General features: G+C 71.9%; 43 protein-coding genes and 1 pseudogene (1 of these 44 running past the window's edge). 21 read left to right on the top strand and 23 right to left on the bottom strand.

What is annotated here, in order from left to right; genetic code table 11:
• The 6 genes from ACFWPT_RS27885 to cas3 all read right to left on the bottom strand — a co-directional run.
• A protein-coding gene (locus ACFWPT_RS27885; RefSeq protein WP_380485091.1) for a hypothetical protein crosses the window boundary here: on the bottom strand, positions 1-551 show its 5' portion. It extends 1966 nt beyond the left edge of the window; the window shows 551 of its 2517 coding nt (coding positions 1-551); the start codon lies at positions 549-551; the stop codon falls past the left edge of the window.
• 4 nt (positions 552-555) lie between these two features.
• Positions 556-2343 (bottom strand): hypothetical protein, encoded by a 1788-nt coding sequence (locus tag ACFWPT_RS27880; protein WP_380485089.1) that lies wholly within the window; start codon positions 2341-2343, stop codon positions 556-558.
• Between the two features lie 14 nt (positions 2344-2357).
• Positions 2358-2576 carry an ammosamide/lymphostin RiPP family protein gene (locus ACFWPT_RS27875; protein WP_380374252.1) on the bottom strand — a complete coding sequence of 73 codons (219 nt, stop codon included), beginning with the start codon at positions 2574-2576 and terminating at the stop codon, positions 2358-2360.
• Positions 2577-2734: 158 nt separating this feature from the next.
• Positions 2735-3376 carry an NADPH-dependent FMN reductase gene (locus ACFWPT_RS27870; protein WP_380374249.1) on the bottom strand — a complete coding sequence of 214 codons (642 nt, stop codon included), beginning with the start codon at positions 3374-3376 and terminating at the stop codon, positions 2735-2737.
• A gap of 86 nt (positions 3377-3462) precedes the next feature.
• Positions 3463-4293, bottom strand: a complete 831-nt coding sequence (locus ACFWPT_RS27865; protein ID WP_380374246.1) for a BTAD domain-containing putative transcriptional regulator — start codon at positions 4291-4293, stop codon at positions 3463-3465.
• 1222 nt (positions 4294-5515) lie between these two features.
• Positions 5516-8632, bottom strand: a complete 3117-nt coding sequence (gene cas3, locus ACFWPT_RS27860) for a CRISPR-associated helicase Cas3' (RefSeq protein WP_380485087.1) — start codon at positions 8630-8632, stop codon at positions 5516-5518.
• Here cas3 and ACFWPT_RS27855 point away from each other — a divergent pair.
• Genes ACFWPT_RS27855 through ACFWPT_RS27835 form a run of 5 tightly spaced genes read left to right on the top strand, consistent with a single transcriptional unit; the run spans position 8612 to position 13833 of the window.
• The gene (locus tag ACFWPT_RS27855; protein ID WP_380485085.1) at positions 8612-10216 is read left to right on the top strand and encodes a type I-E CRISPR-associated protein Cse1/CasA; all 1605 of its coding nucleotides are present in this window, start codon (positions 8612-8614) and stop codon (positions 10214-10216) included. The two genes, cas3 and ACFWPT_RS27855, sit on opposite strands and share 21 nt — an antisense overlap.
• A complete protein-coding gene (gene casB, locus ACFWPT_RS27850; RefSeq protein WP_380485083.1) occupies positions 10213-10830 on the top strand; it encodes a type I-E CRISPR-associated protein Cse2/CasB in 618 nt (205 codons plus the stop codon). Before ACFWPT_RS27855 ends, casB begins: the two co-directional genes overlap by 4 nt.
• On the top strand, positions 10827-12272 hold the full coding sequence (locus ACFWPT_RS27845) for a type I-E CRISPR-associated protein Cas7/Cse4/CasC (protein WP_380485081.1): 1446 nt from the start codon (positions 10827-10829) through the stop codon (positions 12270-12272). Before casB ends, ACFWPT_RS27845 begins: the two co-directional genes overlap by 4 nt.
• A complete protein-coding gene (gene cas5e / locus ACFWPT_RS27840; protein WP_380485079.1) occupies positions 12269-13117 on the top strand; it encodes a type I-E CRISPR-associated protein Cas5/CasD in 849 nt (282 codons plus the stop codon). The genes ACFWPT_RS27845 and cas5e overlap by 4 nt, the downstream gene beginning before the upstream one ends.
• On the top strand, positions 13114-13833 hold the full coding sequence (locus ACFWPT_RS27835) for a type I-E CRISPR-associated protein Cas6/Cse3/CasE (protein WP_380485077.1): 720 nt from the start codon (positions 13114-13116) through the stop codon (positions 13831-13833). Before cas5e ends, ACFWPT_RS27835 begins: the two co-directional genes overlap by 4 nt.
• 585 nt (positions 13834-14418) lie before the next feature.
• On the opposite strand, the gene ACFWPT_RS27830 is transcribed toward ACFWPT_RS27835, so the two are convergent.
• Positions 14419-14859, bottom strand: coding sequence for a hypothetical protein (locus ACFWPT_RS27830; protein WP_380485075.1), 441 nt, complete (start codon positions 14857-14859; stop codon positions 14419-14421).
• Positions 14860-15526: 667 nt separating this feature from the next.
• Positions 15527-18721: a tetratricopeptide repeat protein gene (locus ACFWPT_RS27825; RefSeq protein ID WP_380485073.1), complete on the bottom strand. Its 3195-nt coding sequence runs from the start codon at positions 18719-18721 to the stop codon at positions 15527-15529.
• A gap of 215 nt (positions 18722-18936) precedes the next feature.
• Here ACFWPT_RS27825 and ACFWPT_RS27820 point away from each other — a divergent pair, with 215 nt between their 5' ends.
• Complete coding sequence (locus ACFWPT_RS27820; RefSeq protein ID WP_380485071.1) at positions 18937-21258, top strand: tetratricopeptide repeat protein; 2322 nt, start codon at positions 18937-18939, stop codon at positions 21256-21258.
• A 478-nt stretch (positions 21259-21736) separates the two neighbouring features.
• Here ACFWPT_RS27820 and ACFWPT_RS27815 read toward each other — a convergent pair whose 3' ends face one another.
• Positions 21737-22957 (bottom strand): hypothetical protein, encoded by a 1221-nt coding sequence (locus ACFWPT_RS27815; RefSeq protein ID WP_380485069.1) that lies wholly within the window; start codon positions 22955-22957, stop codon positions 21737-21739.
• 257 nt (positions 22958-23214) lie between these two features.
• Positions 23215-24012, bottom strand: coding sequence for an exodeoxyribonuclease III (locus tag ACFWPT_RS27810; RefSeq protein WP_380485104.1), 798 nt, complete (start codon positions 24010-24012; stop codon positions 23215-23217).
• Between the two features lie 285 nt (positions 24013-24297).
• On the opposite strand from ACFWPT_RS27810, the gene ACFWPT_RS27805 reads away from it, so the two are divergent.
• Positions 24298-25071, top strand: coding sequence for a GntR family transcriptional regulator (locus tag ACFWPT_RS27805; protein WP_363376523.1), 774 nt, complete (start codon positions 24298-24300; stop codon positions 25069-25071).
• Between the two features lie 130 nt (positions 25072-25201).
• Here the strand turns inward: ACFWPT_RS27805 and ACFWPT_RS27800 are convergent, their stop codons facing one another.
• Together ACFWPT_RS27800 and ACFWPT_RS27795 are read right to left on the bottom strand one after the other, a co-directional pair.
• Positions 25202-26380 carry an ROK family protein gene (locus ACFWPT_RS27800; protein WP_063346257.1) on the bottom strand — a complete coding sequence of 393 codons (1179 nt, stop codon included), beginning with the start codon at positions 26378-26380 and terminating at the stop codon, positions 25202-25204.
• Between the two features lie 431 nt (positions 26381-26811).
• The gene (locus tag ACFWPT_RS27795; RefSeq protein WP_380485067.1) at positions 26812-28392 is read right to left on the bottom strand and encodes a hypothetical protein; all 1581 of its coding nucleotides are present in this window, start codon (positions 28390-28392) and stop codon (positions 26812-26814) included.
• Between the two features lie 278 nt (positions 28393-28670).
• Between ACFWPT_RS27795 and paaK the strand changes: the two genes are divergently transcribed.
• Positions 28671-30047 (top strand): phenylacetate--CoA ligase PaaK, encoded by a 1377-nt coding sequence (gene paaK / locus ACFWPT_RS27790; RefSeq protein ID WP_380485065.1) that lies wholly within the window; start codon positions 28671-28673, stop codon positions 30045-30047.
• A gap of 126 nt (positions 30048-30173) precedes the next feature.
• Here the strand turns inward: paaK and ACFWPT_RS27785 are convergent, their stop codons facing one another.
• On the bottom strand, positions 30174-30989 hold the full coding sequence (locus ACFWPT_RS27785) for a hypothetical protein (protein ID WP_380485063.1): 816 nt from the start codon (positions 30987-30989) through the stop codon (positions 30174-30176).
• A 55-nt stretch (positions 30990-31044) separates the two neighbouring features.
• Complete coding sequence (locus tag ACFWPT_RS27780) at positions 31045-31647, bottom strand: hypothetical protein (RefSeq protein ID WP_380485061.1); 603 nt, start codon at positions 31645-31647, stop codon at positions 31045-31047.
• 135 nt (positions 31648-31782) lie between these two features.
• On the opposite strand from ACFWPT_RS27780, the gene ACFWPT_RS27775 reads away from it, so the two are divergent.
• The 6 genes and pseudogenes from ACFWPT_RS27775 to ACFWPT_RS27750 all read left to right on the top strand — a co-directional run bounded on the left by ACFWPT_RS27775 (position 31783) and on the right by ACFWPT_RS27750 (position 37965).
• A complete protein-coding gene (locus tag ACFWPT_RS27775; protein ID WP_063346253.1) occupies positions 31783-32460 on the top strand; it encodes a response regulator transcription factor in 678 nt (225 codons plus the stop codon).
• Between the two features lies 1 nt (position 32461).
• Entirely contained in the window at positions 32462-33982 is a 1521-nt protein-coding gene (locus ACFWPT_RS27770) for an ATP-binding protein (RefSeq protein WP_380485058.1), read from the top strand.
• Positions 33983-34076: 94 nt separating this feature from the next.
• A complete protein-coding gene (locus tag ACFWPT_RS27765; protein ID WP_380485056.1) occupies positions 34077-35075 on the top strand; it encodes a substrate-binding domain-containing protein in 999 nt (332 codons plus the stop codon).
• An 89-nt stretch (positions 35076-35164) separates the two neighbouring features.
• Complete coding sequence (locus tag ACFWPT_RS27760; protein ID WP_380485054.1) at positions 35165-35941, top strand: class I SAM-dependent methyltransferase; 777 nt, start codon at positions 35165-35167, stop codon at positions 35939-35941.
• Between the two features lie 67 nt (positions 35942-36008).
• A pseudogene (locus tag ACFWPT_RS27755) lies at positions 36009-36415 on the top strand (GNAT family N-acetyltransferase).
• Positions 36416-36552: 137 nt separating this feature from the next.
• Complete coding sequence (locus tag ACFWPT_RS27750) at positions 36553-37965, top strand: pyridoxal phosphate-dependent aminotransferase (protein WP_380485052.1); 1413 nt, start codon at positions 36553-36555, stop codon at positions 37963-37965.
• A gap of 68 nt (positions 37966-38033) precedes the next feature.
• On the opposite strand, the gene ACFWPT_RS27745 is transcribed toward ACFWPT_RS27750, so the two are convergent.
• Positions 38034-39470, bottom strand: coding sequence for an aminopeptidase P family protein (locus ACFWPT_RS27745; RefSeq protein WP_380485050.1), 1437 nt, complete (start codon positions 39468-39470; stop codon positions 38034-38036).
• Between the two features lie 220 nt (positions 39471-39690).
• Entirely contained in the window at positions 39691-40731 is a 1041-nt protein-coding gene (locus tag ACFWPT_RS27740; RefSeq protein ID WP_380345191.1) for a Scr1 family TA system antitoxin-like transcriptional regulator, read from the bottom strand.
• 376 nt (positions 40732-41107) lie between these two features.
• Here ACFWPT_RS27740 and ACFWPT_RS27735 point away from each other — a divergent pair, with 376 nt between their 5' ends.
• A complete protein-coding gene (locus ACFWPT_RS27735) occupies positions 41108-41335 on the top strand; it encodes a hypothetical protein (RefSeq protein WP_380485048.1) in 228 nt (75 codons plus the stop codon).
• Between the two features lie 220 nt (positions 41336-41555).
• On the opposite strand, the gene ACFWPT_RS27730 is transcribed toward ACFWPT_RS27735, so the two are convergent.
• The 4 genes from ACFWPT_RS27730 to bioB form a co-directional block, all read right to left on the bottom strand.
• Positions 41556-41990, bottom strand: coding sequence for a hypothetical protein (locus tag ACFWPT_RS27730; RefSeq protein WP_380345197.1), 435 nt, complete (start codon positions 41988-41990; stop codon positions 41556-41558).
• Positions 41991-42080: 90 nt separating this feature from the next.
• Positions 42081-42815, bottom strand: a complete 735-nt coding sequence (gene bioD / locus ACFWPT_RS27725; protein WP_380485045.1) for a dethiobiotin synthase — start codon at positions 42813-42815, stop codon at positions 42081-42083.
• On the bottom strand, positions 42812-44116 hold the full coding sequence (locus ACFWPT_RS27720) for an adenosylmethionine--8-amino-7-oxononanoate transaminase (RefSeq protein ID WP_380485043.1): 1305 nt from the start codon (positions 44114-44116) through the stop codon (positions 42812-42814). Before ACFWPT_RS27720 ends, bioD begins: the two co-directional genes overlap by 4 nt.
• A gap of 22 nt (positions 44117-44138) precedes the next feature.
• Positions 44139-45374 carry a biotin synthase BioB gene (gene bioB / locus ACFWPT_RS27715; RefSeq protein ID WP_380485041.1) on the bottom strand — a complete coding sequence of 412 codons (1236 nt, stop codon included), beginning with the start codon at positions 45372-45374 and terminating at the stop codon, positions 44139-44141.
• 306 nt (positions 45375-45680) lie between these two features.
• On the opposite strand from bioB, the gene ACFWPT_RS27710 reads away from it, so the two are divergent.
• Complete coding sequence (locus tag ACFWPT_RS27710; protein ID WP_380485039.1) at positions 45681-46532, top strand: hypothetical protein; 852 nt, start codon at positions 45681-45683, stop codon at positions 46530-46532.
• A gap of 61 nt (positions 46533-46593) precedes the next feature.
• On the opposite strand, the gene ACFWPT_RS27705 is transcribed toward ACFWPT_RS27710, so the two are convergent.
• Positions 46594-49086: a DEAD/DEAH box helicase gene (locus tag ACFWPT_RS27705; RefSeq protein WP_380345222.1), complete on the bottom strand. Its 2493-nt coding sequence runs from the start codon at positions 49084-49086 to the stop codon at positions 46594-46596.
• A 171-nt stretch (positions 49087-49257) separates the two neighbouring features.
• On the opposite strand from ACFWPT_RS27705, the gene ACFWPT_RS27700 reads away from it, so the two are divergent.
• Positions 49258-50457, top strand: a complete 1200-nt coding sequence (locus ACFWPT_RS27700) for an 8-amino-7-oxononanoate synthase (protein WP_380485037.1) — start codon at positions 49258-49260, stop codon at positions 50455-50457.
• A 124-nt stretch (positions 50458-50581) separates the two neighbouring features.
• Positions 50582-51103: a hypothetical protein gene (locus ACFWPT_RS27695; RefSeq protein WP_380485035.1), complete on the top strand. Its 522-nt coding sequence runs from the start codon at positions 50582-50584 to the stop codon at positions 51101-51103.
• A gap of 9 nt (positions 51104-51112) precedes the next feature.
• On the opposite strand, the gene ligD is transcribed toward ACFWPT_RS27695, so the two are convergent.
• Positions 51113-52120: a non-homologous end-joining DNA ligase gene (gene ligD, locus ACFWPT_RS27690; protein ID WP_380485033.1), complete on the bottom strand. Its 1008-nt coding sequence runs from the start codon at positions 52118-52120 to the stop codon at positions 51113-51115.
• Between the two features lie 111 nt (positions 52121-52231).
• On the opposite strand from ligD, the gene ACFWPT_RS27685 reads away from it, so the two are divergent.
• Positions 52232-53293, top strand: coding sequence for an ATP-dependent DNA ligase (locus ACFWPT_RS27685; RefSeq protein ID WP_063346239.1), 1062 nt, complete (start codon positions 52232-52234; stop codon positions 53291-53293).
• Between the two features lie 104 nt (positions 53294-53397).
• On the opposite strand, the gene ACFWPT_RS27680 is transcribed toward ACFWPT_RS27685, so the two are convergent.
• A complete protein-coding gene (locus tag ACFWPT_RS27680) occupies positions 53398-54834 on the bottom strand; it encodes a serine hydrolase domain-containing protein (RefSeq protein ID WP_380485030.1) in 1437 nt (478 codons plus the stop codon).
• 468 nt (positions 54835-55302) lie between these two features.
• Here ACFWPT_RS27680 and tdh point away from each other — a divergent pair, with 468 nt between their 5' ends.
• Positions 55303-56331 carry an L-threonine 3-dehydrogenase gene (gene tdh / locus ACFWPT_RS27675; RefSeq protein ID WP_380345217.1) on the top strand — a complete coding sequence of 343 codons (1029 nt, stop codon included), beginning with the start codon at positions 55303-55305 and terminating at the stop codon, positions 56329-56331.
• 31 nt (positions 56332-56362) lie between these two features.
• On the top strand, positions 56363-57556 hold the full coding sequence (locus ACFWPT_RS27670; protein WP_063346236.1) for a glycine C-acetyltransferase: 1194 nt from the start codon (positions 56363-56365) through the stop codon (positions 57554-57556).
• Positions 57557-57671: the final 115 nt, after the last annotated feature.

Here is a 57671-nt window from a genome sequence, read left to right as displayed (position 1 = left end):
CCGTCGACCCAGCGCACCGCCTCGGTGTGGAAGGACGGCGACAGCTGGAGCAGGGCGTCGCACACCCGCTCGTCGCGGAGCACGTCGCGGACCCGCTCCGGCCGCCGCAGCACCTCCTCACCCAGGGCGGCGGTCAGCCGCTCGCCCGCCTGCTGCTGAGCGGAGTGCGCCGCGCGGTAGCCGTCGACCGCCGATGCCACCGCCAACGCCGATGCCAACGCCGATGCCACGTCGCCGCCGCGCGGGTCGTGCTCCACCGGCAGCCGGCGGCCCACCCGGCCGCGCAGCTTCGACAGTTCGCGCAGTCCGGCCCGGTCCCGCTCGCGGTCGGCGCCGGTGACGACCTTGGCGATCGCCTCCTGGAGCCGGGCGCGGCTCTGCTCGAACCGCGCCACCGCCTCCCGGTACTCCGCGGCCGCGGCACCCGCCGGCCCGTCACCGAGAGCGGTCAGCAGGCCGATGCCGAAGCCCGCCCTGCGCAGCAGCAGCCGATCGTAGAGCTGCCACCTGGCCCGCTGTCCCGTCTCCCCTTGGGTCGCATGGTCCGTCATGGCCTCAGTCCTGAAAGTTGATCAGGTCGAACGGGCGGTTGAGCTTGGTCCGCGGCTTGGGCAGCAGCCCTTGCAGGTCACCGCCGTCGGCGACGGCCTTGGCGAGGGCGTCCGCCGCACCGGGACGGGTGAGGCTCAGCGGCGCCATGGCCGCCACCGACCCGGCCGCGGTCACGGAGCCGGTTGTCATCACCCGACCCGCCTGGGCCAGCGCGATGCGGTACGGGTCGCCCAGCAGCCGCGCCGCGGCCTCGGCGCGCTCGTACTGCTCGGCGCCCGTCCTCGCGTCACCGCCGGAGGCGTGCAGCATGCCCAGTTCGAGGCGCACCTCGGTCTCGTGGAAGCGGTCACCCAGCTCGGCCGCGTTCACCAGCGTGGTGTCCAGGTCCGCCAGGGCGGCGTCCCGCTCGCCGACGAGCAGCCGCAGCCCGGCGCTGCGGTACGCGTGGTGCTTGCGGAAGCCCGCGTTCGACGAGCCGGCGGCCTGCTTGAACTTCTCCCAGGTCGCCAGGGCCGAGGCGTGCTTGCCCGCCTTCTCCTGGAGCACGCTGATGTTCGAGTACAGGTTGATGCGCAGATGCGCGGCACTGGCGTCGGTCAGACCCGCCATGCAGGCCAGCGCCTGCTTCTCGTGCTCGAAGGCCGCCCCCAGACGCCGCTCCGCGAACAGGGTCAGCCCGCGCAGGTTGTGCAGCCAGCCGCGCTCGCGGCGTACGCTCTCGGGCTCGCCCGGACGTTCCCCGACGACCTCGAAGCCCTGCTCCACCTCGGCGACCGCCTCCGCCAGCCGGTTCTTGCGCTTGGACAGGGTGAGCGCGGAGTACAGGTGCGACTGGGCACGCAGCTCCGGGGACAGGCCGGCGGCGTCCTCCCGGATGGCCCGGAAGCAGGCGAGGGCCGTGTCCTGGTCCCCGCGGAAGCCCGCCTGGATGCCGAGCACCTTGAGCAGGAAACCGCGTACGTCGGCGGTGCCGCGCAGGATCGCCGTCTCGAACTCGATGGCGTGGACGAGCTCCTCCTCGCGCTCCGCCTCGGCGAGCAGCCCGGGTACGCCCGACTCGGGGATGCCGGCGAGCAGCCCGATCGCCTCCTCGGCGACGACCGCCATGCCCTCCCAGTTCGTGGAGAAGAACGCCCGGCGGCAGTAGGCCAGTGCGGCGGCCACCCGGTCCACGGCGGAGCCCTCGGAGTCCCTCGCCCGCAGGAACAGTTCGCCCTCCTCGGACACCGGCTCGAATCCGGCGTCGGGAGCCGTACCCAGGTCCACGGCCAGGTCGCCCTCGGTGACCGGCAGCCCCATGCGGCGCAGACAGCGCACCCGCTCCCCGCGGTAGTCGGCGTACCGGCCGACCGGCTCGCGCACGGACGTCGGCGCGTCCAGCAGCAGTGCGGCGCCCTCGACGAGCTGCGCGTGCTCGAAGGCCCGCATGAAGCCGCGCAGCGAGGACAGGTCGGTGCCGCCCATCCCACTGAGCAGCAGGGGCCTGCCCAACTGCGCGGTGCCCGTGCACAGGGCGGTCGCGGCCACCGTCAGCACGCGGTAGACCTGCTCGCTCTCCCGGTGCAGCCGCCGCTCGGACGGCGCGAGCGCGATCTCCTCCAGCGGCGCGGTGCCGGGCGCGGTCTCGGCGGGGAAGAGCTCCGCCCACTCGGACGGGTGCCCGGCCGCGAGCCCGGTGAAGTCGGCGCCCTCGGCGCGCAGGGCGTCGATGCCCGCCCGCAGCCCGCTGTACGAGGCGGCCGGGCCGGTGTTCACGTCGACCAGGACGGAGGCGGTGGATGCGCGGCTCACCTCGGCCGCCCGCGTCACCATCGCGAGGGCTCGGTGGTGGCGAGGGCGAGCGGCGCGATCTTGTTCTCGACCTCGTCGAGGTCGAAGTCGACGTCGTCCAGCTCGTCCAGCGCGTCCAGTTCGGTGTCCTCGGCGGTTTCGGCCCCGGCGGTTTCCGCTTGGGGGGCTTCCGTCCCCTCGGCGGTCTGCTCGGGCTCTGCGGACTTCGCGGTGGACTTCGCGGTGTCTTCCATGGCGCGCTCCATTCGGAATCACGGTCGGACGTGGGAATGCGGATGCGAAGGATCCGGCGTCAGGGCAGCCGGAACCAAAGGGGTGGGCGGGAATCGTGACGGCGGACGTACGGGGGACGTACGGTGGGCGGCCGCGGTCGGCGGCAGGCCCCGGGCGCTCAGCCGACCGGCGTGCGCATCCGGGCGAACTCGACCACTTGCCGTCCGACGGTGGCCAGTTGCGCGGTGAGATGCGGGTCGCCGGTGCTGTCGCCGGCGCTGTCGTCGGACGCCAGGGTGACGCTCTCCGTGTTGATGGCCACTCCCAGGGGAGTGGGCCAGCCCCTCAGGGCGTGCACGACGGAGCGCAGCCCCGCCAGCGTCGAAGCGGCCTGCGTCCCGCGTGCGGTGACGACACAGCCGACGGCGCGGCCGTGCAGATAGGGACGCGCGTCCTCGCGCAGGTCCTCCAGGTAGTCGAGGGCGTTCTTCACCAGACCGGAGACGCCCCCGTGGTACGCGGGCGTGCCGATCACCAGGCCGTCGGCGAGGGCGACGGCCTCGACCAGCCGCCGGGCCGCCGGGGTGCGCAGTGACTCCCCCGGTGCGTAGAGCGGCAGTTGGAGTTCCTCGGCACCCAGCAGCAGGGTCCGGGCCCCCGCCGAAGCGGAGGCCGCGAGTACCGCCCGGACCGCCCGTTCCGTCGAGGAACCGGAGCGGACGGTGCCCCCGATGCCGACGATCAGGGGCCCGGCATCGGCTGGGGCACCAACACCGGGATTCTCCACCGAAAGAACGGAACCCTGGTTCGTCTCCAGCACGGTTACCCCAATCTCCTTGACCGGTCGCGGTTTTCGGAGTCTAGACAGGGTGGTTATGCGCTGGTTATGAGCTGGTTATGCGTGGGTTATGCATTGGTTACGCGTGGGCCGGGGGCCTGGTCCACAGTCCGGGCGGACGCGTCCTGGGTGCGCAGAACCCGATCCAGAAGCCGCTGGGTGTCAGGGCTGACATCGATGTCCAGACCATCCGACATCCGGGCCCGGCACAGCTTGTACCAGGACCTCGCCTGCCCTAACTGGCCCAGGTCGCCGTGAACTTGGATCAGAGTCCGGTAGACGTCCTCCTGGTACGGGTCGATGTCCAGCGTGCGGCGGCACATGTCGATGACCTTCGGCAACTCGCCCCGGTCCAGTGCCTCCTGGAGGAGGAAGTCCGCCGCTCCCAGCGCGAGGGACCGTACCCAGTCCCGCTGCTCCCTGGCCCAGTCGGCGGTCTCACCGGGCAGGAAGTCCCCGGTGTGAAGATCCAGCGCCCTGCGGTAGTGCTCCGCGGCCGCGCGCGGATCACTTCGGGCCGCCGCCCGGTGCCCTTCGTTGCACAGCCGCTCCAGCTCCTCGAAGTCCAGCCAGGCGTCATGGAGTTTGAGGGAGTACCCGTACTCGCTGCAGACGATCTCCGCGGCCGGCTGCTCCTCCGCGGCCTGCTGCCCGCTGAGTATCTGGTGCACCGCGTGCTTGGCGACCTTGAGCGAGCTGGAGCCCGCCGCCCGGGTGCGGTCGGGCCACAGCGCGGCGTGCAGTTCGTCGCGGTCGACCGTGCGGCCCCGGTTGATGAGGAGGTAAAGGAACAGTGTGCGCGCCTTGCCGGCCCGCCAGCGTCTGACCGGGAGTCCCCTCAAGTCCAGTGAAAAGCCGCCGAGGCAGCGTACGACGGCAAGCGTGGAAATCTCGGTCATGTGGAAACCCTCCTTCTTCGTGGGGGTAACAGGATGCGAACGCGCTGGCACGGTCGGTCGGTTCAGGCCTGTGGGGGAGGCAACCCGGTCGACCGGTGGTACGACCGGGGTGAGGGCCGGTCGCCTTATCTGTGTTGACGTACGGGAACGGCGTGGCCGTTCGGAGAATGCCGGTCAGACGGACGGCGGGAAGCGGAGTCTCCGGTTCTGCCCGGCTCGCGTCCGTGTCCCGGCCTCGGCTGTGACGCGACGGCTCGGCGATCGCCTCCGCCCGGGTCGGTGGTCGACCCCGGAAGCCCTCGTCTCACCAGAAGATGCTGATGGTGCACTCGCTCATGGCGAGCCGTCGCGGCATCCTGGAGGGGCCCTCATGCAACTCGGCCTGTTTTCCCCGAACTTCGGCGCACTTTCCGGCCTCGTCGATCGGCGACTTCACGAAGTCGATTCCGAGAAGGCGCCGCCCATCACCACACCCGGGTCGGTGTACGCACGATCGGTGTGCTGATTCCGCTGACACGTCCCACCCCATGACGGCGGCGGCGGAGGCCCGGGCCGGCGTGACGAGTGTGAGCCCGACGGTCACCCCAGCGGCGGCGACCAGGGTCCCAAGTGGCTTGCGCGGCATGATGTACGTTCTCCAGAGTTGCCTGCCAGGCACCGTCCGGCCGCCCGAGTCAGGAAGATCAGTAATGACTCTGGCTTCTCCGAATAAACAAGCAATGAACAGCAGATACGGCCCCGGCACCCGCCCGTTTCGGCTCTCCGGGTGAACGAACTACGCCGCCCCGAACCCCGAATCAAACCCGCCCGCCGTTCGCCCCCACACGATCACGCGCCCGTTCTCACGCCTCCGCGCACCACCCGAAGGATGAACCCCCGCCGCCCCGCCCCGACACCCACACACCGAAGAACAGCCGCATGCCTCGCCCCCCGTCACACCGGTCGGGCCATCCCCGCGTATGCGGGGCCTACGAGCGCGGATACCGCGACCACAAGGGCTCGCAGGAGCAACCCCCGCGTGTTGCGGGGCTGACCCCTCCTCGGTCTCCACGTCCAGCCACAGCCGGGAACCATCCCCGGGGGCGCGGGGCTGATGCTTCCTGACCTGGGGCGCTTCGTCTCAGCGTAGACCAATCACGTCAGTTCCGATCGGCAGCTCCATGTGCGCAGGTCCGACGCCGCCTCGCCGTGCGTGGCGGCGTCCCTACCCGAGCGTCCGGGACTATCGGCTGAGGCCTTCCTCCGGGGTGTAGGTGATGCCGAGGGGCCCGCTGATGCACCTGCCGGTCGTGGGGTCGAGGAGGGCCGTACGGCGGTAGCGCAGGGCGGGGCGGTGGAGTGTGGGCCAGGTGCTGGGGCGCGGGATCCCGTTGCGGTCCGACACCCAGGTCACCGGGATGGAGAGGGTGTTGAGGAGGTAGTCCTTCTGCTGCCTGCGGCGATCGCGGCTGTCCGCCGGGTGGTAGCGGGTGTCCGCGAACAGCAGGCCGGCGCGGTCGTAGGTGAGCGCCCCGTTGGACTGCTGGTAGAGGGCGAGGCATTCGATCGAGGGTGTGCCGAGGCGGGAGAGCGCGGCGATGCCCGGGGCGCCGATGTCCCGGCCGCCGCCGTGTGCTTTGCCCGACGCGAGGTCGTAGGCGGTGGTCGGGGTCCGGCCCCGCCGGCCGTAGGGGCGGACTGAGCGGGCGGTCACCTCGCCGTTCTCGTTGGTGATCGCGGCATGCCAGTCCTGCCCGGTCCGGTCGAGGAGTTGACCGAGCGCGCCGGGTTGTGGGGAAGGGGGGCCGTAGACCTCCCGGATGAGGGCGCCGTGCTCGCGGGCGTCCAGGGCGAACCGGCCGGCCTCTCCCGCCCGTCGGTCGAGGGCGTGCCAGGTGGCGGCGAGCGTGTACGGCGCGTAGACACCCCCGTCGGGGTTTCCGTACGGCCTCCCGTTGTTCCGGTCCGGGGGCTCGACGACGGGCAGTTCGGCGCCGTCGGGCTGCCACAGCACGGTGAGCGTGGGCTCGCGGAACCACGGGGGCCGGGCGTTGTGGTGGTGCCGGTGGAGGCGCCCGTAGCGCTGGATGAGCAGGTCGATCGGGGCGAGGTCGGTGTAGAGCCGGTCGAAGTCGACGTCGAGGGACTGTTCGATGACCTGGGTGGCGATGACGAGGAGTCGGCGGGGGCGCCCGGGGTCGGGCCCGCCGGTGTCCGGGCCGGGGCCGAGGGCGTCGACCACCCGGGTTTCGAGCGGGAGGCGGTCGCGGCCCATCAGTCGACCGTGCAGCAGGATGATCTCGTCCTTCCGCCACCCGTTCCGCAGCCCCAGATCCCGCGCGGTGCGGTGCAGTTCGACCGCGGACGCGACCCGGTTGCGGACCACCGCGGTGATGCCTCCGTCCGCAGTCTCGCGCAGCAGCTGGGTGGCGAGGCCCGTCGGCCCGGGCAGTGGCTGGAGGCGCACCTCGGTGCCGACCCGACGGGGCCGGACAGGTACCACACCGTCTTCGTCCTCCCCGGCACGGCGGACGGTGCCGCTCTGGTCGACGACGGTGACGGGACCGGTCCCCCCGGTGTCCCGGGCGACGGCTCGGTGCCCCGTGCACCAGGCTCGGACGAGCGCCTCACGCACCGGCGCGGGGAGCGTCGCGGAGAGGACGACCACGGACGCCCCGGCGTCCGCGAGCCACTCGACTGCCGCGCCGAGCATTCCCTGTTGGAAGAGCTGGTAGACGTGGGCCTCGTCGATGACGACCGTCTTCCCCGCGAGTCCGAGGAAGCGCAGCATCCAGTGGCGGTTCCGCTGCGGGATCAGGACGACCTGGTCCACGGTGCCGATCCCGAACGTCGAGACCAGGCCGAGGCAGTTTCGCAGGTACCAGGGGTTGAGGACGACTTCGTCGGGCTTGCCGTCGCCGGCCTCGCCGCTGTCGTGCGAGGCCACGGCCACGGAGTCGGGCAGGGAGCGCAGGGCGTTCTGCTGCCGGGTGGCGGCGGCGTCGATCAACCGGTGGACCAGGTCGGTGGCTTCGGCGGCTGCGTGGACGACGGCGAGGTTGTTGGTCGTGGCGCCGCCGGTCGAGCGCTTGACGAACGTCTCCAGCTCGCCCGCCGCCTGGTTGGTGGCGGCCCGGGTCGGCATGGCCATGAACAGGCCCTGGTGGCCGCAGGTCCTGGCGAGGTGGTGGGCGATGGCGAACGCCAGGCGGGTCTTCCCGGAGCCGGTGTCGGACTCGATGACGACCAGGGCCGGTCCGTCCTCGGGGAGTGCGGCGAGTGCGGCGCTCTGGAACGGGCGGGGCGTGGTGCCGGGGAACAGTTCGGGCCAGGTCCGGGGTTCCGGACGCCACCGGTCGAGTGCGAGGTCGGAGATCGCGTCCCGGGCCTGGCGCTGGGACGCGGAAAACCAGTCGGCCGCCGGGGTGTCGAGCCGGCGGTAGGTGAAGTGGTCGTCGCTGGAGGCGATCCAGTCGGCCAGGATCACGAGACCGGTGAACATCGGTAGCACGGAGGGGCGTTTGGGCCTGACGAGGGCCGGCAGGGTCGGGAGGGAGACGCCGATGAGCTCGGCCGCCTCCGTGACGAGGCTGCGGTAGACGGGCTCCCACATCTCCATCGGGGCGGCGCCGGAGGCCCGCTCGACCGTGTCCAGGTCGGGGATGTGGCCGTGGTGGCCACCCAGCAGCAAGGCGACGGTGTGCAGGCCGGGGAACTCGTCCCCGCCTCCTCCGCAGCGCGGCGTGCAGCCGCAGCCGAGGATCCGGGGCAGGTGCGCCGCCGTGATGTGCTCGTGCCGGGCGTCGGCCTGCCCGTCGGGGTGGGCGTCACGGGGGAGACCGGCGGCGGACGCTTGGTCCCGCCAGGCTTCCAACTCGCGGCCCCTGAGCAGCAGGTCGTCGCCGAGGCCCGTTCCGAAGGAGCGGAGGAAGCAGCCGGACCCCTTGCCCAGGTCGTGCAGGCCGGCCAGCAGCATCACGGTCCTGCGCGCGGTCTCCTCGTCGCCGGCCCCGAACGCCTCCGTGAGCCGCAGCCGCATCCCGGGCGTGAGGTACCGGTCCCACAGCTGCCCGGTGCACGCGGCCGTGTCGAGGACGTGCGCCGTGAGCGGGTTCCATGCCGGACCGCCGGTTCCACGGGATCGGCGCCGCTGGTCCGTCTTTCCCCAAATGGTGTGGTGGGTTGGAACGTTGAGGAACTGTTGACGTGTCAAGACCCGCCTCCGGGAGCTGCTACTGTCGTGCCGCTGAGACAGACCCAACGAAGTTTGGGAAATTAACAACGTCTTGCGCGCACCGGTTCGCCGAGACGGCGCGACCTCGCGGAGGGGGGAGCGGACATGCGATGGGATCCACGCCACCAAGCATGTATCCCGGTACTGACAATCGACGGAGTCCCGGTTCGGCCCGGTCCTGCGGATGAGGGTGAACCACTGCGGTCCACCCCAGAGAACGGGGACGAGTCGGGCCGGGCCGGCCTCGCGAAGGTCTCCGTCGTCCAGGCACTGCGGTACGCCGACCGGATCGCCGCCGTGTACGGACGGACCCCGGGGGAGACCGTCGCGGTGCTCGAGTGGCTGCTCGGTGTGCTGTACGCCGCCGAGTGCTGCCCGGAGACGTACGGCGAGTGGCTGGCCTGGGTGGAGAGGCGCGAACCGCTCACCGAGGCCGCGGATTGGCTCGTCCGCCACGAGGGCGTGTGGGACCTGTTCGACGCCGAGCGTCCGCTCGGCCAGAACGCCGCTCTGCTGAAGCACGTGGACGCGTTCGGCGTCGGGCCGGCCCAACTGGTGATCGAGCAGGCCGGCGACTACAACCAGCACTTCGACCACCGCCACCTGCACCACCCCGAACCGCTCCCGGCCGATGCCGCCTGGCGTGCGATGCTGACCCAGCACGCCTTCGGGCAGGGCCGCCGAGCCCGGATCCCTGCCAAGGAGATGGGCCTGCCGGCTCCGTTCACCAACCTGTCCAGCTGCCGCCTGGGTTCGCGCATCCGGGTCCTCGCGCTCGGCCCCACGCTCGGCGACACACTGCGGCTCAACCTCGCCCCCTGGGACGGGGAGCCGGACGCGCTCAACCTGACCTGGGGCGACCGCTCCCGCCGGCCGTTCCGCCGCACCGGTGCCCACGAGACCCGCAGGCCCGATGGCCCCGCCGACCTCCACACCGTGCTCGGCCGCTCGGTCGCGCTCCGCGCCGTGGTGATGGCGGACGGCGAGCCGGGAGTCGATCGGGTCCTCGTCGGACCGGGGGAGACGCTCGCCGAACTCCCCGACGTCTACCGCCAGGACGAGGTCATGGTCATGCGAGCAGGCAAGCCGGTGACGCTCAAGCCGCAGGCCTCCCGGGAGCTGTGGCGCGAGTCGCACGCGCTGTACGCCGCGGTCGCCGAACGCGTCAAGGGCAACGACCTGTACGGGCGCCTCGCCATGCTGCGCAGCGACCGCCCGGAGCTGTGGGCGGTCGGCCTGCTGGCGGACAAGGGCCAGCCGATCACCTGGGTGGACGACCGCTTCCCGTTCGTTCCCGGGCGCGAGGCCGGCCTCCGGCAGGCGAGCGAACAGGGCTCGGCGGTCGCCGAGTACGCGGCGGGCGCGCTCCGGGCCGCCGCCACCACCGCCTGCGAGCACGTCTATTCGGGCGCCGGTGACCGGTCCGCCCACTTGGCCCGCTTCAACGGCGAACCCGAGCTGTGGGCGGGAGCCGGTGCGGAGTTCCACGCCATGCTCGACGCCGTCGCGGACGGCCACCCGGCCGCGGACGCGCTGTCCCACTTCGGGACCGGGATCAGGGCGCTCGCCACGGCCGCCCTGAAGGCCAGGCTGGACAGCCTCCGCCTGGTCGGCCGGGAGCTGAAGGCGCACACGCTGGCCACGAAGCGGCTCCAGGTCGAACTGGACCGCCCCGACGCGCCGAACCCGCTGAAGGAGACCACCCCATGACCGAGCCCTCACCGGTGCTCCCGGCACCCGCACCCCCCGAGCCGGACCTCGGGAAGCAGCTCACCGCCTGGCTCTGCGGCCTCGTCCGCGCCCGGCAGTACGGGCAGTTGGCCGACCTGCGCCGCCCGGAAGCCGTGACGCAGGCCCGCCTCATCGCCGCGAACTTCGCGCTGTCCGAGGAGACCCGGCCGGTCTTCGAGCACGTCGCCTTTCTCTTCGCCCGCTACCACGCCGGGCGGCTGGACCCGTCCCCGGGCTCGGGCGACATCGGGGCCGCCCTCGGTCGCATCGGCACGGGGGCGGGACGTGGCCAGGCCAACCCCGGCGCGGTGCGGCTGCTGGACCGCGTCGTGGCCTCCCGCAGGGTCCCGTGGCGCCACCTCCAGCACGTGGTCGAGCGCGCCAGGTCCTGCGACACCGTCCCCCCGTCCTGGGCGGTCCTCACCGAGGACCTCGCCGGATGGTCTGGTTGGGGGCGGCCGGTTCAGTACCGGTGGGCCCGTTCCTTCTACACCCCGACCTACGCCCCGACCTACACGTCCGAGACCCCGACCAGTGTGCCCCGGCCGCGCGGGACCGCGCCCGCCGCCGATCCGATCGGAGACAGCAAGTGACCAGCACCGTAGAGCCCTCGACCACCGAAGCCGCCTCCCTGACCACTGAGGCCGCGTCGTCGACCGCCGGAGCCGCCGACTTCACCGGCGCGCAGTACCTCTCCCTGCACCTCCTGGAGACGATGGTCGCGGTCCTGCCGGTGCGTGACGAGAACGGCATGCCCAAGTCGATCAGCCTCGGCGGCGACCTCCGGACGATGATCACCTCGCAGGCCCGTCGACGCGCGGAGCGCACCTACTCCCGCAACCGCGCCAACACGGGCGACGGGCCCCTGGCCGGCCACACGATGGGGCTGCGCACCCGCGAGTGGGCGAAGATCACCGCCGCCGAACTGGAGGCCGGGGGCTGGGAGCCGGGGACGGCCCTGGCGGCCGCCAAGGCCGTACTGAGCGGCATCGGGCTGAAGTTCGGCGACAAGCCCAACACCGCCGACCTCACCAAGGTGCTGCTGTTCGCCCCCGAGAACGCCGGGAAGGTCCTCGCCGACAAGCTCCTCGAACACCGCGCCGCCGTCGCCGAGTGGAGCAGCGCGTACGTGGCGGCGCAGGACGCCGCAGCGGAGAAGAAGGCGAAGGCCGCGGCCAAGCGCCGCGCCCAGGCCAAGGACCGCAAGGAGGGGCGGGTGCCTGCGGACGAGCCCCAGGAGAGCGGCGGCGAGGCCGGGGACGAGAAGCTGCCCGGCCTGCCGAAGGACCTGAGGTCCGCCGTCCTCACCGCCCTGGCCCCCGGTGACGCGATCGACATCGCCCTCTACGGCCGTTTCCTCGCCGGGATCGCCGACTCGCCCGACGTCGACGGCGCCATCCAGACCGCCCACGCCTTCACCGTCCAGCCCGCCGAGCACATCGACGACTTCTACTCGGCCGCCGACGACGCCAAGCTCGACCGCAGGAACCGCTCCCGCGCCAACGCCCTGGACTACCTGGACGCCGCCGAGGACTCCGGCGCGGGCATGACCGGGTACCAGTCGCTGATCTCCGGCACCTTCTACCGCCACGCGGTCCTGGACCGCCACAAGCTGCGCGCCAACCTGAAGGCCGCCGGAATGACGGCCGAGCGGATCGAGGCCGCGGCGGCCGCGGCCGAGCTGGAGGTGGTCGACGCCTTCGTCAACTCCCAGCCGAGGGCCAAGGCCAACACCACCGCCTCGACCGGCTCCCTGCCGAAGCTCGTCATGGCCTTCGACGGCAAGCGCCCGTTCAACTACGGCCTGGCGTTCGAGAACGCCGTCTTCGAGGAGGCCGACGGCCCGGCCTCCCTGGAGGCCACCCGCCGCCTCCTCGCCCAGCACGCCCTCGTCCTGCGCAAGCGCGACGACATCAGTCCGGCCCGCCTCCTCACCTACGACCTCGCGGTCGAGCGGCTGCTCGGCGCAGAAGCGGAGAACGGCAACCTGCCCGGCGCCGAGGTCGACACCATCGAGGAGCTGACCCGACCGTGACGGAGTCCGTCCTCCTCGCGCGGCTCGCGGCGCCCCTCCAGTCCTGGGGGAGCGGCTCGCACTTCGAGCGGCGCGACACCCAGCTGCACCCCACCAAGTCGGGGTGCGTCGGGATGGTCGCCGCCGCCCTCGGCCTCGACCGTACCGACGACATCGGCCACTTGGCCGCGCTGCGGTTCGGCGTCCGCGCGGACCGCCCCGGCACGCCCGCCCACGACTACCAGGTCGTCGGTGGCGGACCGATGCCGCTCCGGCCGCGCGACCTGATCACGGACCACCGGCGCGCCGATGCCGCCGCCGCACGCCTCGACGGCGAGCGCGGTCCGACCTTCGGCCGGGCCGCCGGCACCGCGTTCGCCTCCTGGTACGGCGCGCCGAAGGAGATCGCACCGGACGAGCGGACCGGGGTCCTCCTCGCCGGGAACCTCCGCCGCGACCCGATACAGACCTACCGCTGGTACCTGGCGGACGCCGCCTTCGTCGCGGCCTTCGAGAGCCGGGACCGCGACCTGCTGGAGCGGATCGCCGGCGCGCTGGAGCAGCCCAAGAGGCTGCTCTGGCTCGGGCGGAAGTCTTGCCCGCCGTCCGGCACCATCGCTGGCGGGGTGCACCCGGGCACGCTGGAGACGGTCCTGCGATCCACGGCCCCACTGCCCAACGCCACGGCGAAGGCGCCGTGGTTCTGGTGCGAGGTCCCGCCGGGCACCAGGGGCGCGAGCCGGACCACCGACCAGCCCGTCACCTTCGACCCCGAGCAGCGCATGCACGCCGTCCGCTGGGAGACCCGTACCCGCCTCACGCCCGACCCGGACGCCGCCATCTGCTGGGAGGACCTCATCCCATGACGAACCGACTGATCACCTGCCACAGCATCATCGCCCTGGACGCCCGGCATCCCGTCGCGGCCCGGTGCCTGCTCGATGCCCAGGACATGCACCGCCTGGTGATGAGCGGCTTCCGCGGCTGGGTGGAGGACGGCCAGTCGGACCCCCGGGCGCAGATGGGGATCCTGTCGACGTGGAACGTCGACCTCAGGACCGACACCCTGCTCCTGGTCGTGCAGTCCAAGGTCACCCCGGACTGGTCGCTCATCCCCCGGGAGGCGCTCACCAGCAGGATCGAGACCATCAGCGTCGACCAACCCCTGCGCAAGGGCGGCGAGTTCACTTTCCGCACGGTCCTGAGCGCACTGACCGCCCGCCCCGACGGCCGGCCCGGGACGGGGCGCTCCCGCAAGGTCCCGGCGGTCAGGCCGGACCAGGTCCGCGACTGGCTGACGAAGCGGTCGCAGCCGACCGTCGAGGGGCCGGGCGCGACGGCGGACAGCGGCGTGCGGTTCATCGGGGCGGAGATCGACCGGCGCTCGCTCGCGATCCGCATGCTGCCGCCGGTGACGAGCCGCCACCATGCAGGGTTGAAGATCACCCGCTCCGAGGTGCGGGGGCAGCTGGTGGTGGTCGACCCCGAGGCCTTCCACCGCACCCTGACGGACGGCCTCGGCTCCGGTCGGGCGTACGGCTGCGGGCTGGTACTGGTGCGGCAGAGCGGGCCCCGCCCCTGAACGGACGTGGTGGGCAGAGGTAGCATCACCTCTGCCCCGCCACTCGCGAGGATGACTCTGGAGTATGTGACATCAAGGCTCCAGGCCTGGCCTCAGCCGGGACCGCCCCGACACCGCTCGACTCAACCCAGCCTGTCGCGCACCGCCCTCGCGCCCAGCGGGGCGACCTTCTGCCTCTGCCGAGGTCGGCCCCGCACACTCGGGGCCGACGGCGTCCTGGGCGAGCTGGGTGAACATGTGCAGGGACCATCCCCGCACGCGCGGGGCCGATTTCAGATCCTTGTCGGCAGCTCGGCTGCTGTTGGGAGGTGGTCGCGGCGTGCGGCGTGCTGCACACCGCGACCACCTCCAGAGCGATCAAATGGTCTTGCTTGTAGGTCAGAGGTAACCGCCGACGACGATCCATCCAGGGCCAGGCCGAGTGGCGCGGACAACGCCAGGACATCGCCCGTAGCTGCCACTACCAACGCCGGCTGGACATGATCGAGGGGCGGTCCCAAGAAGACCGCCCCTGACGGGCACCAGCCCACTGCACTCCCCGTGCAGCCTTCTGGCCAGGAAAAACATCGAAGTCCGGTTGACGTATTAGTCGTCAGAGGCTGCTGTACCGGTGCCTGAGGCGGGGTGAGGTGGTGGAGACGCGGTCGGGAAGGAGATGCCGGAGAAGTCCCGACCCTGTAGTACCGGGGCGTGGAAGGTACCGCCGCTGATGGTACTGGTCACTTCGCCGTCGCCGGTGCGGACTACTCTGGCCTGCTCGTGCCACTGCTGCAGGCCGGTACGGAACTGCGAGTCCAGTGCGGCTCGTACGGCCAAAGCGGTGCTGAGCGCGCCCGCGTGCTCTGGACCGGGTGCCTGCTCGAGCGCTGCCAGCTCTGCCTCCCCCGAGGACACCGCAGGCACGCCGTCGGTACGTTGGAACGGGCGGCGAACCAGCGTGCTCAGCCCAGTCCAGACCTGCTTGCCGGCCTCGCCACCGGCGCCACCGGCCAACGCCGCCAGCAAGACCATCGAAATCGGCTCCACCGCGCCACACCCCTGTCGTCCAGCCTGACCGCAGTTGACACGGTACGGGCAACTGCCACCCGCTCGAAGGCAAACCGCACAACTCCACTGCCCAGGATCCGAGACCGGTCCGGGGCCCGCGGCTCCGAGGGAAGGTCGGAGGGTCCGCCTCGAGCTTCAACTGGCCCTATCCTGGCGTTGAGCTGTTGACTGCCGTCCGACGCGACTGCAACAGCCCTCCACATGGCAGGACCCTTTTGGGCGGGCACCGCCGCAGTCGTGACCATGGCGGCCCGGCGATGACGGTCCGACGGTAGGGCCGGCTCGCGGTCAGTGTACGAATGAAGGTGCGGTCAGCCGGTTCGCCCAAGCGGCGGCATGTGCTCCGTCGAGTTGGGCCATGAACGTGTGTGGCCCAACCTGACGGTCTACAAGCTTTGGGTCGCCCAGATCGGCATCCAGGCCTGGACGGTCGTTGTCGGCCGAGTGGGATCCGCAGGTTCGCTGGTTGATGTGAATGCGAACGAAGCGGCAAGGGCCAGGGATGCGAAAGCTGCAGAGTGCAGAAGTATGAGCTTCACGTAGGGCAGTCCAATGATGCGAGTAGCGGGTTCTTTGGGATTAGTACACCAGGGGGAACGCCGCTCGATCAAATCGCACATGGGGCGAGGGCTGGGCGCAGCTGCCTCTAGATGGGCGAATTACTATCGGTAAATTGATCAAGTACTGTCAAGATCCTTCCGAGTTCGATCGATTCTGGCGCATTGATGGATTCAAGTAGCTCGATGGCGCGTTCGGCGGCTGTGCGAGCCTCGCTGCGGCGTCCAGAGCGTAGATGTAATTCAGCCAATGTCTCGCAGGCAGAGGCTTCCTCTTCCACCGCCCCGATCTGTCGAGCCAGGGCTGCGGCCTGATTGAGGTGGTTGCGCGCTGCTGAGGTGTCGGCAACTGAGTGCGCAGTCTGGCCGAGTCCGCGCAAGGCCGCGGCTTGCTCGCGTTGAGCGCCGATGGATCGGGCGAGTTCGAGAGCACGGGAGTACTGTTCGATCGCAGCGTCAAACTGCTCCGACCGGCGATGGACGGTCCCGAGCCCGTTCATCGCATCAGCCTCGGTTCGGCGGTTGCCCGACTCGCGAAAGGTGCGTAGGGCGGACTCGTAGAGCTCGGCGGCGCGGGCGGAATCCCCCGGAAGGGGAAGAGAGGCTGCAAGGTTTACTCGGACAGTCGCAAGGTCGTCTGGCGAAAGAACACCCTCGCCGATGGAGAGGATCCTCTCAAAGGCGATCCGAGCCGGGCTTGGATTTCTGGTGCTGAGATGAATCGCTCCGAGGTTACTGAGAATTTGTAGCTCAAGCCGTGTGTCGTTGAGATGATTTGCCAGGGGATGGGCTTCGGTGAGGAATTTGAGCGCCGCCGTGCTGTCCCCGAGATGCAGGAGTATCGCGCCGATATTGTTTAGGCAGCGGGCGTGGTTCCACTGGTCTTGTGAGGCCCGATGAATCTCGATGACTTCACGTTGGATTGAAAGTGCTGTCGTGAGGTCGCTCTGATGCCAGTGAATCGCCGCGATTCTCTCCATTGCCTCCGCCGTGCATCTGGTATCGCCCTCCGTCCGCGCGATGTCGAGGGCGCGCTCGGCTGCCTGTGCGGCGTGGGGGTACTGGGCAGTTCGGATCTGGATCGAGGCGAGCGCCAAAAGGGCATGCGCTTCGGACAGAAACACTCCATGAGTGCGCCAGTGGTCGGCTGCGGCGCGGTGCATCTCGCTGGCTTCGCGCCACAGCCCTTCGGATTCAAGATGTCCGGCAAGGACGTGGGCGAGCCATGCGGCTTCCTCCGGCATGCCGGTGGTCCGAGCGTGCTGTTCGACGGCTGCCAGGCTCGGTAGCTCGATACTCAGCCAAGCTCTGATCGTCTTATCGTCAGGCCAGTCGAGCTCTGCGGGCGTGGTGGCTGTAGCTGAGTGCCCGGACTGGTTTGGCAGCGGCAGGCGGAGTCGTCGCGGACTTACGAGCCGATCAGCTCGATCTGCCGTCTGTGAAGCATAATTGACGAGCCGTTGAACTGACTGGCGCCGTTCGTCGGCCGACGCAAGATCGACTGCGTACTCACGCAGGAGATCATGCAGCGTGTACCTTTCGGGTGAGTGCTCCTGGATCATGTGCAGGCTGTGCAGGTTCTCGAGAATCCGATCCGTCTCACCCGGCGGCCGGCCGACCAGCGCGGCGGCTAGACCCGGACCGAGGTCAGGTCCGGGATACAGGCCGAGCAGACGAAAGGCTTCCTGCTGTGCATCGGGCAACGATTGGTAGGACACGTCGAAGGCAATGGCCACGCTGTCAAGGCCGTGGCGGAGCTCATCCAGCCGACCGCTTTTGCGGGAGAGCCGATGGATGATGTGGGGGAGCAACCACGAGGGGTGAGCTTTCAGCCGGCTGGCAACTAGCTCGATGGCGAGCGGAAGGCGCTCACAGCGACTGACGATGGCCTCTACTTCGTTTCTGTTGCTCGCGCGCTCATGACCGACCAGCCGAGTGAAGAGCTCGACTGCGTCGTCGACCGACAGGGCATCGAGGAAGACCGGGCGGCACGGGAGCTCGGCGAGTCGATGGCGGCTGGTGATGAGGATCAGAGAAGTGGGGCTTCCAGGGAGCAGCGGGCGGACCTGCTCTGGGCCGTGCGCGTCGTCGAGGACGACCACCGCTTGGAGTTCGCCGAGCAGTTCGCGGCAACGGGACAGGAGCTCATCGCGGTCCGATGGAATGGCAATGGCCGCAAAGCCTGCCTGCCGAAGGAGCTTCGTTGCGACCACCTCGGGTTCGAGCGGCTGTTGTGCGCCACCGTTCGCCCGCAGGTCGACGTAGAACTGCCCCTCCGGGAATCGGTCCCGCGACAGGTGCGCTGCGGTGAGTGCTAGGCACGACTTGCCGGCGCCGGCCATGCCGGAGATGGCGGCGATGGCACCGCAGGAAGGGTCCTGTCCGGTGACCGAGAGGATTCCCTGCAGCTCGTGGTGCCGGCCAACCAGTTTGGGAAATACGGGCAGATAGCTGCGGTGTGCTCCGGTGCGCTCGCGGGCGGGCCCGCGGTGAAGGGCCCTCCTCGGACGGATCAGGATTTCACTCACGGGGATGCGGCGGAGTACACGCTGCTGGAGGAGGCTGAGTTGTTCGCCCGGCTCCGTGCCGAGCTGACTGCGCAGTTCGCGCCGGGTTCGCTGAAAGACGCCGAGCGCCTCGGCTTGCCGGCCGCAGCCGTACAGTGCGGTAATCAAGTGGCCGACAACACGTTCGTCTGTCGGACGCTGCTCGGCCAACGCGGCCAGCTCGGGGACGAGGTCGATGAAACGCCCGAGCCTCAGTTCTACCTCGAAGCGAACAAGCGTGGTGGCCAGCCACTGGTCGTGCATGATCTTTCTGGTGGCGTGCGCCCATTGGCCAGGAAGTCCGGCCAGTGGCTCCCCCTGCCACGAGTCCTCCGCGTGACCGAACACAGCGAGTGCTTCGCGGTCGTCGCCGGCCTCGGCCAGCGATCTCGCGCGACGGGCAAGTTGGAGGTAGCGCAGCCAGTCGACCCGCTGTGGATCGGTATTCAAGGTGTAGGTGTGCGCCTTGCGGCTGATCGCTGCCAGGGGGGTGTCGACATCAATGGGCTGTGCGAGGCGCAGCGCTGTGCGGAAGCGTGACAGGTAGGAGTGAGTGGTCGCGCGGGCCTTGGCAGGAGGGTCGTCGTCCCACAGCTTTGCGATCAATGAATCCAGTGAAACCGGCCGGCCAGTGTCGACCGCGAGCGCCGCAGCCAGGCACCGTACCTTGTCGGACTCAAGCTTCACCGCCCGTCCCTGGGCTGACAGTTCGACTGTTCCAAGGAGATGGATTTCCATCCGGATACCCCCGCTGGTCGGTCCCCAGCCTTCACCGGAAGAGAGCATCGCACGTGCTTGGCCGACCGGCTATACCACGGCAGGTTTCGCAAACTGGCACGCTCTCGCATACTCTTCGTAGGTTTGCGTGCTATGTGGTAAGAGCCGGGGGCGAAATGGGACCACTGAACACGGACATGGTCGAATCGGCACTACACAGGGCTACGCCGTCGTCGTTGGCAGCCATCGGGTCCTGGCTGCACGTCACTCCCGGCGGCTCAGGCGGTCTCGCGGAGCTGTGGCTGCGCGGACTCACTGGGCCCGATCGCGAATCGGCGCTGGCCGCGCTTGCCTTGCTGCTGGTCGAACGATCGGCGCAGAGCCCTGAACTGGCCATGGAACTGGCGCGATGGCTGGCGGACAGCAGCCATGGCCGGACGGGTTCACCGAGTGAACTCCGCAATACGATCTCGGGCTCGGCCGATGTCGCTGGCGGTGTCGTACAGGCACGAGACATCCATGGGGGCGTGCACTTCCAGATTCTTGCGCCCGCGCAGCTCCCAATTCCTCAACAGCTTCCGCCCGCCCCTGTGCGCCTCCTGGGGCGCACTCGAGAGATGGAGGGGCTTGACGCCTTCCTCGGAGATGCGCCCGGGGGCGGAGGGCTGACGATCGTGCTGTCCGGGCCCGCAGGAGTCGGCAAGAGCGCGCTGGCGACAAGCTGGATGCGCGGACTGAGCTCACGATTCCCCGACGGCCTTCTCTACGCAGACCTTCGGGCCCATGCCCCTGACGGACCGGCTGAGCTGACCGAGGTCCTTGGCGGATTCCTGCGCGCGCTTGGGGTGGCCTCCGTTCCCTTGCCAGTCGCGGAGATCATCGCTCTGTGGCGCTCCACGGCCTCGCAGCGCCACATCGGTCTTCTCCTCGACAGCGCTCTCAGCGCTGCACAAGTTCGCCCACTGCTCCCTGGATCAGGCTCTTCCCTGGCAGTCGTCACCAGCCGGGCCCGGCTGACCGGCCTCGGCATCGATGGTGCCAGTTTCCACCCTGTGGGCCTGCTCGATCGTGAGTCAGCCGCAGCGATCCTCTCAGCCCGAATCGGCGCCGACAGGGTAGCTGCCGAACAGGCTGCCGCTGACCAGGTGATCGCCCGATGTGCGGGCCTGCCGCTGGCCGTTTGCTTGGCGGGGGCTCGCATGGCCGCCAGGCCGCACCAGGCCCTTGCAGTCACCGCCGATGCACTCGCACGTGAGAGCGATCGGCTGGACGCGCTACGGATCGACGGTGAGACAGCTGTAAGGGGCGTTCTGGACGCATCCTGCCGCGTACTCGCCGAAGAGCCCGCTCGTCTGTACCGGCTTCTCGGGTTGCTGCCGCTCCCCGACATCACACCAGCTACGGCTGGGGCGGTGGCCAGCGTCCGGGCCGGAGACGCCGATCGACTGCTCGATGCTCTCGCGGAAGTTCACCTGCTTGAAGACCTGGGCAACGGCCGATACGGCTTCCACGACCTGGTTCGTCTGCACGCTCGCGCATGGGCGCTGGAGAAGGATCCGGTCGAGCTCACTCAGGCGGCCTTCCGTCGCGTCCTCGAGTGGTACCTCGCAGCGGCGACACAGGCCGAGGCACTGATCAGTCCCAGTCACCGAAACCTCGCTCGCGACTACCATGAACCGCCTGCCGGGCTGCCCGACTTTGCCGATGAGTTCCAGGCTCTGGCATGGCTAGACGTGGAGCGCGGCCACCTGATGGCGATGCTGCGCAGTGGGGCGGCCGCGGGAGCCGACCGGACGGTGTGGCAACTTGCCGACGCGATGTGGCCCCTCTTTCTTCGACTTCGCCCCCACGGCCTGTGGATCGAGGCATATGAGATCGGGCTCACTGCGGCCCGTCGCGCTGGCGATCGGCTGGGGGAGCTTCGGATGCTCACCTCCGGCGGCCATGGACTTCGGAATGCAAACCGGTCAACCGATGCTGCCGAGTGGTTCAGCGATGCACTGACGCTCACTCGAAAAGTTGGTGATCCACGCGCCGAAGCCGACGCCCACCACGGCTTGGGCCATGCTCATCAGGCCGCCGGTCAACTGGACCGTGCGGCCGAGTCGTTCTGCCACGCGTTGGAACTGAGAGAGTCGCTTGGCTACGTACGGGGCTCGGCGCTTGCCCGGTTCTCGCTCGGAGAAGTGAGGCTGGCCGAGGGCCGACATGGTGATGCGGTGCGCCTGCTGAGGCAGGCGCACCAACAACTCCTTGCGCTCCCTGACCGATACGAGGCCGCCAGGGCGATGGCTTGGCTCGGCCGGGCTCATGCCGTATCCCACCAGCACTCCTCTGCCGAGGAATGCTTGGACAACGCGCTCAGCGAGTTCCAGCAGCTTGGTTCGCGGCATTGGGAAGCGCGTGTTTTGGAACTGATGGGGGAACTTGCGGAACAGAGAGGGTGCCCAGCCGATGCACTGATGCGCTACGGGCAGTCCCTCGCGATCTACCAGTCACTGGATGCGTTGGACACCAGCCGTCTGGCCGGCAGGATCGACGCCCTCCCGCTGGCATAGCCGTCCTGGACTGGCTCCACAGTAAGGAGGTCGGCCGCAGCCCTGCCGGTGGCTAGCCAGGCATGCATCAGAGAGCCGATCACGGCAGCTTCGCAACCGTGGCCGCCGACCCGTGACACTTGTACAGACTTGCCTGTCCTGGTCGCGACGACAAGTCCGTCTAGGTAACCCACGGCCGCTACCGCGCATCCCGGAAAGCGCCAGATTGTGTCGGCCGCCCTCAGCTCGGCATCGCGACGGCCCCACAGCCGATGCTCGTGCAGTACATCAGCGTGTAGCTGCAGTCGATCGTCGCAGCGAGTGGTGAGCCCGATGGAGAGATGCTCGTCCGCCAGCGACCGGATGGCGTCAGCCTGACGTTCCTGTGCAGTTGCTGTGAGCCGAACCAGTCGGGCTGAGTCGGCAGTCGATGCGACCTGCGCCATCCATGAGGCTGTGTGGTTCCTGCGCGTCTCCCTGGCCAGCCTTACCTGGACAGTCACTGCCACTGTGACACCCCCGAAAGCGGGTACGGGAGGGCAACGCGCCCTCCTTCGGGTTCATGTGCGGGTTCACCCAGCTCCAGAACACGGTAGAGCAGTCTTCGCATGTTGCAGCTGAACCGTCCGGGCTCGGAGGAGATGCGGGCCGCGATCAGTGCGTACTCCTCCCGCCGGTACTGCCTCTCGGCATAGTCGAGCTGCCGATCGAGCGGATGCGTCAATGACAGCGAAGGCGCGGTCCGGGCCAGGACCGCCCCGGGTGACCGCAGGTTGACTTCCCGGAAGGGGAAGCGGGCGAGCACGATGGGGGCTGTGGTCATGGTGGCGTAGAGCGTCAGCGACCCGTGGTCACCGATAACGAAGTCTGCCGCGGCCAGGAGCGGGCGCCAGTCCGCTTCTGGCGCGATCAGGGTGACCGCGCCCCGCGTCGTGCCGGCAACCCAGGATCGGACCTGCCAACCCCCGTGTCCTGCCCAAACGTTCGGGTGGACGAGCATTGCCGTCCGAAAGCGGTTGGGAGGAAGCTCAGTGGCGAGGCGAGGTAGCAGGTTGTCCGGCTGACCGAACACCGAGCCGGTGCCCCATGTGGAGCACACGAGGACGAATCGCTCGTTGTCTCGTAGTCCGAGAGCCTGTCGATACTCGGAGCGGTAGGGGATGCTGGCCGCCAGCCGGTCGTGGTCGACGTCGCCGACAACCTCCGCCACCCGGAGTGCATCGGGGCATGATGCCGAAAGCTCTGTCAGGTCGTCCTGATGCGCGAGAGCGTAGGAGGTGCAGGTGAGCTCTCCTTCCCAGGTGAGGAACTCCCGTCCCAGACCTGAGATGCTCCGCTGGCCGTCTTCGCCGACGGGAGAAAGCTTTTGGTGCCCGGCACCGTGCGGAAGTCTGACCACCGGTCCCCGCAACTGGTCGATGCCCTGGGAACCAGCAGCCAGCACCAGGTCGAACTCGACGGTCGTCGCCACCTCCCACGGCAGTACCGCGCCCCCCAGCGCCGACAGGTAGCCGGTCACACCCTCGTTGAAGGCGTGAGGCGCCACTGTGAAGACGACCTGGATCCTCAAGTCCGAACCGAGGAGCGCGAAGGTGTCCCGAAGTCGTTGCGTGTAGACCAAGGTGTGGACGACAACCAGCACCCGCTTGCACTCCGCCATCGTTGCCCAGCGCGCGTTCCCCTGCGCGGCCGGGATGCACTCTCTGAGTGGACTGTTCACGACCTTGCCCCCCATTCTGCCTGCAGCCGGGTCACCGCCCGGTCATGGCAGGGTCTGCCCACCCACAATGACGGATCCCTGCAAGCAACTTGTGGAAGCCTTGCGGCCGTTGGGTGGCTTTGAGGAAGGGCCGCGGGCGGGCCCATTAGACCGCGTCCCGTACTCGGTCGTGTGGTGATGCGAGCGGCCGTGAACCCAGGGAGGCGCCGTCGGCCGGGGCCGCCCCTGGGTTCTGCTCAACTGTGGCTGCCTGCGGGTCAGTTGTCGCCGAGGTCGTAGGCAGCGGTGACGGGTGCGTGGTCGGACCACCGCTCGGCGTGGGTGGCGGCCCGCTCGACGTAGGCCTCGACGGCCTTGGCGGCGAGGCCCGGGGTGGCGACCTGGAGGTCGATGCGCCAGCCGGAGTCGTTGTCGAAGGCGCGGCCGCGGTAGGACCACCAGGAGTAGGGGCCGGTGCGGTCGGGGTGGAGGGTACGGACGACGTCGACGTAGCCGGCTTCGTCGTAGACGCGGGAGAGCCAGGCGCGTTCTTCGGGGAGGAAGCCGGCGGACTTCTGGTTGGCCTTCCAGTTCTTGAGGTCTTCGGGGCGGTGGGCGATGTTCCAGTCGCCGCAGACGACGACCTCGCGGCCGTCGGCGGCGGCGCGGGTGCGGAGGGCGGTGAGGTGGACGAGGAATTCCGCCATGAAGCGTTCCTTCTCGTCCTGGCGTTCGGTGCCGACCTCGCCGGAGGGGAGGTAGAGGCTGGCGACGGTCAGCCCGGGCAGGTCGATCTCGACGTACCTGCCCGTGTTGTCGAACTCCTCGGACCCGAATCCGATGACGGTCCGCTGCGGCTCCTGGCGGGACAGGACGGCGACGCCGGCCCGGCCCTTGGCGACGGAGGGGGCCCAGACCGCGTGCCAGCCGTCGAGGTCGCGCAGTTCGACGGGCAGTTGCTCCGGCTCGGAGCGCACCTCCTGGAGGCAGACCACGTCCGCCTCGGTGCCGGCCAGCCACTCGACGAAGCCCTTCTTGGCTGCCGCCCGGATTCCGTTCACGTTCACACTCGTCACCACGATCACCCGGGCAGCCTACCGAGTGCCGGGGCCTGCGCCGAAGCGTGACGCGCACCGGCCGTGGGATGACGTGAACGCGGCATGAATGTGTGCGACAGTCGCACCAAGCCGCGCCATTGGTCTTGACCATCTCCGGACGATGCCCCTAGGGTCGCTTACTGCAAAGACCTTTAATAAAGAAGGACGGATAAAAGCCCGCTCTCCCACCTGCCGCATCCGCGGACAGCGGGCCCGGGATCCGACCTCCTTACCGCAGGGTGGACAAGCAGGGTGGAGGACACGGTGGGGACGACTGGACAGCTTTCGGCGGTGCCGGAACCGAAGTACTGGCACCTGCGCACGGTGCTGCTGCGGGCCATCGACTCGGAGTTCTCCACCGGCCAGGTCCTGCCCAACGAGCGCGAGCTCTCCGCCCGCTTCGGGGTCGCCCGGGCGACCCTGCGGCAGGCCCTCGACCAGCTGGAGCTGGAGGGCCGCCTGGTGCGCCGCCGGGGGATCGGCACCCTGATCGCCGCCCCGCGGGTCGGCGTCCCGGTCAACCGGCAGGAGGAGGGCTGGCCCGGCGTCGGCCGCAACCAGGCCTGGCGGACGGTCGACTGCACCACCGCCCCCGCCCCGGCGCAGCTGGCCAAGGGCCTCGGCATCGCCGAGGGCGCCACCGTGCACACCGTCCGCCGGGTTCGCCTGGTGGAGGGCCGGGCGGTGGCCACCGAGTCGCTGCACGTCCCGGCCGCCGCGCTGCCGCACCTGCCCGGCTTCCGGGCCGAGAGCGACCGGGCCCGCTCGGTGCTGCGCCAGCTGGAGCGGCTGGAGGTGGACGGCGAGTCCCGCGCGGTCGAGCTGGGTGTCGCCGAGGCCGCCGAGGGCGCCCTGCTGGAGCGCCCGCCCGGCTCGCCGGTGCTGGTGATGACCACCCAGTACGCGTCGGCCGGCCGCCTGGTGGCGCTCGCCGTCGCCACCTACCGGGCCGACACCTGCAAGCTGACCTTCGGCTCGACCGGGCTGGTCGAGGTCACCCCGGTCGGCGCTGCGGCCGAGGTCCGCACCGCCTCCTGAACCACTTTTCCGACACCCTCAGGCCGAGGCCCGGACGCCCGATTGGCGTGCGGGCCTCGGTCGTTGTCCGGGCGGAGCTGGGTCGGGACCGCCGCCCCGGGTTCAACCCCGGGCGGCGGTCCGGGGCCCGTCAGGCGCGGCCGTTGCCGGTGGTCGGCGGGTCGACGGCGAACAGCTGGTCCTCGACGTGGTCGAGGGCGACGCGCAGCGCGCCCATCGCCACGACCTCGGAGCCGAGCGCGGCGAGCGCCACCTCGGGGGCGCGGAGGGTGAACTGGGCGAGGCGCTCGCGCAGCGGTTCCAGGACGCCGTCGAGGCCGGCCGCCCAGCCGCCGATCACGACGAGCTGCGGGTCGATGGCCAGGACGAGCGCGGCGACGCCCTGGACCAGGCGGGTGAGGAAGCGGTCCATGGCGACCTTCGCCACCTCGTCGCCCTCCCGCGCGAGCCGCAGGACGCGGGCGACGGCGGCCTCGTCGAGCGGGTTGAGCGGCTTGCCGGTGGTGGAGAGGAGGCGCTCGGGGGTGACCTCCTGGCCGAGCAGGTGGAGGGCGCCGATCTCGCCGGCCGCCCCGCCGTGGCCGCGGTGCAGCCTGCCGTTGATGAGGGAGCCGGCGCCGGGGCTGAGGCCGGCCATGACGAAGACGACGTCGCCGGCGCCGACCGCCGCGCCCTGCCAGTGTTCGGCGATGGCGGCGAGGTTGGCGTCGTTCTCGATCAGGACGGGGCAGCGGAAGGAGCGCCGCAGCCGGGCGCCGAGGTCGAGACCGGTCCAGCCGGGCATGGCGGTGCCGAGTTGGATGGTGCCGTCGCGGTCGACGATGCCGGGGGTGCCGATGCCGACGGCCCAGAGGTTGTCGCGGGAGATGCCGGCCTTGCGCAGGACCTCGGCGACGGCGGTGCGGACGGCGGCGAGCCGGTCCTCGGCGTCCAGGGTCTCGTCGACCGGCTTGAAGTGACTGCCCACCACCTCGCCGGTGAGGTCGGCGAGGATGACGCGGATGTCGTGCACGCCGACCTCGATGCCGAGGATGTGCCCGGCCTCGGCGCGGAAGCGGAACCAGCGGGCCGGTCGGCCGCGCCGGCCGGTGCCGGGCTGGCCGTCCTCCTTGGGCTGGTCGACCTCGGCGACCAGCCCGGTTTCGACCAGACCCTCGATGACGCCCTCGACGGTCGGGCGGGAGAGCCCGGTCTCGCCGACGAGCTGAGTGAGGGTCACGGAGTGGCCGGTCCGCAGCGCCCGAAGCGTGACCGCCGCGTTGATCCGCCGCAGCAGCGAGGAGTCTCCTCCGGTGAGCCGATCCGCCAATGCGATGCCCTTCGCCGTTCGCGCGACTGCCCTGGCGCGCGGTGTCGAGTGCGCGGTGCCCACCGAATGGCCCGCGGGGGTGTGCCACCCTCGGAACGCGGCACGGCGGCGCGGGGCCGCCTGCGCCAGGGCCGGAGGACAAGCGGAGCCTACCCGGGGGTGGGCCCGGTGGGCGAGAATCCTTGCAGCTCATCCAGGCTTCGGTATCGAAATGGTACGCATCGGGTGGTGGTGCACGACCCGGGCTTCACGGCCCGGCCACGGGCCGCCCGCCGCCGGGCCGCCGGGCCGCCGGGACCGTACCGACCAGCGGGAACGGGCGGAGAGCAGCGAGCCGAGGCTCAGCCGGGAGCCGGGAGCCGGGAGCCGGGAGCCGGCCGACAGGGCGCTGAGCACGGGGGAGTCGGGCACGGCCCGATGGTAGCGGCGGCTCAGGGCATCCGCGCCGCGAACAGCCGCTGCCCGAGCAGTCCCATCGGGTGCCCGTCCTCGGGCAGCGCGAGGACGGTCGGGCAGCCGGCGGCGGTGAGGGCGGCCCGCCAGCGCTCGGCGGGGAGCGCCGGGGCGGCGGGGGCGGCGGAGACCGCGGCGGCCGGGGAGGCCGGGGAGTCGGCGCCGGCCTCGGCGTCCCCCGTGATCAGCAGGTCGAGCTGTTCGCCGGTGGGCGCGAGCAGCAGCAGCTGCCCGCCGGGCGCGAGCAGGTCGACCAGCTCCGGGACGGCGGTGTCCGGGTGGCCGGTCACGGTGGCGACGACGAGGTCGTAGCGGCCGCCGTCGGGCAGCTGGTGGTGGTCGGCGCCGGGGCGGGGCCGGGTGGCGAGGGCCCGGGTGACGGTGGAGTCGGCGTCGTCCTGGCCGAGTTCGAGGATGCGCAGCGGCTGTGGCCCGTCGTGGGTCTCGGCGAGGCCGCGGACCAGCGCGCCGAGGGCGGCGCCGAGGTAGCCGCGGGCGGCCGTCCAGCGGATCGGGGCGGCGGCCGGGCGGGGTGCCTCCTCGCCGGTGATCAGCCGGGGCAGCCGTAGTGCGCCGCGCCGGATCCGGTCCAGGGCGGCGACCGGGCCGAGTCCGTCGTTCCAGGTCTCGACGGCGGGCCGCCAGGCTTCTCGGACCTCGGCCGCGGTGAGTTCGGGTCGGCCGTAGTGGACGTCGTCGTGCCGGGTGATCAGGCCGTGCCGGGTGAGTGCGTCGAGCCAGCGGCCGACCCGGGGCCGCTGGGCGGGGGTGACGAGGGCGGCGGCGAGGATCTCGGCCTCGGTGTGTCCGCGCCCGGGGTCGGTGAGGACGCCGCTCTGCTGGAGGGTCAGCAGCAGTGCGGACAGGACGGCGTGGTCGAGGTGGGTGCCGAAGGCCTGGACCTGTTCGGTGGTGACGCCTATGGCGTGTTTCCAGGCGATGGCGTCGGCGGCGTCGGCGGCGGTGCGCAGTCGCCGGTCGGCGGCTTCGGCGTGGCTGTGCGGGGCGCGGACGTGGGCGAGGACGGCGCCGAGCGCGTCGACGGCGGCGTACACGTCGTCCTGCCGGGGTTCGGGGCCGACGTGCAGGACGAGCCGCAGGGCGCCGAGGTCGTGGTCGGCGAGGTCGGGGCGGCGGCTGAGGCGCCACAGCAGGGTGGAGGGCAGGCTGAGGTGGGTGGTGGCGCTGGCGGCGAGGTCGACGAGCTGCTGCTCGGGGTCCTGCCGGGGGTCGCCGCAGTGGACGGTGCCGCCGGCGAGCAGGGTGGCGAGGGCGAGTTCGACGGCGAGGTCGGTGGCGGGGTGGAGCACGGTGTGCCGGATGGGCGGCGGGCCGAGGACGCCCGCCCAGTGCCGCAGCCGCTGTTCGGCGGTGCGGGCGGCGGATGGCGGCAGCGCGGCGTGGGCGGCGACGCGCTGGGCGAGGGCCCGGGGCAGGCCGCCCGGCGGGGAGACGCCGAGCAGCAGGCCGATGCCGCTGATCGCGCGCCCGTCGGCGACGACGGCGGGTCGGTCGCCGAGTTCGCGCAGCGCGCTGACCAGGGCGGGAGTCGTGGGCACGGTGATCACTCCGGGGTGCGGGGGAGAAACCGCACTACTGAACCACGCGGTCGGGCCGGGTGATGCCGTGCACGGGTCAAACTTCTGTAATGATTTTCATATCGGCCAGCCAAGGTGGGTGCCCGATCTCCACCCGAAGTGGTCGGAACTTCGCATTCCGGATCCGGCGTGCGACCCCTTGACAGCCGGTACGGGCGCTGGGTTACTTGGCGTGGGGGCCGTCCTGACCGAACGATCGGTCGGCGCACCCGCCCCGGCCGACCTGCGGAGGAGCGACGATGACCGGCACCGCACCCGCCCCGAGCCCGTACAGCGAAGAGCCCGGACAGCGTGGCGAAGAGCCCGCCCGGCGCCTGGGCGAGCCGCTCCCGCCCGCGCTGCTGGACGCCGGCGAGCGGATGGGCGTCGACGAGCTGCGCGCCCACCAGCTCACCCGCCTCCGGGCCACCCTGCGCCACGCGTACGACAACGTCGAGCTGTACCGCCGCAAGTTCGACGCGGCCGGCGTCGGCCCCGAGGACTGCCGCACCCTGGCCGACCTCGCCCGCTTCCCCTTCACCACCAAGGCCGACCTGCGCGAGGGCTACCCGTTCGGCATGTTCGCCGTCCCGATGGAGCAGGTCCGCCGGATCCACGCCTCCAGCGGCACCACCGGGCGCCCGGCCGTCGTCGGCTACACCGAGCACGACCTGTCGATGTGGGCCGACGTGGTCGCCCGGTCGATCCGCGCGGCCGGCGGCAGGCCCGGGCACAAGGTGCACATCGCGTACGGCTACGGGCTGTTCACCGGCGGGCTGGGCGCGCACTACGGCGCCGAGCGGGCCGGCTGCACCGTCATCCCGGCCTCCGGCGGCATGACGGCCCGGCAGGTGCAGCTCATCCAGGACTTCCGTCCCGAGATCATCATGGTCACCCCCTCCTACCTGCTCACCCTGCTCGACGAGTTCGAGAAGCAGGGCGTCGACCCGCGCAGCACCTCGCTGCGCATCGGTATCTTCGGCGCCGAGCCGTGGACGGAGGAGATGCGGCGCGAGATCGAGGACCGGCTCGACCTGCACGCCGTCGACATCTACGGCCTCTCCGAGGTGGTCGGCCCCGGCGTGGCGCAGGAGTGCGTGGAGACCAAGGACGGGCTGCACATCTGGGAGGACCACTTCTACCCGGAGATCGTGGACCCGTTCACCGACCAGGTGCTGCCCGACGGCGAGGGCGGCGAACTGGTCTTCACCTCGCTCACCAAGGAGGCGCTGCCGGTCATCCGCTACCGCACCCGCGACCTCAGCAGGCTGCTGCCCGGCACCGCGCGGCCGGCCTTCCGGCGGATGGAGAAGGTCACCGGGCGCAGCGACGACATGATCATCCTGCGTGGGGTGAACGTCTTCCCGACCCAGATCGAGGAGGTCCTGCTGCGGACCCCGGGCGTCGCGCCGCACTTCCAGCTGCGGCTCACCCGGCAGGGGCGGCTGGACCACATGACCGTCCGGGTCGAGGCGAGGCCGGACGCCCCGGCCGAGCAGCGGGCGGCGGCGCGGGAGGCGATCGTCCGGGCGGTGAAGGACGGGGTGGGCGTGACGGTCGCGGTCGAGGTGGTGGAGCCGTACGCGCTGGAACGCTCGGTCGGGAAGATCCGGCGGGTGGTCGACGAGCGGGGGTGAGGCCTGCGGGAGCCCACGGCCCTGGAGGCCTGGGGGCCCGGGGGCGTGGGGCCTGCGAGGCCGGAGGCGTAGGGCTGTCCGGGGGGTGATGCCCTACGCCTCCGGCGTCTACAGCAATGTAGACGGTCAGGCGGCGGAGCGTCCAGCCGCCCTCCGGCGACGGCGCGCCCGGGCCGCCAGGGCGAGGGCGGCCGCCATCAGCACCGCCAGCGCCAGGCTCACCGGGCCGGTGCCCAGCCCGAGGCCGCCCCGGTCGGCGCCCACGCCCAGCCAGTCCGCGAACGAGGCGCCCAGCGGACGGGTCAGCACGTACGCCCACCAGAACCCGGCCACCGGGCCCACCCAGCGGGCCCGCGCCGCCACCGCCGGGACGGCGATCAGCACGGCGAAGCCCAGACCGGCCAGCAGGTACCCGGCGCGCAGCGTGGCCGCCGTCAGATCGCCCAGCGCCGTGCCCAGGGCGAAGGTCAGCAGCACCGCGGCCCAGTAGAACAGCTCCCGGCGCAGCCCGGTCACCCGGTCGATCGCCAGCGAGCCCTCCACCCGGTGCCAGAGCACGAACAGCGCGGCCAGCGCCACCGCCAGCCCGCCCGCCGACACCGCGTACGGCACGCCCAGCGCGACGTGCGCGACATCGGCGACCATCGTGCCGAACACGCTGACCAGCACCACCACCGCCCAGTACACCCCGGGCACGCAGCGGCGCAGCCGCAGCTGGACCAGCAGCGCCACGGCGAGCAACAGCCCGGCCGCCGCAACCGCCGGCACCGGGCCGACGGTGTGCGCCAGGAAGTCCGACAGGGTCTCGCCCATGCCGGTGGTCAGCACCTTCACCAGCCAGAACCAGCCGTCCACCGCCGGGACCTTGCTGGCCCCCGCCGGGGCTCCCTCGGCAGGGGTGCCCCCGGCCAGGGCGTCCGGGCGGGCCGCGACCCGGGTCATCGTCGCGGCCCGGGCCGTCGTCGCAGCCCGGGTCGTCGTCGCGTGCCGGGCCACGTCAGCGCCCGGACCCGTCGACGACCGTGTTCCCGGTCAGCTCACCGCTGGTGCCGTCCACGGTCACCAGGTGACGCACGCCGTCCGGGCCCACGACCACCACGGCCCAGGCGGCGGAGCCGCCCTGCTGGGCGACGCGCCGCAGCGACTCGGCCCGCCCGCCGGGGACGGCGCCCTGCGCCTTCTCCAGCGCGGTCGAGGCGGCGAGGGAGGGGAGCGGGGCGGGGGCGGTCCGGCCGCGCTTGGCGTGTCCCTCGCCCCGGTCGCTCCCGGCGCTCCCGGCGGTCCCGTCGGTCCCGTCGTGCGCGTTGCGGCCGCCGTTGCGGCCACCGTGCTCGTCGGACGAGCCGCCCTCGGCCCGGCTCAGCCCGCGGTGGTCCCCGCGCCCGTGCTCCTCGTGCGCGACCGCCAGCGCCACCAGCCCGCCCGCGCCGATCAGCGCGACGGCGGCCACCCCGGCGGCGATCCGGCGCTCCCGTCCGCCCGCCCAACCGCGCAGCCGCGCCGCCCGGGGCCGCTTCGACTGCGGCTGCGCCTGCGAAGCCTGCTGCGCCTGCTCCGGGTCCTCCGGGAGCGGGGTGGTGGACGACGTGGCGTCGCTCATCGGGCGTTCTCCTTGCCTCGGCTGCTCAGCGCGCCCGGATCCCCCCGGGCGCGCCCGGCGATCATGGCGGACCGTTCCTGAACCCCCGCTTAAGCCGCCGACGGACCGCGCGGAACCACCTGGCACCCTGAACGGATGCACATACTCGTCGTCGAGGACGAACGCCGGATGGCCACCGCGCTGCGCCGCGGCCTGGAGGCCGACGGTCACACCGTCGACACCGCCCACAACGGGCCCGAAGGCCTCGCCCTCGCCGACCGCCACCCCTACGACGTGATCGTCCTCGACATCATGCTGCCCGGCCTCAACGGCTACCGGGTCTGCGCCCGGCTGCGCGCGAGCGGCTGCCGGGCCGGGATCCTGATGCTCACCGCCAAGGACGGCGAATGGGACGAGGCGGAGGCCCTGGACACCGGCGCCGACGACTACCTGTCCAAGCCGTTCTCCTTCGTCGTGCTGCTCGCCCGGCTGCGCGCCCTGCACCGCCGGGTCGACCAGCGGCGCCCGCGCCTGCACACCCTCGGCGACCTGGTCCTCGACGCCAACGCCCGCACCTGCGTCCGGGCCGGCCACCCCACCCAGCTGACCGCCCGTGAGTTCGCGATCCTGGAGTACCTGGCCGCGCGCGCCGGGACGGTGGTCTCCAAGCGGGAGATCCTCGACCACGTCTGGGACGCGGACCACGACGCCGACCCGAGCATCGTCGAGGTCCACATCCACGCCCTGCGGCGCAAGATCGACGCCCCGTTCGGCCGCGCCGCCCTCCAGACCATGCGCGGCGCAGGCTACCGGCTCGCCCCCGACGGCGGCTGAGATGCGCCCACGCCCGCCCCGGCTCCTCGCAGTGCTGCGCCGCCTCCCCACCCCGCCGCGCCGCCCCGGGCTCCCGCGCCCGCTGCGCCGCTTCGTCCCCCGGTCCGTGCGCGCCCGGGCCACCGCCGCCGCCGGTACGGTGCTCGCCGCGGCCCTGGCCCTGGCCGGCGCCGGACTGCTGACCGCCCTGCACGCCGACCTGGTCGCCTCCGCCGCCTCCGCCACCCGGCAGCAGGCCGAGTCCGTCGCCCAACTCGCCGTCCAGGGGCGGCTGACGCCCGTCCTGCACGCCGGCCACGGCACCGACTTCCTCCAGGCCGTCGACGCCCACGGCACCGTCCTCGCCGCCAGCCCCAACCTGGCCGGCCGGACCGCCCTCACCGCCGCCCACCGCACCGGCTCGCGCACCACCGACGACGTCGACCCGCTGTACGACCACCACCGCCAGCGGCTCACCGCCGTCACCGCCGACACCCCGGGCGGGCCGGTCACCGTCTACGCGGGCGCCTCGCTGCGCGCCGCCGACGAGGCCCTCGACACCACCCAGGCCGCGCTCGCCGTCGCCTGCCCGCTGCTGCTGCTCATCGGCGTGGTCGTCACCTGGCGGGTGACCGGGCACGCGCTGCGGCCGGTGGAGGCCATCCGCGCCGAGGTCGACGCGATCACCGGGCGGGACCTGCACCGGCGCGTCCCCGAGCCCGGAACCGCCGACGAGATCGCCCGCCTGGCCGCCACCATGAACGCGATGCTCGACCGGCTGGAGGCCTCGGGACGGCGCCAGCGGCAGTTCATCGCCGACGCCTCGCACGAACTGCGCAGCCCGCTCGCGGTGCTGCGCACCCAGTTGGAGGTCGCCGACACCCACCCCGACCCGGCCGTCCGGGCCGAACTGGTGCACGGCGCGCTCCAGGACACCGACCGGCTGCAGAGCCTCGCCACCGACCTGCTGCTGCTCGCCCGGCTCGACGCGGGCGGCGCCGAGGACCGGCCCCGGCAGCGGATCGACCTCACCGGGCTGGTCGCCGCCACCGTGCTCGGCCGCCCGGCCGGCCCGCACCGGCGCACCACCGACCTGGCCCCCGTGGTGGCCGTCGAAGGCATTCCGCTCTGGCTCGGCCGGCTGCTCACCAACCTGCTCGACAACGCCGACCGGCACGCGGCGGGCGCCGTCCACGTCCGGCTCGCCGCCGACCGCGCCCGAGGCGTGGCCGTCCTGGACGTCGAGGACGACGGCCCGGGCATCCCGCCCGCCGACCGTGAGCGCGTCTTCGAACGCTTCACCCGCCTCGACGACGCCCGCAGCCGCGACGAGGGCGGCAGCGGCCTGGGCCTGCCGATCGCCCGCGACATCGCCCGCCACCACGGCGGCACCCTGGCCGTCACCCCGACGCCGTCCGGGGCCCGGCTCACGGCGACCCTCCCGCTGGCCGCCGTCCCGCCGGCTCCCGCCCCGGGGCCTGCCGTCGCGCCAGCCTCCGCCTCGCGGACGCCTTTTGACGGACACCCGCTGACGGAGGCCTGAGACCCATTCGGCGCACCGGGATCGTGGTCGCGGCCGAAGGTTCCCAGACTCGAACGAAAGAGGGGTGGACCCAACCAATCGGAAAGGCATCCTCATGAGCATCGGGCTGCGCCGCGTCCTCGCGGTGACCGCAGCGATTTCCCTCGGCCTGGGCGCGGCGTCCTGCGACAGCGCGACGCAGTCGTCCAGCGGCGGCTCCGGCGGCGGACCGGCTCCCCTCCCGGCCGCGGCCGGGAGGGGAGCCGGGCGGATAGCCCTGCTGCTGCCGGAGGCCAGGACGACTCGCTACGAGCAGTTCGACCGGCCGCTGATCGAGAAGAAGATCAAGGAGCTGGCGCCGGACGCGCAGATCGACTACTACAACGCCGGCCAGGACGCCGCCGTCCAGCAGACCCAGATCGACGCCGCCGTGAAGAAGGGCGCCAAGGTGCTGATCCTGGACGCGGTGGACGCCGAGTCGATCCAGGCGTCGATCCAGAAGGCGCACGACGCGGGCGTCAGGGTGGTCGCCTACGACCGCCTCGCCCAGGGCCCGGTCGACGCCTACGTGTCCTTCGACAACCGCAAGGTCGGCGAACTGCGGGGCCAGGCCGCGGCGGCGGTGGTAGGCGGCACGGCGGACGTCGGCGAGGCGATCACGACCAACGGCTCGCCCACCGACCCCAACGCGGCCGATCCCAGCGCGGCCGACCCCAACGCTGCCGTACCCAGCGCGGTCGACTCCAGCGTGTCCGATTCCGAGGCGTCCGGCCTGAGTGTCCCGTTGACCGGCCAGGACTTCCAACTCGACGGCGTGCAGAGGATCCTGGCGGGCGCCCAGGCCATGTCGGTCTACAAGCCCCTCAAGTCGGAGGCCGACACGGCCGCGCAGCTGGCCGTCGACCTGGCCTACGGCCAGGAAATCGGCGGCGCCCTCGTGCCGACCACGGTGACCAGCGGCAGCAGCGACAAGGTGCCGACCGGCCTGATCGCCCCGGTCGCGCTCACCAAGGACAACGTCAAGGCCACCGTGGTCGCCGACGGCCTCTTCACCGTCGCCCAGATCTGCACGCCGGACTACGTCGCCGCCTGCTCCGCGGCCGGCCTCCAGTAGCTGCGGCGGGCGCCGGCTCGCTCGCCCGGCGCGTCCGGACGGCGGCCGGGCGGGCGTGAGCACCCCCGCGTGGGCCCTATGCTGCGGAGATGCCGAGTGAGCTGCGCACTCTCAAGCCGGAGACCGACCAGCCGGAGACCCATCCGTCGGAGGCCGATCAACCGGAGGCCGACCAGCCGGAGACCCACCCGTCGGAGACCGATCAAGCGGAGGCCGACCAGTCGGAGGCCGACCTCGCCTTCATCCGGCGCGAGACCGAGCTGAAGCCCGTCCCGTTCGTCCCCGAGGTCGGCCTGCACATGGCCGAGGACGCGATCACCCTGTGGGAGACCACCGAGCGGGCGCGGGGGGAGGTCGGACTGCCGCCGCCGTTCTGGGCGTTCGCCTGGGCGGGCGGGGTGGCCGTCGCCCGCCACGTGCTGGACCACCCCGAGCTGGTGGCCGGGCGGGCGGTGCTCGACGTGGCCGCCGGGGGCGGGGTGGTCGGCGTCGCGGCCGCGCTGAGCGGCGCCGCGTCCGTGCGCGCCGCCGAGATCGACGCCTACGCGGTGGCCGCCATCGGCCTCAACGCCGAGGCCAACGGCGTGCGCGTGGAGGCCGCCCTGGTGGACCTGGTGGACGGCGACGGCGCCCCGGCCGACGTGGTGCTCGCCGGTGACGTGTTCTACGAACGGGCCATGGCCGCCCGTTTCCTGCCCTTCCTGGAACGGGCCGCCGCGCGCGGCGCCACCGTCATCGTCGGCGACCCCGGCCGGGCCTACCTGCCCCGGGAGCGGTTCACCGCGCTCGCCGCCTACCAGGTGCCGGTCGTCGCGGACCTGGAGGACACCGCCGTCAAGACCACCACGGTGTGGCGGCTGGGCTGACGGCCCGTCCGTCCAGGCTGCGGACGCCCTCGGCCGCCGGGCGAAACCGCCTGCTAGACAGGCCGCCATGACCGACGAGATCGCCCCGCGCACTGCCACCCCCGACGAGATCCCCGCCCTGCTCGCCCTCTGGGCCAGGGCGGCGAAGGGCGCCAGCATCACGGACGACGCCCCGGGCGTGGCCGCGCTGCTCGCCCGGGACCCGGAGTGCCTGATCGTCGCGACCCCGGCGGGCGACCCGACCGCCGTCCTCGGCACCGTGATCGCCGGCTGGGACGGCTGGCGCTGCCACCTCTACCGGCTCGCCGTCGACCCCGACCACCGCCGCCGGGGCATCGGCGCCGCCCTGCTCGCGGCCGCCGCGCGGACGCCATGGTGCTGGACGACAACGCCCTCGGCCACCGCACCTGGGAGGCCGCCGGCTACCGCCCCGAACCGCAGTGGAGCCGCTGGGTCAAGCCGCTGACCGCCTGATCCCGCCCCCGTCCGGACGGGCGCCGAGCGCTGGCGGCCGTGCCCGGGGCGTGGTCCGCTGGGGCCGATGCGTGTGCGAACGACCATGTTCCGGCACGCCGCCCAGCCCACCCCGCGAAGCCCGGAGAAGGACTGCCATGACCGACGACACCCGCACCCTCGCCTCCCCCGAGGCGGCCGCCGAACAGCTCACCCGGATGACCGACCTGGAACAGGCCCTCGCCTACTTCCACCAGCACGTGGCGTCCCCCCGAGCGGTCAACCTGTCCGTCGCCGAGAACGTCCTGCTCTACCACCACTCGATGAAGAAGAAGGTCTTCGACAACATCCAGCTGATCCCCGAGCGGTACATCCAGTACATCGACTCGGCCGGGACCTTGGCGGTGCGCCGGCCGGTCGCCAAGCTGCTCACCCTGGCGCTCGGCGCCGAGGTCCACGAGGGCGACGTGTTCGGCGTGGCCGGGGTCTCCTCCGCGCTGGAGTGCATCGCCTTCGCGCTCAAGGGCGCCGACCCGGTCGGCCCGCCGCTCAAGGACGGCGACGAGGTGCTGATCCCCGCGCCGTACTGGCAGGGCTTCAACTGGTCCTTCCAGGAGCGGCCCAGGCTCAGGTGCGTCCCGGTGAACCTGCCGACCGCGGGGGAGGAGCGGTACCGGCTCACCCTGCCCCTGCTCAAGAAGGCCTACGAGGACCGGAAGGCGGCCGGCCGCACGCCGCGCCTGCTCGTCCTCACCAACCCGCACAACCCGCTGGGCGTGAACTACTCGCGGGCCCTGCTGGACGAGATCTACGGGTGGGCGCTCACGGACACCGACCTGCACATCATCTCGGACGAGATCTACTGTCACTCCCAACTCGACAGCAGCACAACGAAGTTCACCAGCGCGCTGGCCCTGAAGGCGTACCAGGAGCAGCCCGCCCGGATCCACGTGGTCTGGGGCTTCGCCAAGGACTTCGGCCTGTCCGGCTTCCGCACCGGCTTCGTGATCTCCCGGAACCTCGCCGTGCGCAACACCATGCTCGGCAACAACGACCCGGCCGAGCCCACCCACCCGCTGCCCTGGTTCAGCCCCTTCGACTCGCTGAAGACCTACGTCATCCAGGACCTGCTGAGCGCCCCCGCCAACGGCTCCGGCGGCGAGCTCTACACCACCTATGCGATGCGGGAGTACCGCACGCTGCTCAAGACCAGTTTCGACAGGGTCAAGGGCGCCCTGGACGCCGCCAGGATCGACTACGTGCACCGGCCTGGCGACAACGCCGCCCAGTTCTTCTGGCTCGACCTCTCCAAGTACCTCGGCAAGCACCCCGTCCACGGTCACGAGGAGGTGGCCGGGCTGCCGCTCGCCCGGTCGAGCGGACTCGACCCGAAGGAGGAGCTGCTGTTCAGGTACCTCATGGCCGAGCCCACCGAGGTCACCCTGCTGCCCGGCGGCACCATGCACAACCCGGCACCCGGCTTCTTCCGCCTCTGCTTCACCGCCCGCCAGCCCGAGGACGTCGTCGCCGCCGTCCAGCGGGTGGGGACGGCGCTGGGGAAGCTGAAGTAGCCGGTACCGTGCGGCACCCGGGAGCTCCCGGGTGCCGCATGCGCCGTTCCCGGACTCAGCCGCCCAGCTCAGCCGCGCAGTTCGGCGAGCCAGGCCTCGACCTCGGTGGAGGTGCGGGGGAGGCCGGCCGACAGGTTCTCGTTGCCGTCCTCGGTGACCAGGATGTCGTCCTCGATCCGGACGCCGATGCCGCGGTACTCCTCGGGCACGGTCAGGTCGTTCTGCTGGAAGTAGATGCCCGGCTCGACGGTGAGCACCATGCCCGGCTTCAGCGGGCCGTCGACGTGCTCCTCGGTGCGCGAGTGGGCGCAGTCGTGGACGTCGAGGCCGAGCATGTGGCCGGTGCCGGCCAGGGTGAAGCGGCGGTGCAGGCCCAGCTCGTACACCTTGTCGGCGGTGAGGTCGCCGAACAGGCCCCAGGAGGTGAGGTGTTCGGCGAGCTCGCGCTGGGCGGCGTGGTGGAAGTCGCGGAAGTCGGCGCCGGGCTTCACCGCGGCGATGCCGGCCTCCTGCGCCGCGTACACCGCGTCGTAGACCTTGCGTTGCAGGTCGGTGAAGCGGCCGCTGACCGGGAGGGTGCGGGTGACGTCGGCGGTGTACAGGCGGTTGGTCTCCACGCCGGCGTCGAGCAGCAGGAGGTCGCCGGGCTTGGCGTGGCCGTTGTTGCGCACCCAGTGCAGGGTGGTGGCGTGCGGGCCGGCCGCGGCGATGCTGCCGTAGCCGATGTCGTTGCCCTCGATCCGGGCCCGGACGAAGAAGGTGCCCTCGATCAGCCGCTCGGGGGTCTCGGTGTCGGTGCCGAGGATGCGCACCACGTCCTCGAAGCCGCGGGCGGTGGCCTCGCAGGCGAAGCGCAGCTCGGCGATCTCGAACTCGTCCTTGACCAGGCGCTGGCCGGACAGGAAGACCTCGAACTCCGCGTCCCGCTCGGCGACGGCCCGGCCCTGGAGGGACTGCTCCACGCCCGCGTCGTGGCGGCGCAGCACGCGCACCGGGCCGGTGGCGGCGCCCAGGTCCGCGCGGACGGTGCGGACGTCCCGGCAGGGCAGGCCGAGCAGCTGCTCGCTCTCGGCCAGGCTGTTGCGGCGGCCGTCCCACAGCTCGCCGTGGTTGTCCAGCCAGAACTCGCCGTTGTCGGTCCGGGAGCGGTCGCGCAGGTAGAGCACGGCCCGGTGGCCGGTGTCGCCGGTCGGCTCCAGGACCAGCACGGCGTCCTGGGACTGGTCGCCGGTCAGGTAGACGTAGTCGGAGGACGGGCGGAACGGGTAGTCGGTGTCGTTGGCCCGCACCTTCGGGTTGCCGGACGGGACCACCAGGCGCTCGCCGGGGAAGGCCGCGGACAGCTCGGCGCGGCGGCGGGCGGTGTGCGCGGCCTGCGGGATCGGCTTCAGGGAGAGGCGCTCGGTGTCGGCCCAGCCCTGCTTCATGTTCTCGGCGAGCTCGTCCGTGACGCCGCGGGTGAGGCCGTTCTTGCGGTACTTGATGGTCTCGGCGGGTTCGGTCACAGCAGACTCTCCAGGTGAGGGTGGTGGATGCGAGGTGCTTCGCTACGCTGACCTGCCCGGTACGTAACAAGCGTTATGTACGGTATATCGAGCAGAGTTCGAAGAGAAGGGGTTGACCCGGTCGGCCTGGCCTTCCACCTGCGCAACGACAACGCCACCCCGGCGGCCTGGATCAAGTACGGCACCCCGACCGGACCCCGCTGGTCGGCAGCCGAGGATCTCAGACAGTGCCGAAGTCGCCGGACTTGACGCCGGTGATGAAGGACCGCCAGGCGTCGGCGCCGAAGGCGAGTCGAGGGCCCTCGGGGTCCTTGCTGTCGCGGACGGGGAGGATGCCGGGGAGCCCGGGTGCGACCTCGATGCATTGGCCGCCGCCGTTGCTGTACGAGGACTTCAGCCAGGAGGTGGGCTTGACCGTCGCGATGGGGAACATGGCGTGGAACTCCTTGAGACGGGTGCGGATGAGGGCCAACGAGTTTTCGCATGAGAGGGCTTGGGCCTGGAGCCAATGGTAAGTCTCTACGAGGGAGCGGATCTTGTCCTCGTCCTCGCGCTCGACGTAGCCCCGTTGGATGGTTTCGAGGTAGGCCATCCACTTCTTGTCCGTGCTGGTCAGCAGGGTGAACGGCATGGTCGCCGGGAGGGCTTCGCCAAGAGTGGACGGCGCGATCTGCAGCATGACGTGCGGAAGGCCGGCCACGCTCTCAAGTCGGCGAAGCTGCTCGGCCATGACGAAGGGGCCGCCAACGGTTCGCAGGCAGCTCTCGTCCAGGACGATGTGGATGGAGGGAGACGGTTCGCGGTACAGCAAGGCCTGCCGCGCCATGCGGACATTCAGGCGTTCGATGGCTTTGTCCTCGGGGATCTCACCTCGTTGGGCTGCGGCGTTGATGAGCGCCGATGCGTAGCCCCGCGTCTGGAGCAGTCCCGGGATGACGTTCAGCTCGAAGATCTTGAAGGCGGTGGCCTTGGCTTCGTGCTCGGTGTAGGAGACGAATCCACCGATCAGAGTGCTGTTCTTCGCGCTCCAGTACAGGAGCTCAAGCGCCTCGCAGGTGTCGAGTTCCTTGTCGCATCGCCGGACGAGGTTCAGCGGTGCGGGACGGTCTCCGTTCTCGATCATGGAGATGAGCGAATCGCTGTAGTTGGTCCGCCGCCCGAGCTCGATCTGAGTGAGCCCTCTCGCCTTGCGGAAGCGCCGGAGCTGAACGCCGATGGCTGCGTTCGGAGATGCGGTCGGGTCTACTTCCCGCTGAGGCATGGCAACCACCCATTTCCACAGTGCTCGCTGTCAAAGTGAAGCTCTTCCGATGCTAGCCGCGATTGGCCACTCTTGGTGAGGAGTTGGCAACAGAGAGGAGTTATTCCGTGGATATGACGAACGTTCAATCCGGCGAAAGCATCGTCCTGCGGCGGAACTTTCCGCCCTGTCGGTGCCCGCAGTGCGGCGATTCCGTTCCCGAGGCGCGGATGGGCAGTGGCGCCATCGTCCCGGCGGCGCCGCCCGTGCGACGGGTGGCGCCGCCGTCCGAGCCCTACCGGCCGACCGGGCTGGCCTTCCTCCGGCCCGTCGGAGGTGGCGTGGAGTGGGACACCGAAGCGCGTTGGATCACGAACAGCGAAGAGTGCGATGCCCCATGAGCAGCATGATCGACAAGGTCACGGTCGAGGACCGTCGCGGCGCGGCCGACATCCTCGACGACCTCCAGGCCGTCCTGCACGCCGCCGAGGTCGAACTGCCCTCCCTCGGCATCGACTGGCGCTCGGCCAAAGCCACCGGAGTCATCCTGATCGACCTCGGGGCCGCCCGGCCGGACGTCATCGAGCGGCTGGTCGTCGTCCTCCGCAGGGGAATGCGACCGTAATCGCCTCCGGTGCCATCACCATCGGGAGTTTCGCGCTCGCGGGTGTGGTTTTCCTCGCGATTCCTGGGTGTGTTCCCACCGCGGCGAGTGCATTGGTGTTCGTCCTTATCCTCTTCGCCTCCTCGACGGGTGGATTCGCGCTCGCCGCAGGGCGGATGAGGGTGCAGACGTGACGGCGCGGGCTTCGAGGGGTCTCGAAGCCCGCGCCGAGGTTCCGGTGTCAGGCGCCGTTGAGGGCGTAGGTGCGGAAGGTGGCCAGCAGGGGGAGGACTTCGGTCTGGCTCGGGTCCTCGGTCACGGCGCGCATGGAGTCGATCACCGCGTGGGCGATGGCCTTGGTCACCGCCAGGTCGTCCCGGGGTGCGAGGGTGCCCCAGGTCTTCAGTGTCTGGGTGAGCAGGGCGCTCATCCGGGCGCCGATGTTGGAGCTCACCGCGTCGGAGAGTTCGGCGAGCTCCTCGTCGCTCATGGTGGACCGCAGGCCGAAGGCCAGGGCCATCAGGGTGTCCATCGCGTGCTCGCCGTACGCGGCGACCAGCGCCGGGAGCGACCGCTCGTCCGCACCGCCCGCGGCGAGGGCGGACAGCGCCTCGTCGTCGTCCTTCCACGCAGCCTCCAGGGCGGCCAGGGCCCGAAGAGACTCGTCTACCGTCATCCCGTCTGTCATAGGAGGAACGGTATTGAGCCCGTAGCGTCCGAACCCAGGGTTCGGGCGCCGGAATCACACCTTCGAGCGAAGCCGGGCCTATTCGGGCCGGTGGGAGTGCGCGAAGTGCTCCGCGTTCCAGGTGCCGCCCAGCTGGGGGGAGAGCGAGGCGAGGGCGAGGGCGGCGAAGTCCTCGGCGGCTGCGGCGCGTTCCGGCAGGGCGCCGAGCAGCGGGGCGCCGGCCGAGCGCGGCAGGTCGGCGAGGTTGCAGCGCTCGGCGAGCCCGGGGGCGGTGGGCCAGGAGCCGACGAGCACGCCCGTGAGCGGCAGCCGGCGGGCGGCCAGGGCCTCCGCCGAGAGCGCGACGATGTTCAGCGTGCCCAGCCCGGCGGAGGCGACGAGCAGGACCTCGGCCGGCAGCCCGGCGTCCAGGACGGCCCGCGCCTGGTCGGCCAGGGTGCGGCCCTCGTCGTCGTAGCGGACGAGCAGCCCGCCCGCGCCCTCGACCAGCACCAGGTCGTGCCCGGCGGCCAGTTCGGCGACGGCGTCGGCCACCTCGGCGGGGGAGAGGAAGGGCATCCCGGCCCGCCGGGCGGCGGTGTCGGGCGCCAGCGGCTCCGGGTAGCGGACGAGCTCACGGATCGTCAGGTCACCGGCCAGGCGCCGGACTTCATCGGCGTCGCCGGGTTCGCCGGGGGCGATCCCGGTCTGCCCGGGCTTGAGCACCGCGACCCGCAGGCCGGCCTGCAGCGCGGCCGAGGCGACCGCTGCCGTGGCGACGGTCTTGCCGACCTCGGTGTTGGTGCCCGTCATGAACAGGATCCGCGCGCTCATCCGGCCACCGCCGCAGCGGTCACGGCGTCGGCGATGCGTGCCACGTCCTCGTCCTCCGTCACGTAGGGGGGCATGGTGTAGATCAGGTCCCGGAAGGGGCGCAGCCAGACGCCGGCCCGGGCGGCCGCCTCGGTGGCCGCCGGGACGTTCACCGGGTGGTCCAACTGGACGACGCCGATGGCGCCCTGGACCCGGACGTCCCGGACGCCCGGGAGGCCGGCGGCGGCCGCGAGCCCGTCGGCCAGTCCGGCCTCGATGCGCTTGACCCCGACCGCCCAGTCCTGGCCCAGCAGCAGCTCCAGCGAGGCGTTGGCGGCCGCGCAGGCCAGCGGGTTGCCCATGAAGGTCGGCCCGTGCGCGAGCACCGGCATCTCGCCGCGGCTGATGCCGTCGGCGATCTCGCGGGTGCACAGCGCGGCGGCGAGGGTCAGGTAGCCGCCGGTGAGCGCCTTGCCCAGGCACATCACGTCCGGCGAGACGCCCGCGTGGTCGGCGGCGAACAGTGCGCCGCTGCGGCCGAATCCGGTGGCGATCTCGTCGAAGACGAGCAGCACCCCGTACCGGTCGCAGAGTTCGCGCAGCATCCGCAGGTAGGCGGGGGAGTGGAACTGCATCCCGCCGGCGCCCTGCACCACCGGTTCGACGATGACGGCGGCCAGCTCGTCGGCGTGCCGGGCCATCAGCTCCTCGAACTCGGCCGCGTACCCGGCGTCGAGCGGGGCGTCGAACCCGGCCGGCGGCTGCGGGGCGAACAGCTGCCCGGGCAGCACCCCGCCCCACAGGTGGTGCATGCCGCCGTCCGGATCGCAGACGGACATCGGGTGGAAGGTGTCGCCGTGGTACCCGCCGCGCCAGGTCAGCAGCCGGCGCTTGGCCGGGCGGCCGGTGGACTGCCAGTACTGGAGGCACATCTTCAGCGCGACCTCGACGGCCACCGAGCCCGAGTCGGCGAGGAAGACGTGCTGCAGCGGCTCGGGCGTGATCTCGACCAGCGTCGCCGCCAGCCGGACGGCGGGCTCGTGGGTGAGCCCGCCGAACATGACGTGGCTCATCCGCCCCAGCTGCTCGCGCACGGCCTCGTCCAGCACCGGGTGCCGGTATCCGTGGATGGCCGCCCACCAGGACGACATCCCGTCGACGAGCTCGCGCTGCCCGCCCGCGACGGGCTCGGCGAGGCGCAGCCGGACTCCCGAGGCGGATTCGACCACGTACGGGGTGGCGGTGCCGGGCATCGGCCCGTACGGGTGCCAGACGTGGGCGCGGTCGAGGGTGAGCAGCGTGTCCGCGGACAGCTGGGGCATGATGCGTCAGTCTCCAGAACTATCAGGCATTGGGCGCGAGTTCGGTGCCGGCGCCGCGCAGCCGGACCTTGACGAGGTCGCTGCGCAGCTCCCCGTCCGAGGCGTCCGAGGCGTCCGAGGCGGCGTCGGCGTCGGCGTCGACCGCGACGGGGGCGTCGGCCGGCGCGTGCGCGTGCCCGCCGCACGGGCCGCAGCCGCCGCCGCTGCCGCAGGCCGAGGCCGCGGTGCCGCAGGAGGAGGCCGCCGCGACGTCCGCGCGGTGGCGGGGCAGGGTGGCCTCGCCGGCGCCCTCGACCTCGAAGCCGGCGTCCTTGATCATGTCGAGGTCGGTCTGCCCGGCCTGGCCCTCGCTGGTCAGGTAGTCGCCGAGGAAGATCGAGTTGGCGACGTGCAGGCCGAGCGGCTGCATCGAGCGCAGGTGCACCTCGCGGCCGCCGGCGATCCGCACCTCGGTGTCCGGGTTGACGAAGCGGACCATCGCCAGGATGCGCAGGCAGCGCTGCGGGCTGAGGTTCCACTCCTTGGCGAGCGGGGTGCCCTCGAACGGGATCAGGAAGTTGACCGGGACGGAGTCCGAGCCCAGCTCGCGCAGCGCGAACACCACGTCGACCAGGTCCTCGTCGCTCTCGCCCATGCCGGCGATCAGGCCGGAGCAGGCGGACAGGCCCGCGCCGTGCGCCTTCTGCACGGTGTCCACCCGGTCCGCGTAGGTGTGGGTGGTGGTGATGTCGCCGTAGGTCTTCTCGGAGGTGTTGAGGTTGTGGTTGTAGGCGTCGGCGCCGGCCGCCTTCAGCCGCTCCGCCTGGTTGTCGGAGAGCAGGCCGAGGCAGACGCAGATCTCGACCTCGGGGTCGGCGTCCTTGATGGCGGCCATGGTGTCGGTGACCCGGTCGATGTCGCGGTCCGTGGGGCCGCGGCCGCTGGCGACCAGGCACACGCGCTTGGCGCCGCCGGCCACCCCGGCGCGGGCCGCGTCGGCGGCCTGGTCGGGCTTGAGCCAGGTGTACTTGAGGATCTCGGCCTTGGAGCCCAGCCGCTGCGAGCAGTAGTTGCAGTCCTCCGGGCAGAGCCCGCTCTTGAGGTTCACCAGGTAGTTGAGCTTCACGCGCCGGCCGAACCACCTCCGGCGGACCTTGCCGGCCGCGGCGACGACGTCCAGCAGCTCGTCGTCGGTGGTGGCGAGGACGGCCAGCGCCTCCTCGCGGGTCGGGACTTCGCCGCGCAGGCCCTTGGCGGTGAGGGTATCGAGCAGATCCATGGGGCCGATCCTGCCTGGTGGCGCTCGAATGGCGCCAGAGGGAACCCGCCAGAAGATCGGCGGAAGGATGTGCCACTTGCCACAGTGTCGAAGCTCACGGTGTCGTCGCTGGTCACGAGCTTGACGCCGGTGCGAATCGGAGGTTACCGGCCGGTAGGGTGCGGTCGCGGCGAAGGGCCGGGGAGACCGGCGCAGGGCGGTCGCCGGTGCGCGTGCCGGACGGTCGCGGGCGCCGGCACGCGGCGGTGACCGGCAACCCCCCACCCCGTGATCCACGCCACCCGACGGTTGCTTAGAATCTGCGCCATGACCACGCAGGGGGAGCGCACCCCGACTCCGGGAGAGGGCCAGAACGGCCAGGCAGTGCGGCGGACCGGCGGGGCCCCCGCCGGCGCGGGCACGGACCTGATCGGCAGTCGGGTCGGCGGCAGGGGCAGGCGGCTGACGGCCCGCCGGGCCGTGGGCTGGGTCGTCGTGGTGGGAGTGGTGGCCGCCGGCGGATGGATCATCACCCGCCCGATGCCCGGCGACTACATACCCGGGCTCGGCCCGTCCAGCAAGGACGCGGCCAGGACGCCGCCGGTGGTGGGGACCCCGCCGCCGCGCACCGACCCCGAGGGCCTCAATGCCGACAGCCTCTTCCCCGCCCAGCGGCCGGTCGAGGCCGCCGGGTACAAGGCCCGGCGTGGCGCCATCCGGCAGGGCGGCAACTGCACCGAGGTGCTGCAGGACCGCACCCAGGAACTGCTCAAGGACACCGGCTGCCAGGCCTACCTGACCGTCAGCTTCACCGGCCAGGACCGCCCGGTGCTCAGCAGTGTCACCGTCCTGCGCTTCGGCGACCAGGCCGCCGCCACCCGGGCCGCCGACACCCTGCGCGGCAAGCCCGGCGCGCTCGCCTTCATCCTTCCGGACACCAACGCCGCCCCCGCGCCGTCCTCCGGCGGGCCCAAGTCGGCCGAGCCGCGGGTCGAGGCGGTCGGGCACTACGTGACGGTGGCGAGCTCCCGGCTCAGCGACGCCCGCACGCCCGGCCCCGGCACCCAGTCCACCCCGGCCTCGACGCCGTCGGGCCCGGCGCTCACCACCGAGCAGACCCTGGAGGAGGCGACCCGCGCGCTCTCCTACGCGGCGGGCGCGCCGTTCGTCTGGATGTGACGCCGCGCCGACCCCCCGCTCCGGGGGGCCGGCGACTCCGCAAGCGGGGGTTGACGATCCGTCAGCCGCCCAGCCGGTCCACCGCGGTGACCCGCAGCACCGCCCGGCCCTCCTCGTCCGAGCCGTACAGGTCGACCTCGGCGCTGATGCCCCAGTCGTGGTCGCCCTCCGGGTCGTCGAAGATCTGCCGGACCTTCCAGGCGGAGTCCTCCTCCTCGATGATCAGCATCTTGGGGCCGCGCGCGTTCGGGCCGGTGCCGAGGTCGTCGTACTCCTCCCAGTACCCGTCCATGGCGTCCGCCCAGCGGTCCGCGTCCCAGCCGTACGAGCCGTCCAGCTCGGCGAGCTCCGCGTAGTGCTCCAGCGCGCACAGCTCGACCCGGCGGAACAGCTCGTTGCGCACCAGCACCCGGAACGCCCGCGCGTTCGCCGTCACCGGCGCCGGCTTGTCGTCCAGCGTCACCTCGGGGGCCTGCGGGTCCGTCGGGTTGGCCAGCTGCTCCCACTCGTCCAGCAGGCTGGAGTCGACCTGGCGGACCAGTTCGCCGAGCCAGGCGATGACGTCCTTCAGGTCGTCGGTCTTCACGTCCTCGGGGACGGTCTGCTCCAGCGCCTTGAACGCGCCCGCCAGGTAGCGCAGCACGATGCCCTCGGTGCGCGCCAGCTCGTAGAAGCCGACGTAGTCCGAGAAGGTCATCGCCCGCTCGTACAGGTCGCGGACCACCGACTTCGGCCGCAGCTCGTGGTCGCCGATCCACGGGTGCGCCCGGCGGTACACCTCGTACGCGTGGGTGAGCAGCTCCTCCAGCGGCTTCGGGTAGGTGATCTCCTGGAGCCGCTCCATCCGCTCCTCGTACTCGATCCCGTCGCGCTTCATCTCGCCGATGGCCTCGCCGCGCGCCTTGTTCTGCTGCGCGGCGAGGATCTGGCGCGGGTCGTCGAGGGTCGCCTCGACCACCGAGATCACGTCCATCGCGTACGAGGGCGAGGTCGGGTCGAGGAGCTCGAAGGAGGCCAGGGCGAAGGTGGAGAGCGGCTGGTTGAGCGCGAAGTTCTCCTGGAGGTCGAGCGTCAGGCGCACGATCCGGCCCTCGGCGTCCGGCTCCGGCAGCCGCTCGACCACGCCGCCCTGCAGCAGGGAGCGGTAGATCGCGATCGCGGTGCGGATGTGCCGGCGCTGCGCCGCGCGGTCCTCGTGGTTGTCGGTGAGGAGCTTGCGCATCGCCTCGAAGGCGTTGCCGGGGCGGCCGATCACCGACAGCAGCATCGCGTGGCTCACCTTGAACCGGGAGACCAGCGGCTCCGGGTCGGCGCCGATCAGCTTGTCGAAGGTCTCCTCGGTCCAGCCGACGAAGCCCTCCGGCGCCTTCTTGCGCACCACCTTGCGCTTCTTCTTCGGGTCGTCCCCGGCCTTGGCGATCGCCTTGTCGTTCTCGATCACGTGCTCGGGCGCCTGCGCCACCACCTGTCCGACGGTGTCGAACCCGGCCCGGCCCGCGCGCCCGGCGATCTGGTGGAACTCCCGGGCGCGCAGGATCCGCACCCGCTGCCCGTCGTACTTCGACAGGGCGGTGAACAGCACCGTGCGGATCGGCACGTTGACGCCGACACCGAGCGTGTCCGTCCCGCAGATCACCTTCAACAGGCCCGCCTGGGCGAGGCGTTCGACCAGCCGGCGGTACTTCGGCAGCATGCCCGCGTGGTGCACGCCGATGCCGTGGCGCACGAAACGGGACAGGTTGCGGCCGAACTTGGTGGTGAAGCGGAAACCGCCGATCAGGTCGGCGATGGCGTCCTTCTCCGCCTTCGAGCACATGTTGATGCTCATCAGCGACTGCGCCCGGTCCACCGCCTCCTTCTGCGTGAAGTGCACCACGTAGACCGGCGCCTGGCCGGTCTGCAGCAGCTCCTCCAGGGTGTCGTGCATCGTGGTGCGGCGGTACTCGTAGAACAGCGGCACCGGGCGGGTCGTGTTGCGCACCACCGTCGTCGGGCGGCCCGTCCGGCGGGTCAGGTCCTCCTCGAAGCGGCGCACGTCGCCGAGCGTCGCCGACATCAGCAGGAACTGCGCCTGCGGCAGCTCCAGCAGCGGGATCTGCCAGGCCCAGCCGCGGTCCGGCTCCGCGTAGAAGTGGAACTCGTCCATGACCACCTGGCCGACGTCCGCCCGGAGGCCGTCGCGCAGCGCGATCTGCGCCAGCACCTCGGCCGTGCAGCAGATGATCGGCGCGGTCGGGTTCACGCTCGCGTCGCCGGTCATCATGCCGACCTGCTCGGTGCCGAACATCTTGACCAGGTCGAAGAACTTCTCCGACACCAGCGCCTTGATCGGCGCCGTGTAGAACGTCCGCTTCCCCTCCGCCAGCGCCGCGAAGTGCGCCCCGGCCGCCACCAGGCTCTTGCCCGACCCGGTCGGCGTCGCCAGGATCACGTTGTTCCCCGACACCAGCTCGATCAGCGCCTCCTCCTGCGCCGGGTACAGCGTGATCCCGCGCTCCTCCGCCCACGCGGCGAAGGTCTCGTACAGCGCATCGGGCGTGGCGGGCTTCGGCATCAGATCAAGGAGGGTCACCCGGCTATCTTGCCTGCTCGCCGCCACCCCCGGCAAAGCCCGCTCTCCGCCGGCACCCGCCCCGGGACTGTCCGGATCGCTGCACCGGCGGCCGCGAAGCTGTGCGCGGCCGCACATTGATCGCGGCGGCGGGGCCGTGCCAGAGTGCCGGGCATGGTCCAACCGCTCGCGTCCGGAACGCACACCACCGACCTGGCCCCGGCGGCCGTCTTCGACTGGCTCGACGAGGCCGCCGAGCTGCGGGCCGAGGCCGGGCTGACCCGCCGGCTGCGCAGCCGCACGGCACAGGACCCGGTGCTCGACCTGGCCGGGAACGACTACCTGGGGCTGACCAGGCACCCGGCGGTGACGCAGGCGGCGGCCGAGGCGGCGCTGCGCTGGGGCGGAGGATCGACCGGGTCGCGGCTGGTGACCGGGACGACCGCGCTGCACACCGAACTGGAGGAGGAGCTCGCCGCGTTCTGCGGGGTCGAGGCGGCGCTGGTGTTCTCCTCCGGGTACACCGCCAACCTGGCCGCGCTGACCGCGCTCACCGACCCGGACACGCTGATCGTGTCGGACGCCTACAACCACGCCTCGCTGATCGACGGCTGCCGGCTCGCCCGCGCCGACGTCCACCGGGCCCCGCACAGCGACCCGCAGGCCGTCCGGGAGGCGCTGGAGCGCCGGACGCAGCGGCGGGCGCTGGTGGTCAGCGACTCGGTGTTCTCGGTGGACGGCGACGCCGCCCCGCTGGCCGGGCTGTCCGCCGCCGCCCGGGCGCACGGCGCAGCGCTGCTGGTCGACGACGCGCACGGGCTGGGCGTCCTCGGCCCCGGCGGCGCCGGGGCGCTCGCGGCGGCCGGGCTCGCCGGGCAGCCGGACACCGTCGCCACCGTCACGCTCTCCAAGTCGCTCGGTTCGCAGGGCGGCGCCGTGCTCGGGCCGCGCCGGGTGATCCGCCACCTCACCGAGACCGCCCGCACCTTCATCTTCGACACCGGCCTCGCCCCGGCCGCCGTCGCCGCCGCCCTCGCCGCGCTGCGCCTGCTGCGCGCCGAGCCGCACCGCGCCGATCGCACCCGCGAGGTGGCCCGCGGCCTCGCGGCCCGGCTGACCGCCGCCGGACTCCGGGCCTGCGAGCCGGACGCGGCCGTGGTGTCGGTGCGCGCCCCGGGCGCGGAGGCCGCCGTCGCCTGGGCCGCCGACTGCCGGCGGGCCGGGCTCGCCGTCGGCTGCTTCCGCCCGCCGTCCGTGCCGGACGGGGTGTCCCGGCTGCGGCTGACCGCGCGCGGGGACCTGACGGACGCGCAGCTCGCGGAGGCGGTCCGGATCATCGCCGAGCTGGCGCCGGAGGGCGCCCGGGTCGGCTGACACCTGCCGGGAGGGGCGCACGGCGGCTGCCCGCTTGGCCGCCCGGCTGCCTGCTTGGTCGCCCGCTTGGCCGCCCGTGCAACCGTCCGGCCGTCGGTGGCGTCACCCCAGCGGGGGTGAGCCGATGGGGGTGGCGGTGCGGCGGTGGGGGCCGGTGGCGGCCGGGGTGCTGCTGGTGTGGCTGGCCGGGTGGTTGGTGGGCGGGCCGGTGCGGCAGTTCGGGCAGGCGGCGGGCCTGGTGGGGGTGCCCGGGACGTTCCGGGCGGAGCGGTGTCTGATCCCGGCGTTCGAGGACGGCCCACCCCCTTCGGACTGCCGGGGCGCGTTCCGCCCGGACGGCGGGAGCCCGGCGCACGAGCACGCCCGGATGTGGGCGGGCGCGCCGGTCGGCGAGGACGTCTGGGCGGTGTGCGAGGGCGACGAGTGCCACCTGGTGTCGGACGCCGAGGTGGCGCGGACGGTGATGCTGCTGGCGCTGGCCCTGGCACCGGGGGTGGCGGGCGTGCTGCTGACCGGCGTCGGCCTGCGCGCGCGGCGGGTCGGCCGGGGGCTGCTGCTCTCCGGCGCGGTCGGGGGCGTCCTGCTGTTCACCCTGGTGGTGCTGGGCGGCGTCCTCTGGTTCGTGCTGGCCATGACGGGGGTGTGAAGACACGCCCTACGCTTTCCGGGCCCGGCTGGGCTGCACCCTGGTCGGCTCGCCGGCCGCCTTGGGGTGGTCGGGCGGGTACGGGAGCTCGCCGAGGCCCTCGTCGCGCAGCTGCTTGTCGTACAGCTCCAGCAGGCCGTCCAGCCAGTACGCCCGGCCGTCCATCCCGGCGTTCAGGTCGCCGAGTTCGGCGAAGCGGGCGGGGACGGTGCGCAGGTCGAAGTCCTCGGGGGAGGCGTCGTCGAGCTCCTCCCAGCGCAGCGGGGTCGAGGCGGTGGCGCGCGGGCGGGCGCGCAGGGAGTAGGCGGAGGCGATGGTGCGGTCGCGGGCCATCTGGTTGTAGTCGACGAAGATCCGCTCACCGCGCTCCTCCTTCCACCAGGCGGTGGTGACCTGCCCGGGCATGCGCTGCTCCAGCACCCGGCCGAGGGCGATCACCGCGTGCCGGCCGTCGGTGAAGGTCCACTCGGGCGCCAGCGGGACGTACACGTGCAGGCCGCGCCCGCCGGAGGACTTGGGCCAGCCGCGCAGCCCGTACTCCTCCAGCAGGGCGCGCAGTTCGTGGGCGGCGCGGACGGCGTCGTGGAAGTCGGTGCCGGGCTGCGGGTCGAGGTCGATGCGCAGCTCGTCGACGTGCTCGGTGTCGGAGCGGCGGACCGGCCAGGGGTGGAAGGTGAGGCAGCCGAGGTTGGCGGCCCACAGCACGGCGGCCGGCTCGGTGGGGCAGATCTCGTCGGCGGAGCGGCCGCTGGGGAAGTTGATCCGGGCGGTGGGCAGCCAGTCCGGCAGGCCCTTGGGGGCGCGTTTCTGGTAGAAGAACTCGCCGTCCACGCCGTCCGGGAAGCGCTGCAGGGTGGTGGGCCGGTCGCGCAGTCCGCGCAGCACCCCGTCGGCGACGGCCAGGTAGTACTGCGCGACGTCCAGCTTGGTGAAGCCGCGCTCGGGGTAGTACACCTTGTCCGGGTTCGACAGTCGGACGCTGCGCCCGGCGACATCCAGTTCCACGGCTGAGCCCATGCCCCTCACGCTAAGGGCGCCGTGCCCCGCGCGCGTCTTTTCGTCGCGGGCCTTTTCGTCGCGGGCCTTCTCGTCGCGCGCCTTCCGGCCGTGCGCGCGAGGATCGGAGCCATGGACCTGCCCGTGATGCCGCCGGTGGCGCCGATGCTCGCCAAGTCGGTGGCGAAGATCCCGCCGGGGATGCAGTACGAGGCCAAGTGGGACGGCTTCCGGACGATCGTGTTCCGCGACGGCGACGAGGTGGAGCTCGGCAGCCGCACCGGCAAACCGCTGACCAGGTACTTCCCCGAGCTGGTCGCCGCGCTGCGGCGGGAGCTGCCGCCGCGCTGCGTGCTGGACGGCGAGGTGGTGATCGCCCGGGACGGCCGGCTGCGGTTCGAGGAACTGCTGGAGCGCATCCACCCGGCGGCCAGCCGGGTGCGGCTGCTCGCGGAGCGGACGCCCGCCTCCTTCATCGCCTTCGACCTGCTCGCGCTCGGTGACGCCCCGCTGCTGGACGAGCCGCTGTCGGTGCGCCGCGCGGCCCTGGAGACGGCGCTCGGCGCCGCCCGCGACCCGGTGTTCACCGCCCCCGCCTCCACCGACCGGGACGTGGCGCAGACCTGGTTCGCCGAGTACGAGGGCGCCGGGCTGGACGGCGTGGTGGCCAAGCCGCTGGACCAGCCGTACCGGCCGGGCGAGCGGACCATGTTCAAGATCAAGCACGAGCGCACCGCCGACTGCGTGGTGGCCGGCTACCGCGAGCACAAGAGCGGCCCGGTGGTCGGCTCGTTGCTGCTCGGCATCAACGACGCCGAGGGCCGGCTCCAGCACGTCGGCGTCTGCGCCGCGTTCTCGATGGCCCGCCGCCGCGAACTCGCCGAGGAACTGGCCCCGTTGCGGATGACCGACCTCTCCCGCCACCCGTGGGGCGGCTGGGCCGACGAGGCGGCGCACGCCGAGGGCCGGCTGCCGGGCGCGGTCAGCCGGTGGACCGGCGGCAAGGACCTCTCCTGGGTCGCGCTGCGCCCCGAGCGGGTGGTCGAGGTCGCCTACGACCACATGGAGGGCACCCGCTTCCGGCACACCGCGCAGTTCCGCCGCTGGCGGTCGGACCGCGCGCCGGAGAGCTGCACCTACGCGCAGCTGGAGGAGCCCGTCTCCTACGATCTGGCCCGCGTACTGGGCAGTTGACGGCACGTCGGAGGCCCGGCCCGGTGATCCGGGCCGGGCCTCCGGCGGGTGGGGCTCCGATGGCTCTGGCGCTCAGGCACTCAAGCGTTCAGGCGGTCTGGTGCTCAGGCGTTGACCGTGGTCGGCGCGCCGGAGGCGGGCCCCGGGGCGCCGGGCGAGGCCGGGGACGAGGCCGACCCCGATCCCGAGGGCGAGAGCGAGGGCGACGGTGACGCGGACCCCGAGGACGAGGCCGACGGCGAGGCGGTGTTCACGGGCGGGATCGAGTAGACGTTCTTCGGCGAGGCGATCTGCGTGATCGCCTTCGCGAACAGCGAGGACGGCTCCGAACCCCGGTACGGCACATCGGTGTTGAGCAGCACCACCAGGGTGGCCTGGGACTGCGGCAGGTACACCGCCACGGTCTCGTAACCGGGCAGCGAGCCGTTGTGCCCGATCCACCCGTTGTTGTTGAACAGCCCGAGGCCGTAGCCGACGCCGGGGTCGCCGGTCGGCTGGGTCTTCAACCGCTGGGACTGGGTGTCCTGCTTCAGCAGGGAGCCGGTGGCCAGGGACTTCGTCCAGTTCTGCAGGTCGGTGAGGTTGGAGATGACCGCTCCGGCCGACCAGGCCCAGGACGGGTTCCAGTCGGTGGCGTCCGTGGTCTGGCCGTTGGGAGTCTGGTCGGTGTAGCCGCGGGCGTGCGGGTCGGGGAAGGTCGCGTCGGTCGGGAAGACCGTCCCGTTCAGTCCGGCCTGGCTGAACACCTGGTCCTTGAGGAACTGGTCCACGGGCTCCCCGCCGGCCTTCTCGATGACCTTGCCGAGCAGGATGTAGTTGCTGTTGCTGTACTGGAACTTGCTGCCCGGCGGGAAGTTCGCCGGGTGCTTGTACCCGTAGGCGAGCAGCTGGTCGGGCGTGAACACCCGGTTCGGGTCGCTGATCAGCGCGTTCACGAAGTCCGGGTCGGAGGTGTACGGGAACAGGCCGCTGCGCATCCCGGCGAGCTGGCGGATGGTGATGTTGTCGCCGCCGGGCACGCCGTCCACGTACTTGGAGACCGGGTCGTCCAGGCCCACCTTGCCCTGGTCGACCAGCCGCAGCACGCCGGTCGCCGTGAAGGTCTTGGTCACGCTGCCGATCCGCATGTTCAGGTCGGGCGACATCGGGGTGCCGGACTTGTCGGCCTGGCCGAAGGCCCGTTGGTAGCTGCCGTCGGGGGTGGTGATCCCGACGATCACGCCGGGGGTGGAGGTCTGGTTCAGCACCTGCTTGATCGCGGCGTCCAGCTGTTTGGCGACGTCGGGGGTCAGCGGCACCACCGCGCCGGCCGAGCCGCTCGCCGAGCCGCTCGCGGCGCCCGAGCCGGCGGTGGAGCCCGACGCGGACGGGCTGAGCGCGGCCGGCTCGGCGGTGAGGGCCGCGCCGCCGGCCGACCGGTTCGGCGGCGACCCGCCGGAGCAGGCCGCGGTCGCGAGCAGGCCGGTCAGCACCAGGGCGGCGCAGGCCGCTCGGCGGGTGGAACGGGACGCGGCCGGATGCGGCCGTCGGATCGTGGTCATAGGTCGAGGCGCCTCTCTGCGGCGGACGGCCCCGGAGCGCTGCTCCACGAGGCCGACGGGGGAGCGCCGCCACCGTAAGCACCGCCGGTGCGGCCCCGCGCGTCGGCCGCCGCGGGGCTGACCCGAACGGACCCAGCGGTCAGCCGACTGCCCCAGCCGGCTGGCGCACATCGCCTCCCGTGTTGTCAAGGACCGCTGCCCACTGGGGGATTGGTGTCGCGGAAGCGGGCTCGCGCTCGGCCGAACAGGTGAGCACCGGCATGCCGCACCCGCCCCCGGCCCCAGCTCGGGCACGATCGTTTAGCCCAGCTGTGGCCGCCCTTAAGAATTCCTCGATGGACCGAACCCGCTCTCACCAGGCAGATTGCTGCCTGCCCGGAACGCGTCCGCCAGGAACGGCCACACCGGGGCCACTCGGCCTGCCCACCCGCGAAGGCCGCCCCACTCGCACGTCAGGAGCCGTCGCCCGTGAAGGCACTCGTCAAGCAGAAGGCCGAGCCCGGGCTCTGGCTGGTGGACGTCCCGAAGCCGGAGATCGGCCCCGGCGAGGTGCTGATCAAGGTGCTGCGGACCGGCATCTGCGGCACCGACCTGCACATCCGCAACTGGGACGGCTGGGCCCAGCAGACCATCACGACCCCGCTGGTGCTCGGCCACGAGTTCGTCGGCGAGGTCGCCGAGATCGGCGCCGGCGTCGCGGACATCGCGGTCGGCGACCGGGTCAGCGGCGAGGGCCACCTGGTCTGCGGCAAGTGCCGCAACTGCCAGGCCGGCCGCCGCCACCTGTGCCGCAACACGGTCGGCCTCGGCGTCGGCCGGGACGGCGCCTTCGCCGAGTACGTGGCCCTGCCCGCCTCCAACGTCTGGGTGCACCGGGTGCCGGTCGACCTGGACGTGGCCGCGATCTTCGACCCGTTCGGCAACGCCGTCCACACCGCGCTCTCCTTCCCGCTGGTCGGCGAGGACGTGCTGATCACCGGCGCGGGCCCGATCGGCATCATGGCGGCCGCCGTCGCCAAGCACGCCGGCGCCCGCAACGTGATGATCACCGACGTCTCCCCGTACCGCCTCGATCTGGCCCGGGAGGTCGGCGTCACGCTGGCGCTGAACGTCGCCGAGCACACCATCGAGGAGGGCCAGCAGAAGCTCGGCCTGCGCGAGGGCTTCGACGTCGGCCTGGAGATGTCCGGCCGCCCCGAGGCGATGCAGTCGATGATCGCCAACATGACCCACGGCGGGAAGATCGCCGTGCTCGGCCTGCCCGCCGAGCAGTTCCCGATCGACTGGGCCTCGGTCGTCACCTCGATGATCACCATCAAGGGCATCTACGGCCGCGAGATGTTCGAGACCTGGTACGCGATGTCCGTGCTGCTGGAGGGCGGGCTGGACCTCGCCCCGGTGATCACCGGCCGGTACGCCGCCGACGACTTCGCGGCCGCCTTCGACGAGGCCGCCAGCGGCCGCTGCGGCAAGATCATCCTCGACTGGACCGCCTGAGCCCCCCGTTCGTCCTCGTTAGGAGTCCGCAGTGTTCGACAACGTGCGCGCCGACATCGCCATCACCCTCGACGAGATCCGCGAGGCCGGGCTCTTCAAGCCCGAGCGGGTCATCGGCACCCCGCAGAGCGCCGCGGTCACCGTCACCGGCGGCGGCCGCCCCGGTGAGGTGCTGAACTTCTGCGCCAACAACTACCTCGGCCTGGCCGACCACCCCGAGGTGCTCGCCGCCGCCAAGGACGCGCTGGACCGCTGGGGCTACGGCATGGCCTCGGTGCGCTTCATCTGCGGCACCCAGGACGTCCACAAGGCGCTGGAGGACCGGCTCTCGGCCTTCCTGGGCCAGGAGGACACCATCCTGTACTCCTCCTGCTTCGACGCCAACGGCGGCGTCTTCGAGACCCTGCTCGACGACCGCGACGCCGTCATCTCCGACGCGCTCAACCACGCGAGCATCATCGACGGCATCCGGCTCAGCAAGGCCCGCCGCCACCGCTACGCCAACCGCGACCTGGCCGACCTGGAGCAGCAGCTCAAGGAGACCCAGGACGCCCGCCGCCGCCTGATCGTCACCGACGGCGTGTTCTCGATGGACGGCTACGTCGCCCCGCTGCGCGAGATCTGCGACCTGGCCGACCGCTACGACGCCATGGTCATGGTCGACGACTCGCACGCCGTCGGCTTCGTCGGCCCCGGCGGCCGCGGCACCCCCGAACTGCACGGCGTGATGGACCGCGTGGACATCATCACCGGCACCCTCGGCAAGGCGCTCGGTGGCGCCTCCGGCGGTTACGTCGCCGCCCGCCGGGAGATCGTCGCCCTGCTGCGCCAGCGCTCCCGCCCGTACCTGTTCTCCAACTCGCTCGCCCCGGTGATCGCGGCGGCCTCGCTGAAGGTGCTCGACCTGGTCGAGCAGTCCAACGAGCTGCGCGAGCGGCTGGCGGCCAACACGGCGCTGTTCCGCAGCAGGATGACCGAGGCCGGCTTCGAGATCCTGCCGGGCGACCACCCGATCGCCCCGGTGATGATCGGCGACGCGGCCAAGGCCGGCCGGCTCGCCGAACTGCTGCTGGAGCGCGGCGTGTACGTGATCGGCTTCTCGTTCCCGGTGGTCCCGCACGGCCAGGCCCGGATCCGGGTGCAGCTGTCCGCCGCGCACTCCACCGAGGACGTCGAGCGCGCCGTCGCCGCCTTCGTCGACGCGCGCGCCGCGCTGGGCGAGTAGGCCCTGTCCGGCGACGAGTAAGCCGGCAGCCTCATGAGCTGCCCGCGGGCCGGTCCGCTCGGAACCGGACCGGCCCGCGGGCTCACCATCGTCGTGCGGTGGGGGCGCATCGATC

It is taken from the genome of Kitasatospora sp. NPDC058478 (assembly GCF_042720345.1).
Classification (GTDB): domain Bacteria; phylum Actinomycetota; class Actinomycetes; order Streptomycetales; family Streptomycetaceae; genus Kitasatospora.
This window is presented reverse-complemented; position numbering and strand designations above follow the sequence as displayed.

Bases quoted from the DNA above. Each gene is read 5' to 3' on its own strand.
- ACFWPT_RS27875 (WP_380374252.1), bottom strand. From the start codon at position 2,576: ATGGAAGACACCGCGAAGTCCACCGCGAAGTCCGCAGAGCCCGAGCAG.
- ACFWPT_RS27865 (WP_380374246.1), bottom strand. From the start codon at position 4,293: ATGACCGAGATTTCCACGCTTGCCGTCGTACGCTGCCTCGGCGGCTTT.
- ACFWPT_RS27855 (WP_380485085.1), top strand. From the start codon at position 8,612: ATGCGATGGGATCCACGCCACCAAGCATGTATCCCGGTACTGACAATC.
- casB (WP_380485083.1), top strand. From the start codon at position 10,213: ATGACCGAGCCCTCACCGGTGCTCCCGGCACCCGCACCCCCCGAGCCG.
- ACFWPT_RS27835 (WP_380485077.1), top strand. From the start codon at position 13,114: ATGACGAACCGACTGATCACCTGCCACAGCATCATCGCCCTGGACGCC.
- ACFWPT_RS27825 (WP_380485073.1), bottom strand. From the start codon at position 18,721: ATGGAAATCCATCTCCTTGGAACAGTCGAACTGTCAGCCCAGGGACGG.
- paaK (WP_380485065.1), top strand. From the start codon at position 28,671: ATGACCGGCACCGCACCCGCCCCGAGCCCGTACAGCGAAGAGCCCGGA.
- ACFWPT_RS27785 (WP_380485063.1), bottom strand. From the start codon at position 30,989: ATGACCCGGGTCGCGGCCCGCCCGGACGCCCTGGCCGGGGGCACCCCT.
- ACFWPT_RS27780 (WP_380485061.1), bottom strand. From the start codon at position 31,647: ATGAGCGACGCCACGTCGTCCACCACCCCGCTCCCGGAGGACCCGGAG.
- ACFWPT_RS27775 (WP_063346253.1), top strand. From the start codon at position 31,783: ATGCACATACTCGTCGTCGAGGACGAACGCCGGATGGCCACCGCGCTG.
- ACFWPT_RS27770 (WP_380485058.1), top strand. From the start codon at position 32,462: ATGCGCCCACGCCCGCCCCGGCTCCTCGCAGTGCTGCGCCGCCTCCCC.
- ACFWPT_RS27765 (WP_380485056.1), top strand. From the start codon at position 34,077: ATGAGCATCGGGCTGCGCCGCGTCCTCGCGGTGACCGCAGCGATTTCC.
- ACFWPT_RS27760 (WP_380485054.1), top strand. From the start codon at position 35,165: ATGCCGAGTGAGCTGCGCACTCTCAAGCCGGAGACCGACCAGCCGGAG.
- ACFWPT_RS27750 (WP_380485052.1), top strand. From the start codon at position 36,553: ATGACCGACGACACCCGCACCCTCGCCTCCCCCGAGGCGGCCGCCGAA.
- ACFWPT_RS27740 (WP_380345191.1), bottom strand. From the start codon at position 40,731: ATGCCTCAGCGGGAAGTAGACCCGACCGCATCTCCGAACGCAGCCATC.
- ACFWPT_RS27735 (WP_380485048.1), top strand. From the start codon at position 41,108: ATGAGCAGCATGATCGACAAGGTCACGGTCGAGGACCGTCGCGGCGCG.
- ACFWPT_RS27730 (WP_380345197.1), bottom strand. From the start codon at position 41,990: ATGACGGTAGACGAGTCTCTTCGGGCCCTGGCCGCCCTGGAGGCTGCG.
- bioD (WP_380485045.1), bottom strand. From the start codon at position 42,815: ATGAGCGCGCGGATCCTGTTCATGACGGGCACCAACACCGAGGTCGGC.
- ACFWPT_RS27720 (WP_380485043.1), bottom strand. From the start codon at position 44,116: ATGCCCCAGCTGTCCGCGGACACGCTGCTCACCCTCGACCGCGCCCAC.
- bioB (WP_380485041.1), bottom strand. From the start codon at position 45,374: ATGGATCTGCTCGATACCCTCACCGCCAAGGGCCTGCGCGGCGAAGTC.
- ACFWPT_RS27710 (WP_380485039.1), top strand. From the start codon at position 45,681: ATGACCACGCAGGGGGAGCGCACCCCGACTCCGGGAGAGGGCCAGAAC.
- ACFWPT_RS27705 (WP_380345222.1), bottom strand. From the start codon at position 49,086: ATGCCGAAGCCCGCCACGCCCGATGCGCTGTACGAGACCTTCGCCGCG.
- ACFWPT_RS27700 (WP_380485037.1), top strand. From the start codon at position 49,258: ATGGTCCAACCGCTCGCGTCCGGAACGCACACCACCGACCTGGCCCCG.
- ACFWPT_RS27695 (WP_380485035.1), top strand. From the start codon at position 50,582: ATGGGGGTGGCGGTGCGGCGGTGGGGGCCGGTGGCGGCCGGGGTGCTG.
- ligD (WP_380485033.1), bottom strand. From the start codon at position 52,120: ATGGGCTCAGCCGTGGAACTGGATGTCGCCGGGCGCAGCGTCCGACTG.
- ACFWPT_RS27685 (WP_063346239.1), top strand. From the start codon at position 52,232: ATGGACCTGCCCGTGATGCCGCCGGTGGCGCCGATGCTCGCCAAGTCG.
- ACFWPT_RS27680 (WP_380485030.1), bottom strand. From the start codon at position 54,834: ATGACCACGATCCGACGGCCGCATCCGGCCGCGTCCCGTTCCACCCGC.